The sequence below is a fragment of the Sphingomonas sp. HMP9 genome (assembly GCF_013374115.1).
GTDB lineage: Bacteria > Pseudomonadota > Alphaproteobacteria > Sphingomonadales > Sphingomonadaceae > Sphingomonas.
Map to the genome: position 1 here is coordinate 3,298,965 of NZ_AP022673.1, position 56,102 is coordinate 3,355,066.

General features: G+C 67.1%; 51 protein-coding genes, 1 tRNA gene and 1 pseudogene (2 of these 53 cut by a window edge). 33 read left to right on the forward strand and 20 right to left on the reverse strand.

What is annotated here, in order from left to right:
* The 3 genes in view from HMP09_RS14915 to HMP09_RS14925 are tightly spaced (at most 46 nt apart) and all read right to left on the reverse strand, a layout consistent with a single transcriptional unit that may run on beyond the window.
* Positions 1 to 1,500, reverse strand: the 5' portion of a protein-coding gene (locus HMP09_RS14915) for a histidine kinase dimerization/phosphoacceptor domain -containing protein (RefSeq protein ID WP_232090353.1). 690 nt of this gene lie to the left of the window's left edge; the window shows 1,500 of its 2,190 coding nt (coding positions 1–1,500); its start codon is at positions 1,498 to 1,500; its stop codon lies beyond the left edge, outside the window.
* A 46-nt stretch (positions 1,501 to 1,546) separates the two neighbouring features.
* Entirely contained in the window at positions 1,547 to 2,527 is a 981-nt protein-coding gene (locus tag HMP09_RS14920; protein ID WP_176501009.1) for a bile acid:sodium symporter family protein, read from the reverse strand.
* Positions 2,524 to 3,534: an adenosine deaminase gene (locus HMP09_RS14925; RefSeq protein ID WP_176501010.1), complete on the reverse strand. Its 1,011-nt coding sequence runs from the start codon at positions 3,532 to 3,534 to the stop codon at positions 2,524 to 2,526. Before HMP09_RS14925 ends, HMP09_RS14920 begins: the two co-directional genes overlap by 4 nt.
* 133 nt (positions 3,535 to 3,667) lie before the next feature.
* Between HMP09_RS14925 and HMP09_RS14930 the strand changes: the two genes are divergently transcribed.
* Entirely contained in the window at positions 3,668 to 4,603 is a 936-nt protein-coding gene (locus tag HMP09_RS14930; protein WP_176501011.1) for a DUF808 domain-containing protein, read from the forward strand.
* A 241-nt stretch (positions 4,604 to 4,844) separates the two neighbouring features.
* Here HMP09_RS14930 and HMP09_RS14935 read toward each other — a convergent pair whose 3' ends face one another.
* Positions 4,845 to 6,878: a S9 family peptidase gene (locus HMP09_RS14935; RefSeq protein WP_176501012.1), complete on the reverse strand. Its 2,034-nt coding sequence runs from the start codon at positions 6,876 to 6,878 to the stop codon at positions 4,845 to 4,847.
* A 145-nt stretch (positions 6,879 to 7,023) separates the two neighbouring features.
* On the opposite strand from HMP09_RS14935, the gene HMP09_RS14940 reads away from it, so the two are divergent.
* From HMP09_RS14940 to HMP09_RS14955, 4 genes are all read left to right on the forward strand, one after another.
* Positions 7,024 to 8,331, forward strand: coding sequence for a S1 family peptidase (locus HMP09_RS14940; RefSeq protein ID WP_232090355.1), 1,308 nt, complete (start codon positions 7,024 to 7,026; stop codon positions 8,329 to 8,331).
* 177 nt (positions 8,332 to 8,508) lie between these two features.
* Positions 8,509 to 9,024, forward strand: coding sequence for an RNA polymerase sigma factor (locus HMP09_RS14945; RefSeq protein WP_176501013.1), 516 nt, complete (start codon positions 8,509 to 8,511; stop codon positions 9,022 to 9,024).
* A 36-nt stretch (positions 9,025 to 9,060) separates the two neighbouring features.
* Complete coding sequence (locus HMP09_RS14950; protein ID WP_176501014.1) at positions 9,061 to 9,978, forward strand: FecR family protein; 918 nt, start codon at positions 9,061 to 9,063, stop codon at positions 9,976 to 9,978.
* An 89-nt stretch (positions 9,979 to 10,067) separates the two neighbouring features.
* Positions 10,068 to 12,350: a TonB-dependent receptor gene (locus HMP09_RS14955; protein WP_332103223.1), complete on the forward strand. Its 2,283-nt coding sequence runs from the start codon at positions 10,068 to 10,070 to the stop codon at positions 12,348 to 12,350.
* Positions 12,351 to 12,395: 45 nt separating this feature from the next.
* Here the strand turns inward: HMP09_RS14955 and HMP09_RS14960 are convergent, their stop codons facing one another.
* A complete protein-coding gene (locus HMP09_RS14960) occupies positions 12,396 to 12,881 on the reverse strand; it encodes a hypothetical protein (RefSeq protein ID WP_176501016.1) in 486 nt (161 codons plus the stop codon).
* A 136-nt stretch (positions 12,882 to 13,017) separates the two neighbouring features.
* On the opposite strand from HMP09_RS14960, the gene HMP09_RS14965 reads away from it, so the two are divergent.
* From HMP09_RS14965 to HMP09_RS14980, 4 genes are all read left to right on the forward strand, one after another.
* Positions 13,018 to 16,224, forward strand: coding sequence for an autotransporter outer membrane beta-barrel domain-containing protein (locus HMP09_RS14965; protein ID WP_176501017.1), 3,207 nt, complete (start codon positions 13,018 to 13,020; stop codon positions 16,222 to 16,224).
* Positions 16,225 to 16,303: 79 nt separating this feature from the next.
* Complete coding sequence (locus HMP09_RS14970) at positions 16,304 to 16,576, forward strand: DUF1488 family protein (RefSeq protein WP_176501018.1); 273 nt, start codon at positions 16,304 to 16,306, stop codon at positions 16,574 to 16,576.
* Between the two features lie 65 nt (positions 16,577 to 16,641).
* Entirely contained in the window at positions 16,642 to 17,385 is a 744-nt protein-coding gene (locus HMP09_RS14975; protein WP_176501019.1) for a class I SAM-dependent methyltransferase, read from the forward strand.
* A gap of 182 nt (positions 17,386 to 17,567) precedes the next feature.
* A complete protein-coding gene (locus HMP09_RS14980; protein WP_176501805.1) occupies positions 17,568 to 18,764 on the forward strand; it encodes a multidrug effflux MFS transporter in 1,197 nt (398 codons plus the stop codon).
* 6 nt (positions 18,765 to 18,770) lie between these two features.
* Here HMP09_RS14980 and HMP09_RS18565 read toward each other — a convergent pair whose 3' ends face one another.
* Complete coding sequence (locus HMP09_RS18565; protein WP_269473615.1) at positions 18,771 to 19,418, reverse strand: helix-turn-helix transcriptional regulator; 648 nt, start codon at positions 19,416 to 19,418, stop codon at positions 18,771 to 18,773.
* Positions 19,361 to 20,245, reverse strand: coding sequence for a PAS domain-containing protein (locus HMP09_RS14990; RefSeq protein ID WP_176501021.1), 885 nt, complete (start codon positions 20,243 to 20,245; stop codon positions 19,361 to 19,363). Before HMP09_RS14990 ends, HMP09_RS18565 begins: the two co-directional genes overlap by 58 nt.
* Positions 20,246 to 20,429: 184 nt before the next feature.
* On the opposite strand from HMP09_RS14990, the gene HMP09_RS14995 reads away from it, so the two are divergent.
* The 3 genes from HMP09_RS14995 (at position 20,430) to HMP09_RS15005 (ending at position 21,762) form a co-directional block, all read left to right on the forward strand.
* Positions 20,430 to 20,699 (forward strand): GlsB/YeaQ/YmgE family stress response membrane protein, encoded by a 270-nt coding sequence (locus HMP09_RS14995; RefSeq protein ID WP_176501022.1) that lies wholly within the window; start codon positions 20,430 to 20,432, stop codon positions 20,697 to 20,699.
* 86 nt (positions 20,700 to 20,785) lie between these two features.
* The gene (locus HMP09_RS15000; RefSeq protein ID WP_176501023.1) at positions 20,786 to 21,097 is read left to right on the forward strand and encodes a hypothetical protein; all 312 of its coding nucleotides are present in this window, start codon (positions 20,786 to 20,788) and stop codon (positions 21,095 to 21,097) included.
* A 23-nt stretch (positions 21,098 to 21,120) separates the two neighbouring features.
* Complete coding sequence (locus tag HMP09_RS15005) at positions 21,121 to 21,762, forward strand: hypothetical protein (protein WP_176501024.1); 642 nt, start codon at positions 21,121 to 21,123, stop codon at positions 21,760 to 21,762.
* 127 nt (positions 21,763 to 21,889) lie between these two features.
* Here the strand turns inward: HMP09_RS15005 and HMP09_RS15010 are convergent, their stop codons facing one another.
* Entirely contained in the window at positions 21,890 to 23,557 is a 1,668-nt protein-coding gene (locus HMP09_RS15010) for an MFS transporter (RefSeq protein ID WP_176501025.1), read from the reverse strand.
* Between the two features lie 227 nt (positions 23,558 to 23,784).
* The gene (locus tag HMP09_RS15015) at positions 23,785 to 25,254 is read right to left on the reverse strand and encodes a DcaP family trimeric outer membrane transporter (protein ID WP_232090357.1); all 1,470 of its coding nucleotides are present in this window, start codon (positions 25,252 to 25,254) and stop codon (positions 23,785 to 23,787) included.
* 145 nt (positions 25,255 to 25,399) lie between these two features.
* Between HMP09_RS15015 and acs the strand changes: the two genes are divergently transcribed.
* Positions 25,400 to 27,355: an acetate--CoA ligase gene (acs, locus tag HMP09_RS15020; protein WP_176501026.1), complete on the forward strand. Its 1,956-nt coding sequence runs from the start codon at positions 25,400 to 25,402 to the stop codon at positions 27,353 to 27,355.
* Complete coding sequence (locus HMP09_RS15025; protein WP_176501027.1) at positions 27,352 to 27,975, forward strand: response regulator transcription factor; 624 nt, start codon at positions 27,352 to 27,354, stop codon at positions 27,973 to 27,975. The genes acs and HMP09_RS15025 overlap by 4 nt, the downstream gene beginning before the upstream one ends.
* A 171-nt stretch (positions 27,976 to 28,146) precedes the next feature.
* Here the strand turns inward: HMP09_RS15025 and HMP09_RS15030 are convergent, their stop codons facing one another.
* Positions 28,147 to 31,425: a hybrid sensor histidine kinase/response regulator gene (locus HMP09_RS15030; RefSeq protein WP_232090359.1), complete on the reverse strand. Its 3,279-nt coding sequence runs from the start codon at positions 31,423 to 31,425 to the stop codon at positions 28,147 to 28,149.
* A gap of 278 nt (positions 31,426 to 31,703) precedes the next feature.
* Between HMP09_RS15030 and HMP09_RS15035 the strand changes: the two genes are divergently transcribed.
* Positions 31,704 to 31,777 (forward strand) — tRNA-Gly (locus HMP09_RS15035).
* 289 nt (positions 31,778 to 32,066) lie between these two features.
* On the opposite strand, the gene trmB is transcribed toward HMP09_RS15035, so the two are convergent.
* Positions 32,067 to 32,747, reverse strand: coding sequence for a tRNA (guanine(46)-N(7))-methyltransferase TrmB (gene trmB / locus HMP09_RS15040; protein ID WP_176501028.1), 681 nt, complete (start codon positions 32,745 to 32,747; stop codon positions 32,067 to 32,069).
* A gap of 65 nt (positions 32,748 to 32,812) precedes the next feature.
* On the opposite strand from trmB, the gene HMP09_RS15045 reads away from it, so the two are divergent.
* From HMP09_RS15045 to HMP09_RS15060, 4 genes are all read left to right on the forward strand, one after another.
* A complete protein-coding gene (locus tag HMP09_RS15045) occupies positions 32,813 to 33,637 on the forward strand; it encodes a formate/nitrite transporter family protein (RefSeq protein ID WP_176501029.1) in 825 nt (274 codons plus the stop codon).
* Positions 33,637 to 34,266 (forward strand): phosphatase PAP2 family protein, encoded by a 630-nt coding sequence (locus tag HMP09_RS15050; protein WP_176501030.1) that lies wholly within the window; start codon positions 33,637 to 33,639, stop codon positions 34,264 to 34,266. Before HMP09_RS15045 ends, HMP09_RS15050 begins: the two co-directional genes overlap by 1 nt.
* A 143-nt stretch (positions 34,267 to 34,409) precedes the next feature.
* Positions 34,410 to 34,694: a hypothetical protein gene (locus tag HMP09_RS15055; protein ID WP_093399730.1), complete on the forward strand. Its 285-nt coding sequence runs from the start codon at positions 34,410 to 34,412 to the stop codon at positions 34,692 to 34,694.
* 118 nt (positions 34,695 to 34,812) lie between these two features.
* Positions 34,813 to 35,883, forward strand: a complete 1,071-nt coding sequence (locus HMP09_RS15060) for an AI-2E family transporter (RefSeq protein ID WP_176501031.1) — start codon at positions 34,813 to 34,815, stop codon at positions 35,881 to 35,883.
* 320 nt (positions 35,884 to 36,203) lie between these two features.
* Here HMP09_RS15060 and metK read toward each other — a convergent pair whose 3' ends face one another.
* Positions 36,204 to 37,421 carry a methionine adenosyltransferase gene (metK, locus tag HMP09_RS15065; protein WP_176501032.1) on the reverse strand — a complete coding sequence of 406 codons (1,218 nt, stop codon included), beginning with the start codon at positions 37,419 to 37,421 and terminating at the stop codon, positions 36,204 to 36,206.
* Between the two features lie 58 nt (positions 37,422 to 37,479).
* Positions 37,480 to 39,024, reverse strand: coding sequence for an apolipoprotein N-acyltransferase (lnt, locus tag HMP09_RS15070; RefSeq protein ID WP_176501033.1), 1,545 nt, complete (start codon positions 39,022 to 39,024; stop codon positions 37,480 to 37,482).
* Positions 39,025 to 39,367: 343 nt separating this feature from the next.
* Between lnt and HMP09_RS15075 the strand changes: the two genes are divergently transcribed.
* Together HMP09_RS15075 and HMP09_RS15080 are read left to right on the forward strand one after the other, a co-directional pair.
* Positions 39,368 to 39,787: a VOC family protein gene (locus tag HMP09_RS15075; RefSeq protein WP_176501034.1), complete on the forward strand. Its 420-nt coding sequence runs from the start codon at positions 39,368 to 39,370 to the stop codon at positions 39,785 to 39,787.
* Between the two features lie 9 nt (positions 39,788 to 39,796).
* Entirely contained in the window at positions 39,797 to 40,099 is a 303-nt protein-coding gene (locus HMP09_RS15080; protein ID WP_176501035.1) for a polyhydroxyalkanoic acid system family protein, read from the forward strand.
* A 21-nt stretch (positions 40,100 to 40,120) separates the two neighbouring features.
* Here HMP09_RS15080 and HMP09_RS15085 read toward each other — a convergent pair whose 3' ends face one another.
* The 4 genes and pseudogenes from HMP09_RS15085 to pyk form a co-directional block, all read right to left on the reverse strand.
* Positions 40,121 to 40,642, reverse strand: a complete 522-nt coding sequence (locus tag HMP09_RS15085; RefSeq protein ID WP_176501036.1) for a biliverdin-producing heme oxygenase — start codon at positions 40,640 to 40,642, stop codon at positions 40,121 to 40,123.
* Complete coding sequence (locus HMP09_RS15090) at positions 40,639 to 40,827, reverse strand: YbdD/YjiX family protein (RefSeq protein WP_176501808.1); 189 nt, start codon at positions 40,825 to 40,827, stop codon at positions 40,639 to 40,641. The genes HMP09_RS15085 and HMP09_RS15090 overlap by 4 nt, the downstream gene beginning before the upstream one ends.
* 105 nt (positions 40,828 to 40,932) lie before the next feature.
* Positions 40,933 to 41,277, reverse strand: a pseudogene (locus tag HMP09_RS15095) (carbon starvation CstA family protein); the annotation flags it as partial.
* A gap of 608 nt (positions 41,278 to 41,885) precedes the next feature.
* A complete protein-coding gene (gene pyk / locus HMP09_RS15100; RefSeq protein ID WP_176501037.1) occupies positions 41,886 to 43,349 on the reverse strand; it encodes a pyruvate kinase in 1,464 nt (487 codons plus the stop codon).
* An 81-nt stretch (positions 43,350 to 43,430) separates the two neighbouring features.
* Between pyk and HMP09_RS15105 the strand changes: the two genes are divergently transcribed.
* From HMP09_RS15105 to HMP09_RS15120, 4 genes are all read left to right on the forward strand, one after another.
* On the forward strand, positions 43,431 to 43,751 hold the full coding sequence (locus HMP09_RS15105; protein ID WP_176501038.1) for a DUF1244 domain-containing protein: 321 nt from the start codon (positions 43,431 to 43,433) through the stop codon (positions 43,749 to 43,751).
* 196 nt (positions 43,752 to 43,947) lie between these two features.
* Complete coding sequence (locus HMP09_RS15110) at positions 43,948 to 44,190, forward strand: DUF2312 domain-containing protein (protein ID WP_197942503.1); 243 nt, start codon at positions 43,948 to 43,950, stop codon at positions 44,188 to 44,190.
* An 89-nt stretch (positions 44,191 to 44,279) separates the two neighbouring features.
* The gene (locus HMP09_RS15115) at positions 44,280 to 44,564 is read left to right on the forward strand and encodes a DUF1294 domain-containing protein (RefSeq protein WP_176501039.1); all 285 of its coding nucleotides are present in this window, start codon (positions 44,280 to 44,282) and stop codon (positions 44,562 to 44,564) included.
* A gap of 81 nt (positions 44,565 to 44,645) precedes the next feature.
* The gene (locus tag HMP09_RS15120) at positions 44,646 to 45,089 is read left to right on the forward strand and encodes a YybH family protein (protein WP_176501040.1); all 444 of its coding nucleotides are present in this window, start codon (positions 44,646 to 44,648) and stop codon (positions 45,087 to 45,089) included.
* Between the two features lie 4 nt (positions 45,090 to 45,093).
* Here HMP09_RS15120 and HMP09_RS15125 read toward each other — a convergent pair whose 3' ends face one another.
* Complete coding sequence (locus HMP09_RS15125; protein WP_176501041.1) at positions 45,094 to 46,557, reverse strand: ATP-binding protein; 1,464 nt, start codon at positions 46,555 to 46,557, stop codon at positions 45,094 to 45,096.
* A 264-nt stretch (positions 46,558 to 46,821) separates the two neighbouring features.
* Here HMP09_RS15125 and HMP09_RS15130 point away from each other — a divergent pair, with 264 nt between their 5' ends.
* The 3 genes from HMP09_RS15130 (at position 46,822) to ruvC (ending at position 48,854) form a co-directional block, all read left to right on the forward strand.
* Positions 46,822 to 47,364, forward strand: coding sequence for a DUF1003 domain-containing protein (locus HMP09_RS15130; RefSeq protein ID WP_176501042.1), 543 nt, complete (start codon positions 46,822 to 46,824; stop codon positions 47,362 to 47,364).
* 30 nt (positions 47,365 to 47,394) lie between these two features.
* Positions 47,395 to 48,138 carry a YebC/PmpR family DNA-binding transcriptional regulator gene (locus HMP09_RS15135; protein ID WP_176501043.1) on the forward strand — a complete coding sequence of 248 codons (744 nt, stop codon included), beginning with the start codon at positions 47,395 to 47,397 and terminating at the stop codon, positions 48,136 to 48,138.
* Between the two features lie 209 nt (positions 48,139 to 48,347).
* Positions 48,348 to 48,854 carry a crossover junction endodeoxyribonuclease RuvC gene (gene ruvC, locus HMP09_RS15140; protein WP_176501044.1) on the forward strand — a complete coding sequence of 169 codons (507 nt, stop codon included), beginning with the start codon at positions 48,348 to 48,350 and terminating at the stop codon, positions 48,852 to 48,854.
* Here the strand turns inward: ruvC and HMP09_RS15145 are convergent.
* On the reverse strand, positions 48,803 to 49,036 hold the full coding sequence (locus HMP09_RS15145; protein ID WP_232090361.1) for a hypothetical protein: 234 nt from the start codon (positions 49,034 to 49,036) through the stop codon (positions 48,803 to 48,805). The genes ruvC and HMP09_RS15145 overlap by 52 nt on opposite strands.
* 76 nt (positions 49,037 to 49,112) lie before the next feature.
* Between HMP09_RS15145 and HMP09_RS15150 the strand changes: the two genes are divergently transcribed.
* Positions 49,113 to 50,102 carry a hypothetical protein gene (locus HMP09_RS15150; protein ID WP_176501046.1) on the forward strand — a complete coding sequence of 330 codons (990 nt, stop codon included), beginning with the start codon at positions 49,113 to 49,115 and terminating at the stop codon, positions 50,100 to 50,102.
* Positions 50,103 to 50,189: 87 nt separating this feature from the next.
* Positions 50,190 to 50,789, forward strand: a complete 600-nt coding sequence (gene ruvA / locus HMP09_RS15155) for a Holliday junction branch migration protein RuvA (protein WP_107963179.1) — start codon at positions 50,190 to 50,192, stop codon at positions 50,787 to 50,789.
* Positions 50,790 to 50,965: 176 nt separating this feature from the next.
* Here ruvA and HMP09_RS15160 read toward each other — a convergent pair whose 3' ends face one another.
* Complete coding sequence (locus HMP09_RS15160) at positions 50,966 to 51,874, reverse strand: 2-hydroxyacid dehydrogenase (RefSeq protein WP_176501047.1); 909 nt, start codon at positions 51,872 to 51,874, stop codon at positions 50,966 to 50,968.
* 54 nt (positions 51,875 to 51,928) lie between these two features.
* On the opposite strand from HMP09_RS15160, the gene ruvB reads away from it, so the two are divergent.
* The 3 genes from ruvB to HMP09_RS15175 all read left to right on the forward strand — a co-directional run.
* Entirely contained in the window at positions 51,929 to 52,954 is a 1,026-nt protein-coding gene (gene ruvB, locus HMP09_RS15165) for a Holliday junction branch migration DNA helicase RuvB (protein WP_176501048.1), read from the forward strand.
* 169 nt (positions 52,955 to 53,123) lie between these two features.
* A complete protein-coding gene (ptsP, locus tag HMP09_RS15170; RefSeq protein WP_176501049.1) occupies positions 53,124 to 55,397 on the forward strand; it encodes a phosphoenolpyruvate--protein phosphotransferase in 2,274 nt (757 codons plus the stop codon).
* Between the two features lie 108 nt (positions 55,398 to 55,505).
* Positions 55,506 to 56,102 carry the 5' portion of a helix-turn-helix domain-containing protein gene (locus HMP09_RS15175; protein ID WP_176501050.1) on the forward strand. Its footprint extends 372 nt past the window's final position, so the window shows 597 of its 969 coding nt (coding positions 1–597); its start codon is at positions 55,506 to 55,508; the stop codon falls past the right edge of the window.

The following is a 56,102-nucleotide window of genomic DNA, read 5'->3' on the forward strand; positions in this document are numbered from 1 at the left end:
CAGTCGGTGCGCGGCCTCGATCTCCTCGCGCGTCCAGCGTCGCGATCGACCGCTGACGGCCTGCGTCCACGATTCGAACGACGTGCGCGGGGTAAGGACTGCGTTCGGATCGACGGATACCGCCTTGTGCGGATTGCCCGCCCACTCGACCTCTTCGATCTGCTCGGCGCGGAACCACAGCAGCACCGCGCCCTCGTCGACCAGCGGCAGCGCGAGCAGGCCGCTCGCCCTGGCGGAATAGGCGCGCGCCGACGGGTAGGCGATCGGCAGTTCGTGCGTGGCGAACGGCTCGATCCCGCCACGCGTCCGCGTCCACGCGGCAAGATCGAGAATGTCGTCCTTGGGCGGACACACGCCATCAATATCGACGATCTGGCCATCGACATAGGCAAACCCATCGCCATCAAACATCCGGCGAAGATCGTCGCGCAACGCCGTGACGATGGTGCGTGGCGCCGGTTCGGTCGCGAGCTTGGGAATCACCGCATCTTCCGCCGCGCGCAGCCGCAGCCGCTCCCGATAGGTCTCGGCTTCTTCCTTCGCGCGAATCTGGCGCGCAAGTCCGCCGGCAAGCGTCGCCGAGGCGGCACGGATATCCGGGGTGAGGCTCTTCGGCGTGCCGTGGTGGCAGGCGATCATGCCCCACAACAGCCCGTCCTTGACGATCGAGATCGATGCGGACGCCGCGACCCCCATGTTGGCGAGATAGCGCAGATGGATCGGCGACACGCTGCGCAGCGCGACGTCGCTCAGATCGAGCGTCTCGAACCCGGCCGGGCGTAGCACAGCCGGTACGTAGGCGATCGTCGGGATCGTCCGCGTCCGGTTGCGCACATACAGCGCGCGGGCCTGCCTGGGGATGTCCGACGCGGGAAAATGATGATTGAGGAAGGTGCCGAGACCCGACACCTTGTCTTCCGCCATCACGCGGCCGGCCTCGTCGTCGAGAAAACGGTAGACCATCACGCGGTCGAACCCGGTCAGCTGCCGGAACGCGGTCGCCGCACGCTCGCACAGCGCCTGCAGGTTGCTGGCGCGTTCGAACGTCATCGCCATCGCGTTGAGCCGGCCCAGCATGCCGGCCGCGGTCATCGGCTCGGCCTCGACGGGTTCGAGCTCGACGATGACATGGACCGCGCCGCGGTGGATCGTGACGTCGAACCGTTCGGTCGGCCCCGTAACCGGCACCCCGGCGATCGCGACACCGGCGATCGGCTCGTCGGACGACAAAGTCGCGGCGACGTCCTGCGCCAGTAGTGCCGACAGATCGCGGCCCAGCCAGTCGGGGGCCAGCCGGGTTTCGAGATCGCCCGCGCCCGCGACGATCGTAAGAGTCGCGGCGTCGGCGACGAGCAGCAGGCCGTGCGGCTGGATCGCACCGGGAATATGAATCGGCTCGCGGTCGCACGCGGTCAGGTCCAGCCCCACGTCCTTGGCAGAACTGGCAGTATCGCTCGACGCGCTCATGTAGGTGAAACTCTCCTCAAGAACGCCGATCATGCCGTCCCCGGCGGAACAAAGCAAATACCTGCAGCCGCTTACGGCATTAATCTGCCGCAATATCGGCCGGTGCGCTCTCGCCGTAACGCCGCGCGATTACCGCGCAGGCGATCAGCTGCAACTGGTGGAACAGCATCAGCGGCAGCAGGATCACGCCGACCTGCGCGGGTGGGAACAGCACGCCCGCCATCGGCACGCCCGACGCCAGGCTCTTCTTCGACCCGCAGAATTGCAGCACGATCGCATCCTCGCGGGGCAGCTTCATCAGGCGTGCGACCGCAAAGGTAAGCGCCAGCACGAATGCGAGCAGCGCGGCACACAGGAGCCCGATCAGGATCAGATCGCCGATCGACAATCTGGTCCACAGTCCCTCGACCACCGCCGCGCCGAACGCGCTGTAAACGACCAGCAGGATCGAACCGCGATCGACCACCGTCAGCAGTGCCTTGTTGCGCGTCACCCACGCGCCGATCAGCGGGCGGAGCAGATGCCCCGCGACGAACGGCACGAGGAGTTGCAGGACGATCGACTCGACGCTCTGGAGCGACAGCCCGGCGCTATCTGACGTCCGCATCAGCAGCGCGACCAACGCGGGCGTGACCAGGATGCCGAGCAGGTTGGAGAACGACGCGCTGCACACGGCGGCTGCGACATTGCCGCGCGCGATCGCGGTGAACGCGATCGAGGACTGAACGGTCGAGGGGAGCAACGTCAGGAACAGCAGTCCGGCAGCTAGCGGCCCGCTCACGAACGGCAACGCGCTGAGCCCCAATCCGAACAGCGGGAACGCGACGAACGTGACCGCCAACACTGCCAGATGCAGCTTCCAATTGCGCAAGCCTGCCCAGATCGCATCGCGCGACAGTTTCGCGCCGTGCAGGAAGAAGAGCAGGACAATGCCGATATCCGCCGCATAGCCGACGATCGTCGCCATCTCGCCGCGAGCCGGCAACAGGCTGGCCAACACGACGGTCCCGAGCAGCATCAGGATGAACGGCTCGAAGACCGCCAGGAAACGTCCGATCATGGATGCGCTTTTACATACGCATCCAGCGTCGCGAGATGGCCGCTGAGCGCCGCGTCGTCGAGGAAGCTGCCGAGGAAGCTGTTGCGCGCAAGCGTCACCACCTGCTCGCGCGAGAGATTGCGCGCGCGCGCGGTCTGCCGGAAATTCTCGCCGATATAGCCCCCGAAATAGGCCGGATCGTCCGAATGGATCGTCGCGCGCAGGCCGAGATCGAGCATCCGGTCGATCGGGTGGTTCTCCAGCCGGTCGACGTTGCGCAGCGCGACGTTGGACAGTGGACATACGGTCAACGTCATCGCGTCGCGCGCCAGGCGGGCGACCAGCGCCGGATCCTCCAGCGCGCGGTTGCCATGGTCGATCCGGTCGACCTGAAGGATGTCGAGCGCCTCGTGAATATACGCAGGCGGTCCCTCCTCGCCGGCATGCGCGCACAGCATCAGCCCGGCATCCCCCGCCGCCGCGAACACGCGCGCGAACTTCGATGGCGGATGCCCGACCTCGGACGAATCGAGCCCGACGCCGATGAACTGGTCGAGCCACGGCTCGGCCTGCGCGAACGTCTTGAACGCATCCTCCTCGTCGAGATGGCGCAGGAAGCTCATGATCAGCCCCACGCTCATGCCGTGCCTGGCCTGCGCCTCGTCGATGCCAGCGAACAGCCCGCGCGCGACCACGTCGAACGGAATGCCGCGATGCGTGTGCGTCTGCGGATCGAAGAAGATCTCGGCATGGATCACGCCGTCTGCCGCGACGCGGTCGAAATAGGCGACCGCCAGATCGCGGAAATCCTCCTCGGTCTGGAGCACCGCGGCGCCGGCATAATAGATGTCGAGAAAGGTCTGGAGGTTGGTGAAGCTATACGCCGCGCTGACGTCCTCGACGCTCTTGAACGGGATCGCGACCTTGTTGCGCTCGGCCAGCGCGAACATCAGTTCGGGCTCCAGGCTGCCCTCGATATGGAGGTGGAGTTCGGCCTTGGGCAGGTTCGTGATGAAGTCGTCGGTCATGATCCGTCCTGTCGCTGGGGTCGCGTCGGCTGCAACCATTCCGCGCGCCGCGCACTACCGCAAGTGCGAAAGCCGTTGCATGACAATCCTGTCACGTTACCGAGCGCGTAAACCTACGCGAAGGACAGACTCGATGCCCACAGGATTGGTCGCACTGCTCGACGACATCGCCGGGATCACCAAGCTCGCCGCCGCGAGCCTCGACGATATCGGCGCGGCGACCAGCAAGGCGGGCAGCAAGGCGATCGGCGTGGTGGTCGACGACGCCGCGGTGACGCCGCGCTACATGGTCGGGTTCGAGCCAAAGCGCGAACTGCCGATGATCTGGAAGATCGCGCTGGGCTCGTTCCGCAACAAGCTGATCTTCATCCTCCCCGCCGCGCTCGCGCTCAGCGCGTTCGCGTCGTGGTTGCTCACGCCGCTGCTGATGATCGGCGGGACATATCTGTGCTTCGAGGGCGCCGAGAAGATTCTCGAGGCGTTCGGGGGCGGTCATGCCGAGGAAGACGTCGACGTGCCAACCGACGCGAAGGTGCTGGAGGACCAGAAGGTCTCGGGCGCGATCCGCACGGACTTCATTCTGTCGGCCGAGATCATGGTGATCGCGCTGTCGGACGTCGCGACCAAGCCGATCTGGGAGCAGGCGATCGTGCTGGCGCTGGTCGGCATCGTCATTACGATCGGCGTCTACGGCGTCGTCGCGTTGATCGTGAAGATGGACGATATCGGCCTGCATCTGGCGCAACGCAGCAGCGCTCCGGTCCAGGCGATCGGCCGCGGACTGGTGAAGGGCATGCCGCTCGTCATGTCGGCGCTGTCAGTGATCGGTACCGCGGCGATGGTGTGGGTCGGGGGTCAGATCATCGTCCACGGGGTCGAGACATTCGGCTTCACGACGCTCCCGCACTGGATCCACGATACGGCCGAGCACGCGGCGGCGGCGGTACCGTTCGCCAAGGGCGCGGTGAACTGGGCGGTGAACGCGTTCTTCTCGGGCGTGGTCGGCCTGATCCTCGGCGGCGCGATCGCGCTGGGTTTGCATGCGGTGAAGAAGCCCGAGGCGCACTGACCAGAGCGTTGTTCATGCTTCCTTGTTCTCCCGCGAAGGCGGGAGCCCAGTCTGGATCCCCGCCTTCGCGGGGAAACACGTCGCGGTTGGTTAGGAGGCGCTGTCACCAATCACCACCCCGGCGGAGGCCGGGGCCCAATTGGGGAACGGCGGTAACGGCGGACAGCCCCTTGGTACTTCGACCTTCCCAATTGGGCCCCGGCCTTCGCCGGGGTGGTGTCTCTTCGGGGACGCTTAGCCGCTATTTGGCGGTCCACTTGTTCATCCAGCCGAGCACCTCGCCATACCATTGCCGCGAGTTCTTCGGCTTCAGCACCCAGTGGTTCTCGCCCGAATTGATTAGCAGTCGCGACGGAATCCCGCGACGCTGGAGCGCGGTGAACGTCGCCAGCCCCTGCGTGTACGGAATGCGGAAGTCCTTCTCGCCGGTAATGACCAGCATCGGCGTCTTCCACTTCGCCACGTAATTGACCGGGTTCCACTTCTCGAACGCCTGCGGGTCCTCGTAATAGGCCTTCCCGCCATGCTCCCATTCGTCGAACCACAGCTCTTCCGTCTCGTACGCCATCGCGCGCGCGTCGAACACGCCGTCATGCTGGACGATGCACTTGAAGCGATCGGGCCACTGCCCCTCGATCCAGTTCATCATGTAACCGCCATACGACGCGCCGAGCGCACACGCATTGTCGGCATCGAGCCACGCGAACTTGCCCGTCGCCGCGGCCAGCCCCTTTTTCAGGTCCTCGAGCGGCCAGCCGCCCCAGTTGTTGCTGATCGCGTCGGTGAAGCCCTGGCCATAGCCGGTCGACCCATGGAAATCGACCGCGACCAGGCCGTAGCCCGCGCCCGCGAACACGGCGGGGTTCCAGCGATACGACCAGCTGTTGTTGCTCGATCCTTGCGGCCCGCCATGCACCATGTACGCGATCGGCACCTTGCCCGTGGACCCGAACGGCTTCACCGCATAGCCCCAGACGGTATCGGCGTTCGCACCCTTGAAGTTGAACCGCGTGACCGTCGGCATGTCGATCCCCGCAAGCTTGGCAGCGTTGACCTGCGTCAGCCGCTGCGGTGCGCGGGTCCCGGCGACGCGGTAGAAATCGGCTGGTGCGATTAGGCTGTCCATCGCCACCACAGGCCCCCGCGCGGTGATCGCCACTGCGCTGACTTGGCCCTCCTGCGTGAGCCGCGTGACGGCGCCGCTCGTCGCGTCGACGCGGAACAGCGGCGTCTCCTGCGTGTCGTCCGCCGTCACATAGAGCGACTTCGAGTCCGGCGCCCATGCGATCGAGCCGACCGACCGGTCCCAACGCTCGGTCAGCGACACCGTCTTGCCGCTGGCGATATCGCGCAGCGTCAGTACCTGACGGTCCGCCTCGAACCCAGGCCGGCGCATCGCGAAGAACGCGAGCGTGCGGCCATCGGGCGACACGGTCGGCAGGTTGTCGGTCGCTGTGTTCGCCGCGGTCAGGTTGACCGGCGCCGCAGAGCCGTCCGCCGGCACCGAGAAGATATCGAGATTGGTCGACAGCGACTCGATCCGCCCAGCCTCGCGCATCGCGAAGTAGACGGTACGACCGTCGGGGCTCCACGACACTTCCTCGCCGCCGCCATACGGCTTCGATGGCGTATCGCCCACCAGCGCGCCGACCAGCGGAACGCCGTTCCCCGCCGCACCCGCAGCGGTCAGCGGCAGCACGAAGAGCTGCGAGCGCGTCCCGTCCGCCCACGTGTCCCAGTGCCGCACGAACAGCTGGTCGTAGGTGCGGCCTGCGCCAGCGTTCGGATCCTTCTTCTCCATCGCCGGCTCGAGGCTCGGCGCGCCGGGCTTGCGATCCGCCCAGACGAGCAGCTTGTCCCCGGTCGGCGCGACCTTGAAGCCGCTGAACCCGCCCTTGAAAGCCGTCAGCTTGCGCGGTGTGCCGCCCGTGACGGGGACCGACCAGACCGCATCCTCGCCGCCCTTGTCCGGCGTGAAATACACCGTGCTGCCCACGATCTGCGGATCGTTCTCGTTGACCTGCGGATCGGCGAGCAGCTTCACCGGCGACGCGCCCGGCGTGCTCAGATCGAGCCGCCATAGGTCGAAACGCCCCTTGTCGGCGGCAAGATCGGTCTCGCGCTGCGCCCAGACGAGCCAGTGCCCGTCCTGCGACGCAGTCGGCGCACCGACGCGGCTGAGCATCGTCACGTCGTCGATGGTGAGTTGCCGGGCGGAGGCGGGGGCACTCGCAAGGGCAAGCACGGCGAGGCTGGCGGAGAGCATGATCTTCATGGCGTGCTTGATAGGACGCATGCGGGATCGGGCGCAATCACCAGGGTTTGCACGGCGTGCCTCTCAGTTGGCTTGCACGACAGCACCGGTTCAGATCATGGCGGTATCAGGTCATAATCGCCCAACGCCTCCAGGATCGCCGTGTATGTTGAAGACCTTGATCCGCGGGACGGCAAGTGCGCTGCTTGTGGCTGCCATGGCGACCGCGTCTGCGGCACAGGTCGTCCTTCCGCCCGCAAGCGGCGCGGCGCATGTCCAATTGCCCGTCGATGCGCTGATGCAGGATGCGGCGGAATATGCGCGGCGGTTCGGCGTGCCGTTCGACGAGGCGTTGCGGCGGCTGCGCGCGCAGGGCGACAGCGTGCCGGCGACCGACGCGCTGCGCGAAATCTTCAAGGATCGCTGGGCCGGGATCGCGATCGAACATCTGCCGACCTACCGGATCGTCGTGCTGCTGACCGGCACCGATCCCGTGCCGGACCAGCAGGTCGTCGCCGGCGGCATGACCGTCCCGATCGTCTTCCGCACCGGCGCTGCCGCGACGCGCGAAGCCGTGCTCGCGGCGATCAGCAGCTACCAGGCGAAGATCCGCGCCGCCCTGCCGCATCCGCCCGGACTCGGCGTCGACCAGCGGACCGGCGAGCTTGTCGTGATGACCGCGAGCGCCGACGCCGATCTCGACCGGAACGGCGCGTTGCGCGCGCGCTTCGCGGCGATGACGGGCGTGCCGGTGCGCATCGACATCGTCGATCGCCCGCCAGTCGACATGCAGGTCGAGGCCGCTCCCGTCGCGACCCAGATCGCACCCGCACCAGCCGCCAGCGGCGCGATCGAAGGGGGCGGGCGCGTGGTCGGCACCGTCGATGGCAAGCGCTATGCCTGCACGACCGGCTTCGTCGTATCCGATGGCATCCGGAACGGCGTGGTCACCGCGGCGCATTGCCCGGACACGCTGTCCTATGTCGGCAAGCGCCCATCGGACGGCAGCCGCGAGGAATGGGCGCTGGCGTTCGTCGGGCAATGGGGCTGGGGCTATCAGGACGTGCAGGTCAACGTCGCGACGGCTGCCGGCGTCAGCTACGCGCCGCTGTTCTACGCCGATACCGCCAAGACGCTCGCGCGGCCTGTCGCGACGTGGCGGTACCGGGCCAGCACGCGCGCAGGCGACTTCGTGTGCCACCGCGGCGAGCGGACCGGGTATAGCTGTGCGGTGGTCGCGATGGTCGATTTTGCGCCGGCGGGTGATCTGTGCGGCGGCGCGTGCCTGCCGACCTGGGTCGCGGTCGAGGGGCCGACATGCAAGGGCGGCGACAGCGGTGCGCCGGTGTTCGAAGGCACGACCGCGCTTGGCCTCGTCAAGGGCGGGACGTATCGCCGCGACGGCACGTGCCTATTCTATTATTACATGTCGACGGACTATCTGCCGCCGGGCTGGACGCTGCTGCACCAATAGGACTGCAGCAATAGGACGGCGCCAATAGGAGTGCGCCGATAGGACTGCGCCAATAGGACTGCGCCAATAGGACTGCGGGGGGGCGGCCGATTGTGTCTCCCCGCCAAGCGCTGTACGTCCCGCCGGGAACACGGTGCCGCCGAGCGCCGATCGGCGGCCTATCGACACGGGCGGACTATGGACTCCTCGGGCCTTGAGGCCGTTTTCCTTGCGAACCGCGACACGCTGCTGCGGTTTCTTCGCTCGCTCGGCGCGGGCGATGCGGCGGAGGATCTGCTGCACGAGCTCTGGATGCGGATCCAGACCGCACCGACCGGCCCGATCGCGTCGCCGCTGTCGTATCTCTACCGGATGGCGAACAATTTAATGCTCGATCGTCACCGTGCCGTGCGGCAGGCGGAGAAGCGCGATCGTGAATGGACCGAGGCGACCGGCGGGCCTTCGCTCGACCGGTCCGAGGCGCCCTCCGCCGAACGCGTCGTAATCGCGCGCGAGCAGGCGGCCCTGGCGGAGGCGGCCTTGCAATCGGTCGGCGATCGCGCCGCGCGGATCTTCCGCCGCCACCGCATCGACGGGGTCGAGCAACGGACGGTCGCAGCCGAGTTCGGGGTCAGCCTCAGCACCGTCGAGGGCGACCTGCGGAAAGCTTACCGCGCGATGATCGATGCAAAGCGACGGTATGATGAGGCCTGATACGATCGTCTCCGTCTTCGGCTATAGGAGGCCATGATGGCGGAGCATGACGATATCGATGCGCAAGCGCTGGACTGGGTCGTCAGGACCGGTGGCGAGGCGTTCGACGATTGGGAAAACTTCCAGGCTTGGCTGGAGGCGGACCCGCGTCATGCGGCTGCGTATCATGCGATGTCGACGGATATAGAGGAGATGGCGGCGACCGTGCCGGCCGTGCAGTTCGCTCCGGACGTGATGCGGACTCCGCGGCGGCACTGGCCGGTCTGGGTCGGTGGAGCGATGGCGGCGTCGCTCGCGCTCTTCGTCGGCTATGAGGCGATCGAAACGCGCGCGCACCCCTATGCGGTAGAGACGGCGGCAGGCGTGATGCGGACGGTACAACTCGCCGATGGGAGCAGCATCGCGATGGGCGGTGCGACGCGGCTGACGCTCGACCGCAACGACCCGCGCACCGCGACGCTAGAGCGCGGCGAGGCGATGTTCGTGGTGCGGCACGACGCGAGCGACCCGTTCGAGGTCAGTGTCGGCGGCGCACGTCTGGTCGATGTCGGTACCGCGTTCGACGTGAAGCACGCGCGCGGCGAAACACGGGTCGCCGTGTCGGAGGGCGCGGTCGACTATAACCCGGGACGCGACGGCATCCGGCTCGCAAAGGGGCAGGGGTTGGTCGTGCGCGACGGCGAGGCGACCGTGACCACCATCGACGTCGCCAGCGTCGGGTCGTGGCGCGACAGCGTGCTGGCCTATGAAGGCGCGACGCTGGCGGAGGTCGCGGACGACCTGTCGCGCGCGCTCGGCGTCGACCTGCGCGTCGATCCGGGCGTGGCGAAGCGTCCGTTCAGCGGCAGCATCGCGACCGCCAAGCTGTCCGGCGATCCCCGGCTCGCCGCGCCGCTGCTGGGTGTCGCGATCCGCAAGCGTGACGGTCACTGGGTGATGTTCTCGCGCTCGTGAGGATGCGCGGATGTCTGGTCGTCGCGGCGCTTGTAGTCGTCGCTCCCGCGCAGGCGGCTCCTCTGACGCGCAGGGCGCCGGCGGTCGACTTGCCGGCGGGGCGTCTGGGCGACGCGGTGCTGGCGCTCGGGCGTCAGTCGGGGACGAGCATCGTCGTCGGCGATCCGACGCTATGGGCGCGGCGCGTGCCGGCGGTGCGCGGGCGGATGAGCGCGCGTGAGGCGCTCGATCGACTGGCCGTCGCGGCAAACGCCGACGTTGCAGCCGCAGGACCGTTGGGATGGCGGCTCGTTGCTCGCGCACCGCATGTCGCGATGGTCCGGGCGAAGCGGCCGAAGGTCGTCCCCATCGCCGCGCCGGTGACGGAAGGCGCGGACATCGTCGTCACCGGCAGCAAGCGCGACGTCCGGTTGCGCGATTTCGCAGGGCAGGTGGCGCTGCTCGACGGTGTCGATCTTGCGCTCGGCGGTGCGGGCGGGACCGAGGCGATCCTCGCGCGGCTGGCAAGCGTGTCGTCGACGCATCTCGGCGCCGGCCGCAACAAGCTGTTCATTCGCGGGATCGCCGATTCCAGCTTCACCGGACCGACGCAAACCACGGTCGGCCAGTATTTCGGCGACCTCCGTCTCAGCTATAACGCGCCCGATCCAGACCTGCGGCTGTACGATATCGCGTCGGTCGAGGTGCTCGAAGGGCCGCAGGGGACGCTGTACGGCGCAGGGTCGCTCGGCGGGATCATCCGCACCGTGCCGAACGCACCGGAGCAGGGCGCAGTGTCGGCGTCGATCGCGGGCGGACTCTCGGCGACATGGCACGGCGATCCGGGCGCGGACCTGGGCGCGACGCTGAACATGCCGCTCGGCGACCGCGTGGCGTTGCGCGTCGTCGGCTACGGCGTGCGTGAAGGCGGGTATATCGACAACCCGGTGCTCGATCGCCGCGACGTGAACCGGACGCGGATCGGTGGCGGTCGCGCGATGCTGCGGCTCGATGCGGGGAATGGCTGGACGGTCGATCTCGGCGGGATCGGGCAATGGACCAAGGGCGACGACAGCCAATATGCCGACCGCGACGCGCCGGCCCTGACACGATCCAGTGCGATCGTGCAGGGGTTCTCGGCGGACTATCTGATGGGGCAGGTCGTCGTATCGGGCGAGATCGGCGGATTGAAGGTCAAGTCCTCGACCGGAATCGTCGGGCAGACGCTGACCGAGCGCTACGATGCGACGCTGCCCGAAGGCGCCGCGCGAGTGTTCGCGCAGCGCAACGCGACCAACCTGATCGCGAACGAGACGCGGGTGTGGCGGCCGATGCGCAACGGGTTCGGCTGGGTGGTGGGCGGTAGTTTCACGCACAACCGCACCCGGCTTTCGCGGTCGCTGGGGCCGATCGATGCACCGACGCCAGTGACGGGTGTCACGAACAGCATCGACGAGGCGACGCTGTACGGCGAGGGGAGCGTGCAGTTGGTGCCTGGGCTGACCGCGACGGCGGGCGCGCGCGTCACGCGAGCGTCGCTCGCGGGAACCGGCGAGGACATCGCGCCGGCACGGCTGGAGACGGTCGCGCTCGCCCGCGCTCGCGTGACGGCGGATCGGATCGAGACGAGCGTACTCCCGTCCGCGTCGCTGATCGCGGCGGTCCTGCCGAAGGTGTCGCTGTATGGTCGGTACCAACAGGGGTTTCGACCCGGCGGCCTCGCGATCGAAAGCGATTTCGTACGGCGGTTCGAGAATGATCGCGTGCGGACGCTGGAGAGCGGCGTGCGCTACGGGCTCGCCGGACTCGACAATGCCTATCTGACGGCGAGCGTATCGCACACGATCTGGCAGGATATCCAGGCGGACTTCATCGACGCGACCGGCCTGCCAAGCACCGCCAACATCGGCGACGGGCGGATCTGGACGTTCAGCGCAGCGGGCGGGTGGAAGCCGGTCGCCGGGCTGACGCTCGATGCGGGCTTCACCTATAACGACAGCCGCGTGACCGAACCCAGCCCGGCGCTGTTCGTGGCGCTCGCGCGGATGAGCCAGGTGCCCAACATCGCGCGCTACGCCGGTCGGCTGGGGGCGGACTATCGCCGTGATCTCGGCCGGGATCTCGAACTACGGGTATATGGCTGGGCGCGCTATGTCGGCCGGTCTCGGCTGGGTGTCGGTCCGGTGCTCGGCGAGGAGCAAGGGGACTATCTCGATACGGCGCTGACCGCGCGGGTCGGGCGGCCGTCGCTGGGCGTGACGCTCGGGATGACGAACCTGACCGACAGCGTCGGCAACCGGTTCGCGCTGGGCACGCCGTTCCAGATGGGCAGCGGGCAGATCACGCCGCAACGTCCGCGTACGATCCGGATAGGCTTGGACGCGGCCTTTTGAGCGCCCGCGTCCCGACGTTCGTCAGGACGCGGGGCGTGCGCTGCCTCAAGCGTTCGCCAGCGCCCGCTGGTCTGCGGGCAGCAACGCCAGCGCGGTCTTGTAGCAATCGTCGACATGCGAGTTGCCGACCAGTTTCATCGCGCCGAAGCTGATCGTCGCCGCCACCGCCGAGCCCGCGAAGGGCACGAACTTGGCCATCGACCCCACCGCAACGCGCGCGCCGACGCGGCGGAGCAGGGCAATGACGATGCGCTTGGTCACCATCCGGCCGATCATCGTGTTGCCGAGGCTGGACGCCATCACCAGCGCCTGCTGCGCGAGCTGCGGCTCGAGCTTCTGCACCTGCTCGTGATCAAGGCCGAAGCGCTTGCTGATCTCGGGCAGCAGCTTGGTGAGCAGGCCGATGTCCGCGATGATGTCCGCGCCGGGAATCGGCACGACGGCTGCGCCCGCAGACATCATCGAGCGCGTCGTGACGAGGCGTTTGCTGTCGTCGCGGATGCGGTCGAGTTCGGCAATGGTGGTGATCATGCTGACGTTTCCCTGAAATTATCGAGCCGATAACGCGCCGCATCCGCGCTGGTGCCGCTGGATAATGCGGTGGGGTTCAAGGTTCGCGGGCCACGTCTCCGTCCTCTTCTCGAAAACACATCGAAAAGGGTTCCGTATGCGTCGTCTCCTGCTGACCACCACCTGCCTGTTCGCGGTCACGACTGGCGCCCAGGCGCAGACCGTGATCGACACCAAGCGGACCGATACGGTGCGGACCTCGACGATCAAGGCCGGTGCGCCCGACAATATTCGCATTGCTGCCGCCGGTTCCGTGACGCCGACGAGCGGCACCGCAGTGACTGTCGACAGCGTAAACTCGCTCAGCAACGAAGGCACGATCCAGGTCACCAATGCCGACGGTTCGACCGGCGTCCTCGCCAATGCGGGCACCGGCGGCGGGATCACCAACACGACGACCGGCAAGATCATCATCGACGAAAGCTATGTCGCGACGGACACGGACAAGGACGGCGACCTCGACGGCCCGTTCGCGGCAGGCACTGGCCGCACCGGTATCCGCACGGCGGGCGCGTATGCGGGGGCAATCGTCAACAGCGGCGCGATCACGGTCAAAGGCAACAACTCCGCCGGCATCTGGCTCGGCGGCCCCCTGACCGGCGCGTTCACGCATGACGGGCAGACCGCGGTCACCGGTGACGGATCGACCGGCGTGCGGGTCGCCGACGTCACCGGCAACGTCCGGCTCGCGGGTACGATCGCAGCGATCGGGCAGGGCGCGGTCGCGGCGCGCGTCGATGGCAACATCACCGGCGCGCTGGTGGTGCAGGGCGCGCTCGGTTCGACCGGCTATCGCTATGCGACCGCACCTGCCGACGTATCGAAGCTCGACGCCGACGATCTGTTGCAGGGCGGATCCGCGCTGGTCGTCGCGGGCAACGTCTCGGGCGGGATCATCTTCGCGATCCCGCCGAAGGACGCGAGCACGACCGATACCGACGAGGACAAGGACGGGCTTCCCGACGCCACCGAAGGCTCGGCGGCGATCACGTCGTTCGGCGCGGCGCCGGCGGTGCAGATCGGCTCGGCCACGCGCGCCGTCGCGATCGGCGCGGTCGCGGGCACCGGGACCGGCTTCGGCCTGATCGTCGACGGCGGCATCGCGGGCAGCGGCGTCTATGGCGGCGTCGAGGGCAACGGCCTCGCGATCGGTGGCCTTGGCGGCGCCGTGACGATCGCCGGCGGGATCGCCGTCAACGGGACGGTGGCCGCGACAGCGAACGGCGCGAGCGCGACGGCGTTGAAGCTCGGCAGCGGTGCATCGACCCCTGAAATCCGCAACGCCGGCACGATCTCCGCGGCAGGGGGCGGTACGACCGCATCGCGCTCGACGGCGGTCTTGGTCGACACCGGCGCATCGGTCGGTACGATCCGCAACAGCGGCACGATCAAGGCGGCGGCACAGGCGGCCGACGGCACCGCGATCGGCATCCTCGATCGGTCGGGCACCGTCACGCTGGTCGAGAATAGCGGCGGGATCGGCGCATCGGGGGCGCTCGCCACGTCCGAGCGCAACGTCGCGATCGATCTCTCGGCCAACACCACCGGCGCGATCGTCCGCCAGACCGCGGTCGCCACCGGCATCGCGGCGCCCGCGATCGTCGGCGACGTGCGCTTCGGCAGCGGTAGCGACGTATTCGACGTCGCCGACGGCACCGTTACCGGCACCGCACGGTTCGGCAGCGGCAACAACCGCCTCGCACTGTCGGGCGATGCGACCTTCGCCGGTGGCGCTGTGTTCGGTGCAGGCAACGACGCACTCGCACTCACGGGGACGTCGGTGTTCGGCGGCGCGGCCGACTTCGGCGGCGGTGCCGACACGCTGACGCTCGGCGGCACCGCGCGCTTCTCCGGCACGCTCCTCAATGCGAATGGCCTTGCGGTGGCGGTCAACGGCGGAACGCTCGACATCACCAAGGCGGCGTCGATCGCGTCGCTGTCGGTCGGCGGCGGCGGTATCCTGGCGGTGACGCTCGACAAGACCGGCGGCACCGGCACCATGATCCAGGTCGCCGGCACGGCCGCGTTCGACAAGGATTCGAAGCTCGCGCTGAAACTGACCAGCGTCGTCGATGCGGAGGGCCGCTACACCGTCCTGCGCGCGGGCACGTTGACGGGGGCTGCAAACCTGACCGCGACCACGACGCTGCTTCCGTTCCTCTACAAGGGCAGCATCGCGACCGGCACGGGCAATGATCTCGCCGTCGACGTCGCGCGCAAATCGTCGACCGAACTCGGGCTCAATCGCTCGCAAGCCTCGGCCTACGACGCGATCTACAAGGCGCTCGGCAACGACGCCAAGGTTGGTGGCGCGTTCCTCAACATCACCGACGCAGACGCGTTCCGCGGCTCGGTCCGCCAGATGCTGCCCGATCATGCCGGCGGCACGTTCGAGACCGTGACGATGGGCTCGCGCGCCACCGCCCGCCTGCTCGCCGACCCGCACGGCCCGTTCAAGGACGAAGGCAAATGGGGCTATTGGGTGACCCAGGTCGCGTGGGGGACGTCGAAGAGCGTTGCCGACACGGCGGGCTACGACGTCAGTGGCTGGGGTGTCTCGGCCGGTGCCGAATACAAGACCGGCGTCGGCAATTTCGGGACCTCGCTCGCCTATCTGCATGGCCAGGATGCCGACGACGGTACGGACAACGAAGTGAATTCGGACCAGTATGAGCTGGCCGGATACTGGCGCGGGCATTGGGGTGGCCTGCAGGCCAATGCCCGCGCCTCGGGTGCGAAGGTGAAGTTCGGCGGTGTCCGTCAGTTCAGCGGCGCGATCGGGAGCGAAGTGGTCTCGCGGACGTCGAAGGGCGACTGGGACGGCACGCTGTACGCGGCATCCGGGGGCCTGTCGTACGAGGCGGGCACCGGCATGCTTACCTTCCGCCCGGTGCTCGCGATCGACTATTACAAGCTCAAGGAGGACGGGTACAGCGAGACCGGCGGCGGCAAGGCGATCGACCTCGTCGTGCGGTCGCGGACCAGCGACGAGCTCGCGGTCACCGGGAGCGGCGCCCTCGGGCTGAACTTCGGCGGACCCAAGTTCGAAGACGGCTGGTTCCGTGTCGAAGCCGAAGGCGGCCGGCGCCAGATCGTCGGTGGTGGTCTGGGTGCGACCACTGCGTCGTTCGAAGGCGGCCAGTCGTTCACGCTGACTCCCGACAAGCGCACCAGCGGCTGGGTCGGCAAGCTGCGCGGCGTCGGTGGCAACGGCATCTTCCGGATGGGCGGAGAGTTCAACGCCGAGCAGCAACAGGGCCGCGTCGCGCTGTCGCTGCGCGCCAGCCTGCAGATCGGGCTCTGAGGCGACGGCATGTTCCGGGGGCGGGCGATGGCTCGATTCCGCCCCTGGACTGTTGTCGGCGCAGAGCAGGAGTGAAGATATGGCCGACGACCGTTTGAACATCGACATGAAGACCCTCGAGGACAATAGCGACCTGCGCCAGGTCGAGTTCGAGGCCGAGGTGAGCGAAGAACGCTATCAGTTCGCGGTCCAGTACGACGTGCTCGAAGCGCTCAGCACCGTATCGCCCGAGGGCGAGGCCGTGGCGATCTTCAAACAGCATGCCGAAGAGATCGCCGAACTCGGTGTCGTGGCCCTTGCGCGCGATCCCGACCAGGAGATCGTCGTCATCAGCGAAAACGATCTGGACTAGCACCCTCTTCCGGCCGATCCTCACGACGATCCGGCATTGTCGTCCGGACGCTGGGGAGACGGATGATGAAATCGATTTGCATGGGTTTTGCCGTGGCGATGGCAGTCGCAACCGGCGCGACGGCGGCACAGGCGCAGAAGGTCAGTCCCGCGATCACCATCGCACTGGCGGATCCGGCCCGCGCTGATCAGCAAGGCGATGACTTCCGCCGCAAGGCTGCCGACGTCCTCGCCTTCTCGGGTGTGCGCCCGGGCAACGTCGTGATCGATTACCTGCCCGGTGAAGGGTATTGGACACGGATCTTTACCGGCATCGTCGGAGCCAAGGGCCATGTCTACGCGGTCTGGCCGGCCGCAGGCGCGAAATATGCGGAGAAGACCCTGCCCGCGCTTCAGGCGCGCAACCTCGCCAACGTCACCGCCGTCGTCCAGCCAACCAACCTGCCGACCTCGCCCAAGCCGGTCGACCTGTTCTGGACCGTGCAAAATTATCACGACATCGCCAATAACGGTGGTGGCGAGCGCGCGTTGAAGGCCTTCGACAAGGCGGTGTTCAACATGCTCAAGCGCGGCGGCATCTACGTCGTGATCGATCATGCCGACGCCCCCGGCAGCGGCATGGCCGGCACCGAGACACGGCACCGGATCGACCCGGCGGCGGTCAAGGCGCAGGTCCAGGCGGCGGGGTTCAAGTTCGTCGGCGAATCGACCGTGCTGCGCAATCCGTCCGACGATCACACCAAGCCGGTGTTCGACCCCGCGATCCGCGGCAAGACCGACCAGTTCGTCTACAAGTTCAAGAAGCCCTAAGCGCGTCGGCGACGGAACGACGGGGCGACGGAACGACGGGGCGGCGGATCGACGGCATCCGCGCGCGTCGATCCGTCGCCATCGCCGTCCCGCATGGCGTTCGAGTCCAGCGCTCGGGCATGGCGTTCGCGGCGGGACAGCCCTAAGCGACTTTGATGAACGACAAAATTGCTGCCCCATCGATGCGTCCAGGCGAGTTCGTCGCCTTCATCGCCGCGTTGATGGCGGTCAACGCACTTGGCGTCGACCTGATGCTGCCGGCGCTCGCCGATATCGGCCACCAGCTCGGCATCGCCACCGCGAACCATCGCCAGTGGATCATCACCGCATACATGCTCGGCTTCGGCGCGGGGCAACTCGTCTATGGGCCGCTCGCCGATCGCTACGGCCGCCGGATCATCCTGCTCGTCACGCTCACGGGCTTCGTTGCGGCGAGCATCTTCGCGGCCGGATCGCAGACGTTCGCGGCCTTGCTCGGTGCACGCGTTCTCCAGGGGCTGATGTCCGCCTCGACTCGCGTGCTCGCGGTCGCCATCGTGCGGGACCGGTATTCGGGTCGCCAGATGGCGCGCACGCTGTCGGTCGCGCAGATGATCTTCTTCCTGGTGCCGATCATGGCGCCCAGCCTCGGGCAGGTGCTGCTCGCATTCGGTCCGTGGCGGTTCATCTTCTACGCGCTGGCGGGCTTTGCCGCATTCGTCCTTGCCTGGTCGGCGACGCGGTTGCGCGAATCGCTGCCGGTCGAGCGCCGCTCGCCGCTGTCGTTCGCGTCGCTTCGCCGGGCGTATTCGCTGACGCTGACCAACCGCTATTCGGCAGGCTATGCGGTCGCGGCGTCGATGACGTTCGGCGGGATCATCGCCTTTGTCTCGTCGGCGCAGCAGATCTTCGTTGACGAGTTCCATGCCGGCGAGCGGTTCACGATCCTGTTCGCGGTCTGCGCGTTTTCGATGGGGTGCGCGTCGTTCGCCAACAGCCGGCTGGTCGAGCGTCTCGGCACGCGCCTCATATCGCAGGCCGCGGTGCTGGGGCTGATCGCGCTGTCGGTGATCCATATCGGCGTGATCGCGGCCGGGTCGGAGTCGCTCTGGACCTACATGCTGTTCCAGGCGCTGAGCATGACGTGCATCGGCCTGTGCGGATCGAATTTCGGGGCGATGGCAATGGAGCCGGTTGGGCACATCGCCGGCACCGCATCCTCCATCCAGGGATTCATCACCAGCGTCGGTGCGGTGATCGTCGGTTCGCTGATCGGCCAGTCGTACAACGGCACCACCTATCCGCTGGCGATCGGCTATCTCGCGATCGGGCTGGGCGTGCTGGCGGTGGTGTACATGGTCGAGGGCGGCAAGCTGTTCCACGCGCATCACAAGGCCTGATGCGCGTCACGCCCCGACGCCGCGTTCATGCGCCCACACGATCGCCGCGCTGCGCCGGTTGACGCCGATCTTCGCATAGAGCCGCGCGACATGGTTGCGCACCGTGTTGCGCGACAGGTCTAGCCGGGTGGCGATCGCCGCATCGTCGAGGTCCTGGCAGATCAGCTCGAGAACTTCACGTTCGCGCTTGCTGAGTTCGGTGGTGGGGGGCGTGGTACCCGCACTGGCGCGCGGATTGCGCAGGGTCGCCAGCTTGTCCATGATCGACCGGCTGAGCCAGTTGGCATCCTTCATCACCGCGTCGATCGCCTCGACGAGTTCGAGTTCGCCGCGGCGGCGTGCCGATATGTCCTGATACAGCCACACGACGCAGGGCGTGCCGTCGACGCTGATCCGTTCGGCGGAGACGAGGCAGTCCAGTGTTTCGCCGTTCTTGTGAAGCAGGCGGACATCGTGGCCGCGGATGCCGTTGCGTTCGCGGATCTCGGTTTCCAGCTCGACCCGCTGCGCCGCATCGTTCCACAGCTGGAGGTCGTCCGCGAGCCGGTCGACGAGCGCGTGATCGGTGTAGCCGGTGAGGCTCTTGAACGCCGCGTTCACCTCCACGATGCGGTTCTCGTCGCCCTTGGTGATGACCATCGCGACGGGCGCCATCTCGAACACCGACGCGAAATGGCGTTCGCTGGCCTGCAACGCCAGTTGCGCGCGGCGCCGGGGTTCGAGATCGGCGAAGGTGAAGAGCAGGCAGTCTTCGTTCGCGAGCTCGATCGGCTGGCCGGCAAGGATGACCAGCGTCTTGTCCCCCCCGCGAGCGGCAGCTCGGCCTCGAGTTGCGGGACGGTCTTGCCGGCTGCGACGCGGTCCTTGACGAACGGCTTGCGCTCGACCTCGGCGAGGAAGTCGAGATCGAACAACGTCCTGCTGACGATCTGGTCACGGTCATAGCCGGAGAGATCGAGGAACCCCTGGTTGACCAGCACATAGCGCTGGTCGGCGACGCGCATGATGAGGGCAGGGGCGGGGTTTGCATGGAACATCGCCTGGAACCGGTCCTCCGCGTCGAACCGTTCGGAGACGTCGTTGATCACCATCCCCAAGCAATCGGGATCGCCGCCATCTTCGTCCATGACGATGTCGCGGACCTGATGCACCCAGCGCGGCTCGTCCGCGTCCGGTGACGAGACCTCGACGATGAGGTCGGGAAAGCTTTCGCCGGCGAGCAGCCGCATCAACGGGTATTCGCGGCGCGGCAGCTTGCGACCGTCGCGGTACCGCAGCCGGAAGCGCGCCGCATAATCGTCCGCGGTCTCGCCCAGATCCGCCAACGCCGTGACGCCGTGCATCTTCAGCGCGGCCGGGTTCGCGCTGAGGATGATGCCGGTCGGATCCATCAGGATGACGCCTTCGAGCAACCCGGTCATGAGCTGTTCGAGGTGGTGCAGCGTCGGTGCGTGGAGCGGCTTGCCATTCGTCTTGGTCATGTCGGTCCAGCGACCAAAAGGGGGCTGCGGTTCCGTGCCCGGCGCTACATTTATACCAATGCGCCCAGTATCTGAGCACCAATCGAAAAATCCGGTCGCGGCGCCGAAACTGAACGGATCCGCGGTTTCGACGGTTGAGCACCCTGTACAATCACCCGAACTATCATCGTCCAGGAGCCTCATCATGAACCTCATCATTCTTCTCGTCGTCGGCGGGCTCATCGGTTGGGTCGCCAGCATGATCATGCGCACCGACGCGCAGCAGGGTATCATCCTGAACATCGTCGTCGGCATCGTCGGCGCGTTGCTCGCCGGCTTCCTGATCACGCCGCTGATCGGTGGCGCATCGATCATGGACGGCGCGCTCAACATCCAGTCGATCCTGATCTCGCTGGTCGGCGCAGTGATCCTGCTTGCGATCGTCAACATGTTTCGTCGCGGTACGGTTCGCTGATCCGATCGGGGGGCGGCGTGATCGACATGTCGCCTCCCACCCGGCGAACGCCCTCATTTCCAGAACCGAACAACCAGGAGAGTATCATGACCGTTCGAGCATTCATGGCATGCGGCGCATTGCTGCTGGCCTCCAGCGCCGTCGCCCAGACCGCGACGCATGCCGGCGCGCACAACCCCGCCGTCAAGAACAACGATGCCGCGCGCGTCACAGCACCGGCCAAGGGCGCCAATTCCTTTTCCGAGGACCAGGCTCGTGGTCGCCTGACCAAGGCCGGTTACCGGTCCGTCTCGCGCCTGGCGAAGGACAAGGACGGCGTCTGGCGCGGCAGCGCGACCAAGGCCGGCAAGACGGTCAATGTCGGGCTCGACTACAAGGGCAACGTGACCGCGCGCTAATCCATTTTCTTAGGAGAGAAACGATGACCAAGACCCTTACCCGCCTGTTCGACGACTATTCCGACGCCAAGTCCGCACTGAACGACCTCGAGCGTCTCGGCGTGCCGCACGACGCGATCAGCATCGTCGCGAACAACGCCGACGGCGCGCACGGCGATCACGACACGTCGCTCGGTGACGTCGACGATCGCGGCGATGTCAGCCGCGGTGTCTCGACCGGTGCAGCCGTTGGCGGTGTCGGCGGCCTGCTCGCCGGTCTCGGCCTGCTCGCGATTCCGGGCCTGGGACCGATCGTCGCCGCCGGCTGGCTTGCGTCGACCGTGGTCGGTGCGGGCATCGGTGCAGCGGGCGGAGCCGCGACCGGCACGATCGTCGGCGCCCTGAAGGACGCGGGTCACACCGACGACGAAGCGCATGTCTATTCGGAAGGCGTCCGTCGCGGCGGCACCCTGCTGAGCGCACGAGTCGACGACAGTCTCGCAGCCGAGGCCGAAGCGGTTCTCGATCGTCATCGGTCGGTCGATGCGACCACCCGCGGTGCCGCCTATCGCCAGGATGGCTGGACGCGCTTCGACGAGGCAGCGCCTGCGTATACGCGCGACGAGGTCGCTACGGAGCGCGGTCGGTATGGTTCGGTGTCGTCGACCAACTCGACGACCTACTGAACGACGCCATCACCGTCCTTGCCGCCGGCGTATCGGGCGGCAAGGGCGATGGCGTCGGAATAGCGAAGGGGTCGGTTTGGGTTCAACCAAACCGACCCCTTCGTCGTTCGATGCTAGCCTGAGGATCTCAGCTGTGGAGCGACCGTCGGAACGTCTCCGGCAGGAACACCAGGCCCACCAGCGCCGTCACCGCACATGCCACAATCGGGTACCAGAGCCCGTAATAGATATCCCCGGTCGCCGCGACCATTGCGAACGCCGCGGTCGGCAGGAACCCGCCGAACCAGCCATTGCCGATATGATAGGGCAGCGACATCGACGTGTAGCGGATCTTGGTCGGGAACAGCTCGACCAGTAGCGCCGCGATCGGCCCGTAGACCATCGTCACGTACAGCACGAGGATAACCAGGATCGCGACGACCAGCGGCTTGTTGATCTGCGCCGGATCGGCCTTTTCAGGGTAGCCCACCGCGGTGAGGGCAGTCTTCACCTCGGCACCAAACGCCTTGATCGCGGCGGCCTTGTCTGGCCCCGAGACGACCGCCGGGTTGACGACGGGAATGGTCGCGCTGCCGATATGGATCTGCGCGACGGTGCCGGCAGGCGCGACGACGTTGGCATAGGAGATGCCCGCCTTGGCTAGGTACGACTTGGCGATGTCGCACGAGCTGCTGTCGAACTTGTTCTTGCCGACGGGATCGAACTGCACCGAGCACTCGTCGGGGTTGGCGACGACGCTCACCGGCGAATTGGCTTGCGCCGCATAGAGTGCCGGGTTGGCGGCCTTCGACAGCGCATGGAACAGCGGCATGTAGGTCAGCGCGGCGAGCGCGCAGCCGGTCAGGATGATCCACTTGCGCCCGATCTTGTCTGACAGCCAGCCGAAGAAGATGAACGCCGGCGTCGCGATCAGCAGCGCGATCGCGATCAGGATGTTGGTGGTCGGCCCGTCGACACGCAGGTTCTTCTCGAGGAAGAACAGCGCGTAGAACTGGCTGGTGTAGAACACGACGCCCTGCCCGACGACCGCACCGAACAGCGCGATCAGCACGATCTTGAGGTTGCTCCACTGGCCGAACGCCTCGGTCAGCGGTGCCTTCGACGTCTTGCCCTCGTCCTTCATCTTCTGGAACACCGGGCTCTCTTCGAGCTGCATGCGGATCCACAGCGACACCGCGAGCAGCGCGATCGAGACGATGAACGGGATACGCCAGCCCCAGGCGGCAAACGCCTCTTCGCCGACCAGCGTGCGCACGCCGATGACGATCAGCAGCGCCGCGAACAACCCTAGCGACGCGGTGGTCTGGATAAAGCTGGTGAACAGCCCGCGCTTCTTGTCGGGCGCATGCTCGGCGACATAGGTCGCAGCGCCGCCATATTCACCGCCGAGCGCGAGACCCTGCAACAGCCGCAGAACGACCAGCGCGATCGGCGCGGCGACGCCGACCGAGGCATAGCTCGGCAGCAGGCCGACGAGGAACGTCGACAGCCCCATGATCGCCATGGTGACGAGGAAGGTGTTCTTGCGGCCGACGACATCGCCGATCCGCCCGAACACGAGCGCGCCGAACGGCCGCACCGCAAACCCGGCCGCGAACGCCGCGAGCGCGAAGATGAACCCGGTCGTCTCGTTTACGCCCGAGAAGAACTGCGCGGTGATGATCGTCGCGAGCAGGCCGTAGAGATAGAAATCATACCATTCGAACACCGCGCCCAGCGACGACGCGATGATGATGAGCGGCTGGCTCTGCTTCACGTGACCAAGGGGCGATGCGTCCCCGGTAGTAGTCGCCATGGCGGTATCCTCTCAGAAGGAAAATTGGGTGGAACAGCCGATCTCCGCCGACTTGTGAACGCAAAAAAATCGATGTGGCGCCCCGCTCATCCTCCCCCGCCAGGGGGAGGTGGCTGGCTCTCGCCAGACGGAGGGGGAGGAAAGGGATCACCCCCGTTGCGTGCCCTCTCCCTCCGTCACCTTCGGCGGCACCTCCCCCTTGCAGGAGACGATCGCAAATTCATGCTTTAGAACGAATACCGTGCCGCGAGCTCGCCGCGGTCCATCTTGCCGACCTGCCCATCGACCAGCGCGCGTTCCGCGTGACGGAATTCGACACCAAGATCGATGGCCTTGACCGGCGAGAAGAACAGGTTGGCGGACGCGCTCCATGCCGACGCACTCGCGCCGATCGGTTCGCCGCCGGTCGGATAGTCGATCGACTGGACGCTGCCGATGAAGGTCGAACGCAGCTTGTCGGTCCAGCCGAGCTTGAGTGCCGCGAACCCGGCGGTCAGGCTCGGCGTCCGCAACTCGGCCCCAGGCACCGCTGCGAACACCGCGTCGGGCGCGAGGTTCAGGCCGACATAGCGGCCGATGCCGTCGCCATGCGTCACCATGAAGCGAATGTCCGAGCGACCCGACACGTCGAGCGGCACCTTGCCCGCGAACGACACGCCCCAGCCCGTCGCACTCTCGTTCAACGTGCCGGTGTCGATCGTCAATTTCCGCGCCAGGCCCGCTAGCGAAAACTCGCCGAACGCGGTCTTGTAGTTCAGCCGTGCGGCGACGTCGGGAAGACGATCGTCGGCATTCTCGACGACCGCGGCGGACACCAAATTGGTCGAAGCAGTCTCGGGATTTTCCGCGGCTACCGACAGCGACAGCGTATCGCTCAGCTTCCGCGTGTACCGAATCTGTGCCTGCCGCACGAACACGCTGCCTTCCGACGGCCCGATGAAGTCGGTCGTCTCCGGCAGCGCGCCGATATACTGGAACGTCGTCCACTCCTGCCCGAACAGCCAATTGTCGTAGGTGAAGAACGCCCGGCGCAGGCCCGGGTTATACCCGCTGACGACGCGCTGGTTGCCCTGCGTCCCCGGCACGACCTGGAAATCGAGTTCGACCAGGCCCTTCAGGCTGTGCCCGGCGATCGGCGTGTCCGTCGCCAGCACGATCCGGGTCTGCTTGGCGTGCGATTCGAAGCTGTTGCCCTCGTTGCGACCGCCGACCGGGGTCATGCTGGGAAAATAGAAATCGCGGCCGACCGATTCCGGCGCGATATTGCCGCCGCTGTAGCGACTGACCGACGCCCAGGTCTTGATGAAGCCATTGAGCTTGACCGTCGTCCCCGCGACCTTGAACCCGTCGGTGGGTGCAGCGCCCGGTCCGGTCGGTTTGGCCTCGGCCAGCGCGGTTGGCGCGGTCGGTCCGACGGGTGCGGTCGGATGCGGCGCGGTCTGCGACGACGCCACCGCGGTGGCCGAAGACTGACCGGACGGAGAGCCGACGGGAGAAGGCTGGGTCGCCGTCGACGCCGTCGCCCGCGCAGCGTTCAACTCGCCGCGCAGATCCTGCACCGCAGCCTCCAGCGCCTTCAGCCGCGTCTCCAGCTCGACCTCGCGCGCCGTCTGCGCCTGCGCAATGCCTGGTACCAGCGCGGTACCGGCGAGCAGGGCGGTCAGCGCCAGCCGTGTCTTGAAAACCATCCGTGTCATCCCCGTCTCCGCACTCTTCCACTGGTCTTGCGCGTGGAATTAGCGTCGTCATCATGGCGCATTGCGAACCCCGGTCCACCCCTTACTTTGGTGCGGGATGATCGCCGGACCACGACCGCGTACAGCGCGGCAAAAGGAGAGCCAGATGACCGAGGCAAGCTATCCCGTCCCCGCGGCATGGGCGAAGGACGCCCTGATCGACGCCGCCGCCTATGACCGGATGTATGCCGAGGCCGCGACCGATCCCGATGCGTTCTGGGCGAAGGAAGCCAAGCGCCTCGACTGGATCGTCGCCCCGACCAAGATCAAGGACACGTCGTTCGACGAGAGCGACTTCCGTATCCGCTGGTTCGAGGACGGTCAGCTCAACGTCGCCGCCAACTGCATCGATCGCCATGCCGACGCCCGTCCCGACGCCACCGCGATCCTGTGGGAGGGCGACAACCCCGCCGACGACCGCAAGATCAGCTATGCCGAACTGCGCGACGAAGTGTCGAGGCTCGGCAACGCGCTGAAGGCGAAGGGCGTCCAGAAGGGCGACCGCGTCACGATCTATCTGCCGATGATCCCCGAGGCGGCGTTCGCGATGCTCGCCTGCGCGCGGATCGGCGCGATCCATTCGGTCGTCTTTGGCGGCTTCTCGCCCGAGAGCCTGTGCAACCGCATCCACGACTGCGACAGCCGCCTTGTCATCACCGCCGACGAGGGTCTGCGCGGTGGCAAGACCGTGCCCTTGAAGGCGAACGTCGACGCCGCGCTCGATCACGGCGACCTCGCGGTCGAGACCGTCATCGTCGTCCGCCGCACCGGCGGCACGGTCACGATGACCGAAGGCCGCGACTGCTGGTATTCCGATTGCGTCGAGGGTCAGTCGACCGACTGCGCACCCGAGCCGATGAACGCCGAAGACCCGCTGTTCATCCTCTACACCAGCGGCTCGACCGGCCAGCCCAAGGGCGTGCTGCACTCGACCGGCGGCTATCTGGTCTGGGCGTCGATGACGCATGAATACGTCTTCAACTACCGTCCCGGTGAGATCTTCTGGTGCGCGGCCGACGTCGGCTGGGTCACTGGCCACACCTATTCGCTGTACGGCGCGCTCGCGAACGGCGCGACGACGGTGATGTTCGAGGGCGTGCCCAACTACCCCGATCACAGCCGCTTCTGGCAGATCGTCGACAAATACCAGGTCAACATCCTCTACACAGCGCCGACCGCGCTCAGGTCGTTGATGCGCGAGGGCGACGACTGGGTCACGCGCACCAGCCGCAAGTCGCTCCGCCTGCTCGGTACGGTCGGCGAACCGATCAATCCCGAGGCGTGGAACTGGTACCACAAGGTCGTCGGCGACGGCCGTTGCCCGATCGTCGACACCTGGTGGCAGACCGAGACGGGCGGCCACATGATCAGCCCGCTTCCCGGCGCGACCGCACTGAAGCCTGGCAGCGCGACCAAGCCGCTGTTCGGGGTGATGCCAGAGCTGGTCGATGCGGACGGCAAGGTGCTCGACGGCGCAGTCGAGGGCAACCTCGTCATCGCCGACAGCTGGCCCGGCCAGATGCGCACCGTGTGGAACGATCACGACCGCTTCTTCCAGACCTATTTCTCGACCTATCCCGGGAAGTATTTCACCGGCGACGGCTGTCGCCGCGACGAGGACGGCTATTACTGGATCACTGGCCGCGTCGACGACGTCATCAACGTCAGCGGCCACCGCATGGGCACTGCCGAGGTCGAGAGCGCGCTTGTCGCGCATTCGAAGGTGGCCGAGGCCGCGGTCGTCGGCATGCCGCACGACGTGAAGGGGCAGGGCATCTATGCCTACGTCACGCTCAATGCGAACGCCGAGCCGAGCGACGACCTGCGCAAGGAACTCGTCCAGTGGGTCCGCCGCGAAATCGGCCCGATCGCGACGCCCGACATCCTCCAGTTCGCGCCCGCGCTCCCCAAGACGCGCTCGGGCAAGATCATGCGCCGCATCCTGCGCAAGATCGCGGAGAATCAGCTCGACCAGCTCGGCGACACCTCGACGCTCGCCGACCCCGCGGTGGTCGACGCCTTGATCGCGGGTCGCGAGGAGGCCATTCCCGTCCCGGCATGACTCGCACGATCCTCATCGCCGACGATCACCCGCTGTTCCGCCAGGCGCTGAGACTGGCGGTCAGCCGCGCCGCGCCCGATGCGGTGGTGATCGAGGCGGGGCAGCTGTGCGAAGCGGTAGACGCGGTGCGCGGTGCTGAGCGGCTCGACCTGATCCTGCTCGACCTGCGGATGCCGGGGTCGGAAGGCTTTGCCGGCGTCGCACTGCTCCACGCCGAACGCCCCGACACGCCGATCCTCGTCATCTCGTCGGCGGACGAGACCGAAGCCGCCCCGCGCGCGAGGGCATATGGCGCGGTCGGTTTCGTGTCGAAAACAGCCGATCTGGCCGCGCTGGAAAAAGCTGTCGCCCGAGCCCTCGCCGGCGAACGCGACGCATCGCCCGAAGGCGCGCCCGTCGACGACATGGCCACGCGCGTCGCGAGCCTCACGCCAACCGAACTGAAGGTACTGCTCGGCGTATTGGCCGGCCGCCTGAACAAGCAAGTCGCCTTCGACCTCGGTATCTCCGAAGGCACCGTAAAAGGTCACATGACCGCCATCCTCCGCAAACTCGGCGTCCAAAACCGCACACAGGCAGTTCTCGCAGCCAGAGCGATGGACATCCACTTCGCCGACTAGCCACGCACTATTCCCCTCCCAACGTCATCGGCCCTGGCACGATCCTCCCCCGCAAGGGGGAGGTGGCGCCGAAGGCGACGGAGGGGGAGGACACGCAACCGCCGTTACTCCTTACCGCCCCCTCCGTCGGCAAACGCCTGCACCTCCCCCTGGCGTGGAGGATTCAAACGCTCAACTCCCCCGCGCCGCCGCTGCCGAAGCCTCCTCGATAAACCGCCAAAGATCCGCCGGCACGACGGGCTTCGTCAGCACCACGAGTCCGGCGCACCGTGGATCGTCCGCAACCGCACGGTCCGCCGTCACCAGCGCGATCGCCGGCGCCGGCGTCATCGCCCGCAATCGCGCGACCACGTCCAGCCCGTCCTCCGCCTCGTCAAGATGGAAGTCGACCAGCGCCGCATCCGGCTCCTCGTCCGCCGCCAGCTCCATCGCCTCGGCGATCGTCGCGGCCAGCAACGGCACGCACCGCCGCGCCCGCAACGCCGCATCGAGCGCCGCCAGGATCGTCGCATCATTGTCGAGGCACAGCACGCGCAAACCCGGCACCAGCGCGCGTGTCGCCGACGGCGTCGGCAACGCCGCATCCAGTCCAGCAGGCGCCAACGGCACGCGCACCGCAAACGTCGTTCCCCGCCCCGGAGCCGACCGCAACTCCACCGCAACACCCAGCAACCGCGCGATCCGCCGGACGATCGCCAGCCCCAGCCCGACGCCGCCGCCCGCGCTCCCCTTGCTTTCGAGCCGCTCGAACTCCTCGAAGATCCGCTCGCGGTCGGCCTGCGCGATCCCCGGCCCGCTGTCGCGCACCTCGATCAGCACATCGTCGCCCCGCCGCCGCGCGCCGATCCAGATCCGCCCCTCCGCCGAATAGCGCACCGCGTTCGACAGGAAATTCTGCAGGATCGAGCGCAGCAACGACCGATCCGTCGCCACGCTGAACGCACCGGCATGCGCCGCCAGCACCAGCCCACGCTCGCCCGCAAGTGGCCGGAACTGCACCGCCAGCTCGTCGATCAGCGCCCGCAACGCAAACCGCTCGACCTTCGGCACGACGCCCCCCGCATCGAGCCGCGACACGTCGAGCAGCGCACGCAACAGCGTGTCCGCGGACCCAATCGCGCCATCGATCGCGCGTACCAGGTCGCCCTGATGCGGCGCCTTCCCCTCGTCGAGCGCCGCACAGAACAGCCGCGCCGCATGCAAAGGCTGAAGCAAATCATGGCTCGCCGCCGCCAGGAACCGCGTCTTGTCGCGCGTCGCGGTTTCCGCCACCGCCCGCGCCTCGTCCAGCATCTGGTTCGACCGCGCGAGATCCTGCGTCCGCGCCGCCACGCGTGCCTCGAGATCGGCCTGCGCTTCCTTCTCCGCGGTGATGTCCGTGAAACTCTGGACGTACCCACCGCCCGGCATCGGCCGCCCGACCATCTTGATCCACCGCCCCGACGGCCGTTGCCGCTCGAAACTATGCGGCGTCCCGCGCGCGAGATGCGCCACTCGCCGACCGACATGCGCCGCGATATCGCTGATCCCCTCGCGCTCGGCATTGTAGCGGATCAGGTCGGCGATCGAGCGCCCGACGACGACATAGCCCTCGGGATAGTCGAACATCTCGACGTAACGCGGATTCCACGCGACCAGCCGCAGGTCCGCATCGATCACGCTGACGCCCGGATCGATCGTCTCCAGCGTCGCCGACAGGAGCGTGCGCGAGAAGCGCAGCGAACGCCCGCGCTGGTCGAGCAGCCGCACCACGTCGCTGACGTCGATCGCCGACCCGGCAATGCTCGACGCGACGATTTTCCGCGCCGAGGGTGCGCCGATCACGCCGGCGATCAGTCGCTCGGCGGTGCGCGCGGCGGGTCCGTCGATCGGCGCGCGCAGGTCCGGCGACGCCACGCCGATCGCCTCCGCCTCGCCGTCGCCGACGAACCGCGCGACCAGCATCCGCAACTCGCCGAGCGTCGTGACGTGATCGAGCGCCGCGTTCCCCCGATGCCGCTCGCGCACGTGCAGCGCGGCCATCAGCGCAACGTTGACGCCGAGACTCCACACCGTGCCGTTGACCAGGGGCGAGCCGATCCGCCAGCCGAGCAAGGCATCGGGATCGAGCCAGCCGCGTGTGAACTGCGCCAGCGCCGGGCCGACGCCTTCGCCGATCGACGGCAGCAACAGGCAGTAGATCCAGACGATCACGCCCCCGACCAGCCCCGCGCGCGCGGCGCTATGGTCGGCGAAGTTCCAGCCCACGCTCGCGATCAGCGCCGGTGCGAACTGCGCGACGCCCGCAAACGCGATCAGCCCGATCGACGCCAGCGGCAGGTCCGCGCCCAGACTCCGGCCATAGAGCAACGCGACCGCGACGATCGCCGCGATGATGACCCGCCGCACGCGCAGCATCCGCCGCCCGAGCTCGCCTTCGCCCGCCGCGCCGTGCCGCCGGAGCAGCAACGGCGCGAGCAGGTCGTTGGTCGCCATCGTCGACAGCGCGATCGTCTCGACCACCACCATCGCCGTCGCTGCCGAAAACCCACCGAGAAACGCCAGCAGCGCGACGAGGTGATGCCCCTGCCGCAACGGCACCGTCAGCACATAGAGATCGGGCTCCGCATCGCCCGGCAACAGCGTCATCCCGGCAAGCGCCAGTGGCAGCACGAGCACCGAAATCACCACCATGTACGCGATGAACGGCGCGCGCGCTCGGGCGACCGCGTCCGGACCCTGCGCTTCGATCACCCCGACATAAAATTGCCGCGGCAGGCACAGGATCGCGAGTGCCGACAACACGGTCCGCACCCAGAAATCGGACGTCAGCGCGCCCCAGGTGAAGCCGGACTGCAGCCGCGCAAGCGGTGGCGCCAGCGTCTCCGCCGGAACATCGGCGAGCAACGCGACCGTCACCACCCCGAGCACGACGAAGCACAACAGCTTGATGAGAGACTCCGCCGCGATCGCCGCGACCACGCCGGGGTTGCGCCCGGCGACCTCATACCGCCGCGCGCCGAACACGATCGCGAACACCGCCAGCAACAATGCGACGAACGTACCGACCTCTGCCGAACTGCCGACGCCCGCGATCGCGCCGAAACTCAGCGTCACCGACCGCAACTGGAGCGCGATATACGGCACCGACGCCAGCAACGCCGTCCCCGCGACGATCGCCGCCGTCCCCCGGCTGCGTCCGTAACGCGCCGAAATGAAGTCCGAGATCGAACTCGACCCTTCCTCGCGCGCCAGCCGCACCAACCGCGCAAGAAACTTGGGCGCGAGCAGGAACACCAGCGCCGGGCCAAGATAGATGGCGAGGTAATCCCACCCCCGCGTCGCCGCCGTGCCGACTCCGCCGAAGAACGTCCAGCTGCTGCAATATACCGCCAGCGACAGCGGATAGGCGATCCGCTGGAGCCGCGCCGACAGCCCATGGCGGTCGACGATCCAGGCGATCCCGAACAACAGCGCGCCGTAGGTCAGGATCGCGACGATGACACTTGGCCCGACGATGGCAGCGCTCCGGTTCAGGATGGAACCGACGATCTAGCACAGGACACGCGTCCGCCGTCGATCGGTATGTGCGGGCGGTATGTGCGGGAACGCGGTGGCTAGCGGCTTGCACCGATCATCCGCCCGCGCTATCGCCGCACCGCTCTCGCAGCGTGGCGGACGTCCGAATTCCGATCCGGAAATGTCGGAACACCATGCAAGGAGTGCAAAGCCGCCGAAAAGCTGGCTATGCGGGTATAGTACAATGGTAGTACAGCAGCCTTCCAAGCTGAATACACGGGTTCGATTCCCGTTACCCGCTCCATTTTCACCAAGTATTCTGCGGTTAGACGCCTCGGTCTCTAGGCCGCAAGCGATCCGGGTAAGGTGTAAAACTCGGCCGGGATACGGCATCGTGGCTCGATTTGGGTCGCCTCATACAGACGTGACAGCGACTGTCGCGTTGCCGATCGATCCCCTGATAACACCTGCGGCGATCTTCGCCTGATGCGGGGCGAGGCGATGGTCTTTATGAGCGCGGGGGCCTGCTCGAAAGATCGTCGCCCGAGCGTGATGCATCACACCGTCTGTAGCGCCGCACCCCGGCTGCGAGGTCAGACCCTCAAGTAGCGATAATACCACACCTCGTGGCCCTGCCGCCGCGCCTTCCGCTCGTACCGGGTCTCGGGCCAGTCGTCGGGGCGGGTCAGGAAGTCGTGCGGAGTCTTCGCCTGCCATTCGAAATCGCGGCGCGCGTTCATGATCATCATCGACCAGCGGCAATAGGTCGGATCGTCGGTGCCGAGCCGGAATTCCGCGCCGGGCTTCAGCTTGGCGGCGATCGTGTCGAGCGGGCCGTGGTTGACCATGCGACGTTTCGCATGGCGCGCCTTCCGCCAGGGATCGGGATGCAGCAGATACAACCGGTCGAGGCTCGCGTCGGGCAGGCGCTCGATCACCTCCAGCGCATCGCCCATGTGCAGCCGGACGTTGGTCAGTTCGCCGTCGCGGATGTGCGTCAGCGCACCGACCACGCCGTTCAAGAACGGTTCGCAGCCGATAAAGCCGACGCCCGGGTTCATCGCGGCCTGTCCCGCCAGATGCTCGCCCGCACCGAAGCCGATCTCGACATGCAGCGGGCGATCGTCGCCGAACAGCGTCATCGCATCGATCGGCCCTTCCTCGGGCACCGACAGGTCGGCGAGCGTTTCCTCGACGAGCGCGGCTTGGCCAAGGCGCAGCTTGTGGCCCTGGCGACGGCCATAGAGGCGGCGGATAACAGAAGGATCGTTCATCGCCGGGCGCTCTAGCGGGCGATTGCGCCGGAGCAAAGCGCGACGCGGACCGTTGCACTCTCGTTATGGTCGACAACGCTTCCAATCCGCCCGGCGAAGACGTCGAGGACCTCAAGGCCGCCGATGCGCAGGATCTGCACAAGGCCGTGCGCGAGGCTGGCGAGGATGAGCTCGATCGTCCGGTATCGGCGCTGTTCTTTTCCGGGCTTGCTGCTGGCATGGCGATCTCCAGTTCGCTGATCGCAGAGGGCGCGCTGCACCAGGCGCTGCCCGATACGCCGTGGCGGACCATCATCGTGTCGCTCGGCTATCCGATCGGCTTCCTGGTGGTGATCCTCGGGCGGATGCAGCTGTTCACCGAGAGCACGATCAGCGCGATGCTGCCGCTGGTGACCAAGCCCTCGGGCTGGGCGCTCAAGCGTACACTGCGGCTGTGGGGCGTGGTGCTCGCCGCCAATCTGATCGGGACGGCGATCACCGGGGGTGCGATCGCGGCGGGTGTGCTCGGCGGCAGCGAGCTGCGCGAGGCGATGATCGCGGTGTCGATGGGAATTACCGAGCTTTCCGCCTGGGCGACGTTCGTCAACGCGATCCCCGCCGGGTTCATGATCGCGATCCTCGCCTGGTCGCTGCCCAATGCGCGGCAACAGGCGTTCCCGGTGATCTTCGCGATCACGTATGTCGTCGCGATCGGCGGGTTCAGCCATTCGATCGTCGGCTCCGGCGAGGCGTTCCTGCTGCTGTTCTCCGGCCGCACCGGCGTCTGGACGATGCTGGTCGAATTGATCCTGCCGGCGGTGCTCGGCAACTTGCTGGGCGGTGCGGGGTTGTTCGCCTTGCTTGCGCATGCACAGGTGCGCGGCGAAATGGACGGACAGGGCGAAACGTGATGGGCAAGACCAAGGAAGCCGCAAAAGCCGTCGAGAAGGTGGATCGCGAGGCAACGCACAAGGCGGCCGAGCACCGCGACGCGCCGCTGGTCAAGGCGACCGGGTTCCTCGCCGAGATCGGCGACCAGCCGCAGCTTGTGGCGACGTCGATCGGCACCGTCGTGATCGGCCTGATCGCGCGCCGGCCGGACGTGATCCGCGGTGGCGTGCGGATGCTGGCGGCGCATGCGGCGGCAACCTTCGTCAAGTCGGCGATCAAGGCATCGGTCGACCGTACCCGCCCCGAAAAGGCAATCGAGGACGGCAAGGCACGGTTCGAGCCGGGCAAGAGCGACGATCACGAGCAGACGTCGTTCCCGTCGGGCCACACGGCCGGTGCGGTTGCGGTCGCGCGGGCCGCGTCGCGCGACATCCAGGGCGCGGGCGGGCCGGCCGCGTTGATCTCCGGCGCCGTCGCGGCGGCGCAACCGATCAACGGGAAGCATTATCTGTCCGATCTCGTCGTCGGTGCCGCGGTCGGCTGGATCGCCGAAGCGCTCGTCAGCGCGGTGTTCGACCGGGTGGCGCCCGTGGTCGAGACGGCGGTGACGACCAAGGCTCCCCTGCTGATCGAGCACGCCAAGGCTTGATCCTCGTGTCCCCGCGGCAGTGTTACCTGGGGACCACAGTTATAGGCAGAATCGAATATTTGCGAGCATGCGGAAGGGGATAGCGGAACCGTTACGCCAGCGTGACGGTTGCGTCGGCATCGTAACCAGAACGGACTATCCCTATGAAGAAGCTTTCCATCGCCGTCACGCTCGCCGCCATGGCCGTTTCGCTCGCAGCCTGCGGCGGCAAGGGCGACGACAAGCTCGGCAGCCAGGTCGAGAAGGCCGCGGACAACCGCGCCGACGCGCTCGAAGCCACCGCCGACAACCTCGAGGACCAGGCCAAGGCCGTTCGCAAGGACGGCGATCGCCAGTCGGACGCGATCGACGATGCCGACGTGAACGCGCAGGCGATGCCGCAAGCGCAGAAGGATGCGCTGGTCAACGGCAGCGAAAAGCTCCGCTGATCCTCTAGGCGTACACCAGCGCCAGCGTCATGGCCGCCTTCCGGTATATATCGGGGGGCGGCTTTGACGTTGTGAAACGGACCGGCTCGACCGGCAACATGACGACGGGGACACGGCAATGATCGACAGGCGTCGAGTGGAAACGGGGGGCTTCATCACCTTCCTGGTCGCGATCACCATTGCATTGTGCCTGGTCGTGTCGTCGTTCGCGGCAGCGTTGCTGTGGAGTGCATTGGCGGCAATCCTGTTCCAGTCGCTCTACCAGTGGCTGCTCAAGCGCTGGCCTGAGCGGCGCAATCTCGCCGCGGCGCTGACCTTGCTGATCATCTTCGTCGCGGTGATCGTGCCGGCGCTGTTCATCGGCAGCCTGATGATCGACCAGTCCGCCTCGGTCTATGCCAAGCTGCAAAGCGGCCAGATCAACTTCGGCGCGTATTTCCAGCAGATCCATGACGCGTTGCCGAACCGGATTCAGGGTGCGCTCGACAAGGCCGGGCTCAACAGCTTCGAGCAGGCGCAGTCGCGGGTGTCGACCATCCTCGGCAACAGCGTCCGCTCGATCGCCGGCCAGGCGCTGTCGATCGGTCGCAACGCGGCGGCGTTCGTCTTGTCGTTCGGCGTCGGGCTGTACGTGACGTTCTTTCTCCTGCGCGACGGCGACAAGATCGGGCCGGCGATCCGCCGCGCGCTGCCGTTCGAGCATTCGGTGGCGGTGAAACTCGTCGACAAGTTCGTCGCTGTGGTGCGCGCGACGATCAAGGGATCGGTGATCGTCGGGCTCGTCCAGGGTGCGCTCGGGGGCCTGACCTTCTGGATCGTCGGCGTGCCGGCGGCGTTGCTCTGGGGCTTGCTGATGGCGCTCACGTCGCTGTTGCCCGCGCTCGGGCCGGCGATCGTCTGGGTGCCGGTCGCGGTGTACCTGCTGGCGACCGGTGCGATCTGGCAGGGGATTGTGGTCATTGTCTCAGGCGTGGTGGTGATCGGCCTAGCCGACAACATCCTGCGCCCGATCCTGGTCGGTCGTGATACCGGCATTCCGGATTACATCGTGCTGGTCTCGACCTTGGGCGGCATCGAGGTCGTCGGGCTCAGCGGTATCGTCGTCGGCCCACTGGTCGCGGCGCTGTTCCTGACCGCGTGGCAGATCCTGACCGAGCAGCGTCACGCACAGCCGGACAGCGTACGCTGAGTGTCGAGCGCTCGCCTACCCCGTTCGTCCCGAGTAGCCGCTTAGCCGGGCGAAGCGCCGTATCGAAGGACCGGTCGGTGCGCGATACGCTCCTGAAGGCGCTACTCGGTTTCTACTCAGTACGAACGGAAGAGGAGCGGCGGCCGAAAGCGTAACCGTTCTCCTGCGAATGCAGGAGCCCAGGGCCAAGTTCGTCGCGCTCCGTTACCCTGGACTCCTGCGTTCGCAGGAGAACGAAACCTCGGCAGGGCCCACAAAAAAAAGCCTCCCGCGGACCAGTCCGCGGGAGGCTTTTTTCGTAACCCCAAAGGGCGTCGCTATCAGGCGACGGCAGCCTTCAGCGCGTCCACCAGATCGGTCTTCTCCCAGGTGAACATGTCACCTTCGGGCTCACGACCGAAATGCCCATAGGCTGCGGTCTTCTTGTAGATCGGCGCGTTGAGCTTCAGATGCTCGCGAATGCCCTTCGGCGTCAGGCGCACGAGCTTCGGCAGGACCGCCTCGAGCTTAGCCTCTTCCACGGTACCGGTGCCGTGCGTGTCGACATAGACCGACAGCGGCTCGGCAATCCCGATCGCATAGCTCAGCTGGATCGTGCAGCGACGCGCAAGCCCGGCAGCAACGACGTTCTTCGCCAGATAGCGCGCGACATACGCGGCCGAGCGATCGACCTTCGTCGGATCCTTGCCCGAGAACGCACCGCCGCCATGCGGAGCCGCGCCGCCGTACGTGTCGACGATGATCTTGCGACCCGTGACGCCTGCGTCGCCGTCAGGGCCACCGATCTCGAACTGGCCGGTCGGATTGATGTAGATCGCGGTCTCGTCGGTGATAAAGCCGTCGGGCAGCACGTCCTTGAACACGCCCATGACATAGTCACGCAGTACCGCGTATTTTGCGGGATCGGCGTTGTCGCCTTTCTCGCAATAGCCCGGTGCGTGCTGCGTCGAGACGACGAGTGCGGTCGCGCCGACCGGCACTTCGTTCTCGTACGACAGCGTCACCTGGCTCTTGGCGTCGGGCTCGAGGAACGGCGCTGTCCCTGAGTGGCGATCTTCGGCCATCCTGGCGAGGATCTTGTGGCTGTAATACAGCGTCGCAGGCATCAGGCCGGGGGTCTCGTCGGTGGCGTAACCGAACATGATGCCCTGGTCGCCGGCGCCTTCGTCCTTGTTGCCGCTCTCGTCGACGCCCATCGCTATGTGCGCGGACTGGCCGTGGAGGTTGTTCTCGAAGCGGAACGTCTCCCAGTGGAAGCCCGACTGCGCGTAGCCGATTTCCTTGACGGTGTTGCGGACGGCCGCCTCGATCTCTTCCAGCACGCCGTCGGCCCACTGGTCGTTCTCGTAGATGCCCTTGCCGCGGATCTCACCGGCTAGGACGACGAGCTGCGTGGTCGTCAGCGTCTCGCAGGCGATGCGTGCCTCGGGATCCTTGGCAAGGAACAGATCGACGATCGTATCGCTGATCTGGTCGGCGACCTTGTCGGGATGGCCTTCGGAGACCGATTCGGAAGTGAAGAGGAAAGATTTGCGCATGCGGGCCTCTTTGCCATGCTCTGGAGCGAGCGTCATATAAGGAAAGCTTTATATGACCCTAGCGCTGGCGACGGCGCAGGGCAACCGCGGTGATGAGCATCAGCGCGGCGACGATCGCCGCCATCGCGTTACCGACGCGCGAGAACAGCGTGGGGGGCAGGGCAGTCGGCATCGGTCGCTCGATCGCGCCGGCCGTCTCGTGCGGGACGGTCGCGATGAGGCGGCCGTCCGCGGCGATGATCGCCGAGATACCGGTCGGCGTCGCGCGAAGGATCGGCAAACCCTCCTCGATCGCGCGCATCCGGGCCTGGGCGAGATGCTGCGGCGGACCCCATTTTCCGAACCACGCATCGTTCGAGGGATTGAACAGGATGCGAGGGCGGTGCGCGCGGTCGACGACCTCGCCTGAGAAGATGATCTCGTAGCAGATCTGCATCCCGATCGAACCGAAGCCGGGTAGCGTCAGGTTCGCCGGGCCCTTGCCCGAGGTGAAGTCGATGTCGCCGGGGACGAGCCGCGCCAAGCCGAGCGGCCTCAACAGCCAAGGCATCGGCAGATATTCGCCGTACGGCACGAGGTGTGCCTTGTCGTACCGCCCCCGCAGCCGCGCCTGAGCGTCCAGCGCGAAGACCGAGTTGGCGGCACCGGAAATCTGATCCCTGGCGTTGAACTCCAGCGCGGTGCCGCCGATCAGCAGCATATCCCGGGGCCCCAGCAGCCGCGCCATCCGGCGGCGAAGGTAGAGGGGACTCGACCAGCCATAGGCGTAGAACGGATAGCCGTCCTCGACATAGTCGCGCACGACGCCCTCAGGCCAGACGACGAGGCGCGGGGGCGCGCCGGCCCTGCGATCATCGGCGCCGGAGAGCTTTTCGAGCGCGGAAAGGACACGCTCTCCGTCGGTTTCGCTACGGTCTTCCTGGCCGATGTCGGGCTGGACCACGCGAACCAGCGGTGTGCCGGGGGCAGGCGGCGGCGCGTTGGTCCACAGCGCGGATAGCGCCGCGAGGCTTAACGCGGGCAGGACGATCGCGGGCAGCGTCCAGCGGCGCAGCGCGAGCAACGCCAGCGCCCCCGCCGCCAGCACGGTCACGCCGGACAGCGCATAGGTGCCGATCCACGCCGATAGTCGCGCGACGCCGATCACGGGCAGCCAGACGACGCCAAGCGGATCCCACGCATAGCCAGTGAACAGCGTCGCCCGCAGCCATTCGGTGGCGATCCAGGCGGCGGCGAAGACCAGCACATAGGTCGCATCCGGGGTACCGGGTCGCCGCGCGATCCGCCACGCCAGCCCGCCCGCCAGCATCGGGAACACCGCGAGATACAGCGCGAGCCCGACCGCGGCGAAATAGCCGAGCACCGGCGGCATCGCGTCCTGAAAGTCGAACGCGTGCTGGAACCAGTTGTTGTTCACGGTGAAATGGCCGAGCCCGAACAGCCAGCCGCGCCAGAGTGCGATGCGCAAGGTCGGCGCATTATGGATGAGCGTCATCCACACCGCGAACGCCACGAGCGTAATCGGCCAGAGATCGAGCGGGGCGAACCCCGTCGCGGCGAGCGCGCCGAGGATGAGGCAGGCGAGAGCGGGAAAACGGGTCACGCGGGCGCTATGGCGTGGCGGGGGGGAGCGGGCAATATCTTACCCTTGATCGCGCCATTGCACTCTCCCCTCAACCACCCCGGCGAAGGCCGGGGCCCAGTTGGGGGACGTTGGTAACGATGCGCAATGCTCCGTTACCGCGACCTTTCCAACTGGTCCCCGGCCTCCGCCGGGGTGGTGTAGGGTGGGGAAGGGCAGGTCGACCCAAGATTGTTTCCCCGCGAAGGCGGGGACCCACACTGGGCTCCCGCCTTCGCGGGAGAACAAGGCGGCGCGGACCGTCGATATCATGGGGAGAGGACCCCGGGTCGACGAACCCGATCCCACGACCTATCTTCGCCCCATGACCCTGCGCCCCTTCCACCTCGCCTTCCCGGTCCACGACCTGACCGCGGCCCGCACCTTCTACGGTGCGACCCTTGGCTGCCGCGAAGGCCGCTCCAGCGACCACTGGATCGACTTCGACCTGTTCGGCCACCAGATCGTCGCGCATCTGGATCCTTCGGCGAAACCCGTCGCGGTCGAGAACGCGGTGGATGGGCACGCCGTCCCCGTGGCGCATTTCGGCGTCGTGCTGACGATGGACGACTGGACTACGCTGTCCGAACGCGTCACCGCCGCCGGCGTCAAATTCGGGATCGCCCCCTATGTCCGCTTCAAGGGCCAGCCAGGCGAGCAGGCGACGATGTTCTTTCTCGACCCCTCAGGCAACGCGCTGGAGTTCAAGGCGTTCGCCAACGACGACATGCTTTTCGCGACTTAAGGACTATCCATGGCCAATCCCATTACCGTCGACGTTCCCCATCAGCTCGGCAAGGCAGCAGTCCGCGCGCGGCTCGATGGCGGTATCGACAAGATCAGCGCGAGCATCCCCGGCGGCTCGGTGACAGATCACCGCTGGGACGGCGACACGCTCCACTTCACCGTCCAGGCGATGGGCCAGACGATCGCCAGCGCGGTCACCGTGTTCGAGACCAACGTCCATGCGGTGGTCGACCTGCCCGGCATCCTCGGGCTGTTCGCCAGCAAGATTCAGGACATGATCCGCAAGGAAGCGCCCAAGCTCCTGCGCTGACGCCACGGCACCGGGGGCGGATCAGGCCCCCGGCGCGCGCCGATAGAGTTCGAACGCAGCCTTTGCGCCGGCGACGGCCTCGGCGATCCAGGCCTCGTCCGCGGGCTGCGCGTCGATCGCCGCGAGCAACGCGCGCCATTCGCCCGACAGATGCTTCGCGCCGAGATAGGCGGACGGCAGGCCCTGGGGCACCGATCGCGACAGCATGATCCCACCGAGCCGCGACCCCTCGACCACGTACATCGCACCCCATCCAGCGGCCGCACTCCGTGTCACGTCGAACGTCATCGGTGTCGGCATTGCCTCGCCCAGCGCGGCGAGATCGGCGGCGAGCGCGTCGCGACGCGAGCGGACCGGGGCAAGCCCCGCGATATTATCGAGCCAAGCCTCGACCGCGGGCAGCGCCTTGGCGTGCGCAATCAGGAACGCGCGGTACTCCGCCGCGTCGCTCAGGTCATAGCGGCCGAACCCGGCGTCGACCGCGTCGTGATCGCTCGCCGTCGCCGCGCGGAGGCGGGCGACGGTCGAAAGCGTCTCGGTCAACAGCACCGCCCTCCGCCCTTGCTGCCGTACCGCGCTTCCTGCCGATCGCGGAAGAACGTGCGTTCATCCATCGGCGGCTGGTCGGGATGCCGCTCCGCCATGTGCTGGCAATACGTCGTGTAGGACGGCACGCCGACCATCAGCAACGCGGTCTCGCGTGCCTTCGCGTACAGCGCGCGGATCATTCCGCCGCCACCAGCTGCGGCGGAACTTCGGTCACCGTCGGCCGGTCGATCTTCAGCGCCGCGAGGCACGTGCGGATCCCGAAGACCACGATCGACAGCACCACCGCCAGGAACAGCGCGCACAGCGCCGCGTCGCACCGGCCCGACCAGCGGCCCGGCGCCGGCGATCGCGGCGAAATGGTGCCCGAACAGCACGTTGCGGTCGGTCGCGACGTAGTCGAGCCCGTCGGCGCGGCGCAGCGCCGGGGTTTGCCGCGACGGATCGAGTTGCATGACGTGGCGCGCGATGTAGCGTGCGTAGAAGCGGTACGCGATCAGCTGGACCGACACGGCCGCGGTGACGATCCAGAGCGCGTTGACATGCTCTCCGCGCTGGAATGCGACCACGGCCAGCGCGCAGGCTCCGAGCAGGGCAAGCGCGCCCCAACCGATCTTCTCGCGTAAAGTCATGCGTGCGCTCTCCCGTGCGGTCCGTTTTGCGGGCATCGCGTATTCGGGGCGGCAGCGCTAGCCTAGATTAGCCCGCGCACCTCGCCTCACGGCTCCACCCCGCCGAAGGCCGGGGCCCAGTTGGAAAGGTCGCAGTAACGGAGCGGGGAGCGTCGTCATATCCGTCCCCGCAACTGGGCCCCGGCCTTCGCCGGGGTGGGGGCATCATCTGGGCAAGCCGGCTCGACTTATCTCGCAGAGTGCGGGGCGTAACCTCTCCGCGCTAACCCCCTCTAGGGTAAACCCCCTCCCGTCATCCCGGCGGACGCCGGGACCCATCGTTCCGCACACGCCAAGGATAGCGAGGATGCGGAACGGTGGATGCCGGAACGAGCCCGGCATGACGGGGAAGGGGCGCAGGTTTGTGTTCTGGCTCGATCGGGACTTCGACCGACGCAGCGGCGATCCCCACACCAGGACCCGTTCCCCCGCGGACGCGGGGGCCCAGCTAAATACCATAGCGCTCGGTACCCTGGACCCCCGCCTTCGCGGGGGAACGGCTATGGGGAGAGACCTTCTTCCTCACGATGACGGGGCAGCTTGAGTCAAACTAAGGTGCCCCCCCAGACTTAAACCTGCGAGTGATGCCCCTTCAGCTCGTCGCCGACGATCCGCACAACATGCAGCACGTTGGTCGACCCAGGCGTCCGGAACGGCACGCCCGCCAGCACGATCACCCGGTCGCCCGCCTTCGCCATGCCGTGGCGCAGCGCCATCCGCTTCGACTTGGCGACCATGTCCTCGAACGATTCGACGTCGCGCGTATGGACGGCGTGCGTGCCCCACAGCAGCCCGAGCCGCCGCGCGGTGTCCTGGTTCGGCGTCAGCACCAGCAGCGGCACCGAGGGGCGCTCGCGCGCGATCCGGCGCGCAGTCGAGCCTGACGTGGTGAAGCAGATGATCGCCACCGCCGACACCGTCGCGGCGATGTTCTTCGCGGCTTCCGCCAGCGCGTCCGCGGTCGTCGGATCGGGCTTCATCACGGTGAAGTGCATGCGGTCGCCATGTTCCGGGTCACCCTCGACCGAGACGCCGATCGCATCCATCATCGCCACCGATTCGACCGGCCACGCGCCCGCCGCGCTCTCGGCCGACAGCATGATCGCGTCGGCGCCGTCATAGACCGCGGTCGCGACGTCGGACACTTCGGCGCGCGTCGGCGACGGCGAGGTGATCATCGACTCGAGCATCTGCGTCGCGACCACCACCGGCCGACCCATCCGGCGCGAAACCTCGACGATGCGCTTCTGCAGCGGCGGCACCGCCTGGGGGGGCATCTCGACGCCGAGATCGCCGCGCGTGACCATCACGCCGTCGCAGGCCTCGACGATCTCATCCAGCCGTTCGATCGCCGCCGGCTTCTCGATCTTCGCCATCAGCGCAGCCTTGCCGCCGATCAGCTTGCGCGCTTCCCACAGATCCTCGGGGCGCTGGACGAACGACAGCGCGATCCAGTCGACTCCCTGGTCGACCGCGAAATCCAGGTCGCTGCGGTCCTTCGCGGTCAGCGCCGCCATCGGCAGCACGACGTCGGGAACGTTCAGCCCCTTGCTGTTCGACAGCGCGCCGCCGACCTCGACGCGGGTCGTGATCTCGCGCGGGCTGTGCGAGACGACGCGCAGGACGAGCTTGCCGTCGTCGAGCAGCAGGCGGGCGCCAGGCTCGATCGCCGCGAAAATCTCGTCGTGTGGCAGTTCGACGCGGGTCGCGTCGCCCGGCGTCGGGTCGCGGTCGAGCGCGAAGGTCGAGCCGGTTTCGAGCACCGTGCGGCCGCCGTCGAACTTGCCGACGCGCAGCTTGGGGCCCTGGAGATCGGCGAGGATCGTCGAGGGGCGTCCGAATTCCTTTTCGAGCGCGCGAATCGCCTGGATCACCGCGATCTTCGACTGCTGGTCGCCGTGGCTCATGTTGATGCGGAACGCGTCGGCACCGGTACGGAACAGCGTGGCGATCATCTCGGGGGTGCTGCTGGCAGGGCCTAGCGTCGCGAGGATGCGGACCTTCCGCAAGCGGGGGGCGATAGCGATGGTCATGCGTGCGGTTTCCTCGGGGAAGCTCTTTGCCGCGACGGGCCTTAAACCCTATCTCCGCCGGATCAACCACGGAGCATACGAATGAATCCCGAAACCGACCCGCTCGATACTTTGGACGATGCCGTAGCGGCGCAGGCCTTTCGCCGCCTGATCCGCCACCTCCGCCACCGCGAAGACGCGCAGAATGTCGACCTGATGGGGCTCGCCGGTTTCTGTCGAAATTGCCTGTCGGACTGGGTCGAGGAAGCGGGCGGCCTCACCAAGGATGCGGCACGCGAGACCGTGTACGGGATGCCCTATGCGCAGTGGAAGGCGCATCACCAGGGCGACGCGACCCCGGAACAGCTCGCGCGGATGAAGGACAGCGTCGCCAAGAACGCGCCGCAATCGGCTGGCGCCTGATTTGTGGCGATACGCCGCGGCGTCGCTTGAGCCGAACACGGTAAACGCCTAGACGCGGCGGCGCACCCACAGCGGCCTGATTCACGACGTCGCGCGACGGCGATCATCGGCGTGGGGTATTTCGATTGGTTTGAGGCCGGCGCCTGAGGCGCCCGCGAGTGGGGAATTTTCGATGTCTGACGAACGGCAACACGGCATGGGCGGCGGCGCGGTCGCAGCGGACGAACTGCGCCTGCTGATCGAGCGCGCCGAGCGCCTCGAAGAAGAGAAGAAGGGTATCTCGGACGACATCAAGGACGTGATGGCCGAAGCCAAGGGCCGCGGCTACGACCCCAAGGCGATCCGCAAAATCCTGTCGATCCGCAAGAAGAAGAAGGAAGAGTATCAGGAGGAAGAGGCGATCCTCGAAGTGTACCTCCAGGCTCTGGGAATGATCTGAGGATCGGACTCTGCGCGGTGCCTCTCCCCCGATCTGTCGTCGGGTTGCGAAAAGGCACCGCGTTAATCTTCTCGATCTACCGGTAGAGAATGCTTCTCCCGATCTTCACGGCATTCGTCCTGTTCCTGGTCGTCAACCTGATCACGATCGCCGCGTTCGCGATCGACAAGCGGCGATCGTCGACCGGCGCATGGCGTATCCCCGAATCCCGCTTGCTCTGGTTCGCAGCACTCGGCGGCAGCCCGGGGGCGTTCTGGGCGCGCCATCGATTCCGCCACAAGACGCGTAAGCAGCCGTTCGTCGGGCGGCTCCAACGCATCGCGATGGTCCAGGTCGGCGTAGTCGTCGGGCTTGCGATCGCTTTCGCGCTATGACGTCGGCCTCCTCCACACGGGATTGATGCCTCTGCGCAACAGGTGTATTGCTGTTATGCGACATTGCATCGGGGGGCGAGCATGAGACTAGTCATTGGGGTTGCGGCGGCACTGCTGGCGAGCGCACCAGTCGCCGCCCAATCGGTCGACCAAGACGCAAAAACGCTGGCACAAAAGGCCGAGGCGTTCGTCCGGGTCCGCAACCAGTTCGATCAGGCGGCGATGACCGCAATGATGGCGCCCGACTATCAGGAGGTGTCCCCCATCGGCGAGGTCGATTCTCGCGACCGGGTGATCGGGTTCTACGCCGCCGACAAGAAATCGCCCGCGCCGCCGATGACGATCACCGAGACCGTCGCGCGACCCGCCGGCACGATCGGCGTCGTGACCATGCGAATCGCCTATACGATGCCCGGCAAGGACGGCCAGATGCAGACCCGCGCAATGCGCGCCGGATTCGTCGCGCGCCGGATCAAGGGCGACTGGCAGTTCGTGTCGTTGCAGTTCACCCCGATCCGCGGATGACGACCTAAGCCGCCTCCGCCGGCAGCGTCGTCCAGCCCAGACCAGGGATCGTGATCGAGCGCTTGCCGGCCAGATCGGTGCGGCACACGATCAGTTCGCGGCTTTCGATATAGCCGATCAGCCGCTTCACGCGGCCGATCGAACTCGTGCCGTATGTTGCCGCGATCCGTGCGTCGGAGGGGCAGGGTTCACCTTCCCGCGCCGCGCGCGCGACCAGCAGGAACGCGCCGAGCATGTCGTCGGGCAGCCCGCTCGCCACGTCGAGCGCGGCGGTCCACGCCTCGTCGGTCATGTCGAAGATGCCGGCACGCGCGCAGCTCAGCCTGCGCACGAAACCCGGCAGGTCGAGCGGCGGCTTGGCGAGACCACCCATGCGGCAGCGCACCTGGAAATCCTGGAACAGCACCGACGGCGGGCGCAGCGTCGATTCGGGATCCTCAACGATCGCGCGGAACACGTCGGCATAGACCGCCTCGACCTCGTCGTCGGTCTTTTCGGGCGGGGGCGGTGCGGCGGTGCGCGGCTCGGGCGGGCGGGCGATGCCGTCGAGCAGCTCCTCCGCCGGCACGCGACGCGGGCGCGAATCGAACATCAGGCCCAGTTCGGGGGCATCGACGACCGGCTCAGACAACAGGTCCTGCAGGTCCATCGGCGCTGCGCTGGGGAGGGGGGTGAGCTTGGGGCTGCCGCTGCGTGCGGACGTTTCGACGTCGCCGATCTTCACGGTGATCGGCCGACGCGACACCGCCGGCCCGAGCGCCATGAACGTCCCGCGCTGGAGATCGCGAATCGCCTCCGCCTGGCGCCGTTCCATGCCGAGCAGATCGGCGGCGCGCGCCATGTCGATGTCCAGAAAGGTGCGGCCCATTAGGAAGTTCGAGGCCTCCGCCGCGACGTTCTTCGCCAGTTTCGCGAGGCGCTGAGTCGCGATCACGCCGGCGAGACCGCGTTTACGGCCGCGGCACATCAGATTGGTCATCGCCGCGAGCGACGCGCGGCGCACTTCTTCGGACACTTCGCCGCCCGTCACCGGCGCGAACATCTGCGCCTCGTCGACCACAACCAGCACCGGATACCAATGCTCGCGCGGCGCATCGAACAGCGCGGAGAGGAACGACGCGGCACAGCGCATCTGCCCCTCGACCTCGAGCCCCTCGAGGCTGAGCACCGCGGACGTCCGGTGTTCGCGCAACCGCGTGGCGATCCGCGCAATCTCGCGTTCGCTATAGTCGCCTGCCTCGATCACAACATGGCCGTGAGGGCCGGCGAGCGTCACGAAATCGCCTTCGGGATCGATCACGATCTGCTGGACATGCCCCGCCGATCGCTCGAGCAGCCGGCGCAGCAGATGCGATTTTCCCGATCCCGAATTGCCCTGCACCAACAGGCGCGTGGCGAGTAGTTCCTCCAGGTCGACGCCGACGGCAGTACCATTGCCGTCGGTGCCCATATTCACGCTAACCGTCATGCCGCGCGTTTGGCAGGTGCGGGCGCTTGTGGGCAAGGAGTCTTTGCAGCTTGCGTCGCGAGCGTTGCCGAGCGGGATGGGCGTCCCGACAAAACCTCACTGCCGTTCCCCCGCGAAAGCGGGGGCCCAGGAGCCAAGAGCGGCATCGTTCGTGACCCTGGGCTCCCGCTTTCGCGGGAGAACCAGCAGGGCCTGGGATGGCGAGATCATCGAGGGGCGACGGATACGCTGGAATTATCCCCAATCCCGGCTAGGCATCCGGCTATGGCCACATCCTCCCCGCTCGCCGATCTCTCGCAACGCCTGCTCGGCAAGGCACCGGGCGATCTCGACGAGGAGGAGCGCCGCGTCCTCGCGGGAATCGAGTCGGGTAGCATCGTCAGTCGCGACGCCGCCGACGTGTCGGACGAGCGTGCCACCTTCGGCGAGCGGTTGTCCGACCGCGTGGCGGCGATCGGCGGGTCGTGGGGATTCATCATCGCGTTCACCGCGGTGCTCATCGGCTGGATGATCCTCAATTCGGACATCCTCACGCACTTCGACGCGGCGTTCGATCCCTATCCCTACATCTTCCTCAACTTGCTGCTGTCGACCGTCGCCGCGATCCAGGCGCCGGTGATCATGATGAGCCAGAACCGGCAATCGGCGAAGGATCGCCTCGCTGCCAGCCTCGACTACGAGACCAATCTGCGCGCCGAACTCGACATCCTGCGCGTGCATCACAAGATCGATCATCTGGTGCTGGCGCGGCTGGAAGCGATCGAGGCGAAGATCGACGCTCTGGCGAAAACGGCCTCACCGTCCTAAAGCCACCGTATCAGGCTATTAGAGGCACCGATGGCAGGCCATTCCAAATACAAGAACATCATGTACCGCAAGGGTGCGCAGGACAAGAAGCGCTCGTCGGCGTTTAGCAAGCTCAGCCGCGAGATCACGGTCGCGGCCAAGATGGGGCTGCCCGACGTCGACATGAACCCGCGCCTGCGCGCGGCGGTGAACGCGGCCAAGGCGGCGTCGCTGCCCAAGGAGAACATCCAGCGCTCGATCGACAAGGCGAGCCGCGGCGACGCCGAGAATTACGAAGAGATCCGCTACGAGGGCTTCGGCCCCGGCGGCGTGTCGCTGATCATCGAGGCGCTGACCGACAACCGCAACCGCACCGCGACCAACGTGCGCGTCGCGGTCGGCAAGAACGGCGGCAACCTCGGCGCTGGCGGTTCGGTCAGCCACGCTTTCGACCGCGTCGGGCTGATCTCGTATCCCGCGAGCGCGGGCGATGCCGACACGGTGTTCGAAGCGGCGCTCGAAGCGGGTGCGGAGGACGTCACGTCGAGCGAGGACGGCCATGAGGTCTGGACCGCGCAGGGCGATTTGCACGAGGTGGCGAAGGCGTTGGAAGCGAAACTGGGCGAGGCCGAAGGGGCGAAGCTCGCCTGGCGTCCGCAGGTGATGGTCGCTGTCGAGGCCGACGATGCCGCGACATTGTTCAAGCTGATCGACGCGCTCGACGACGACGACGACGTGCAGACCGTCTGGGGCAATTACGAGGTCTCCGACGAGATCATGGAGTCGCTGGGTTGAGCCATTGAGATGAAGAAGGTGGGTTCACGCGGAGACGCGGAGACGCGGAGAGTTGATCTTCGTGCGATCGCCTTCCGCGTCAGCGGCCTCTCACCTGTCGGCCAGCCCGATGACGTGACAGTCCCGCTGACGCGAGGCGATAGCCACGGATACGACACCTCCGCGTCTCCGCGTCTCCGCGCGAACCAATCTTCTCCTTCTACCTACGCATGATCATCCTGGGACTAGACCCCGGCCTAGGCACCACCGGCTGGGGCGTCATCCGCGCGGATGGCAACCGGCTGAGCCATATCGCCAACGGCCAGATCAAGACCGATCCGTCGATGGCGCTCCCCCGCCGTCTCACTGCGCTGTACAACGCGTTGATCGACGTTATCCGCACCGAACGCCCCGACGGCGCTGCGGTCGAGGAAGTGCTCGGCAACACCAACGCGCAATCCACGCTGAAGCTCGGCCAGGCGCGCGGCGTCGTCCTGCTCGCCGCGGCGGGCGCAGGGCTGCATATCGGCGAATACCATCCCTCGACCGTGAAGAAGGGCGTCGTCGGCACCGGCGGCGCGGACAAGAAACAGATCCAGGCGATGATGGCCGTGCTGCTCCCCGGTGCAAAGCTCGCCGGACCCGATGCCGCCGATGCGCTGGCCGTCGCGATCACGCATGCGCATCACGTTGCCAGCGCCGCCGCCATGGCAAGACGCAGCGGCATCGGCGCGTAGTAGTTTTTCTCCCCCCCCGGTTGCCGACAAAAGCGCTGGGACAGGGTGTTTTCGAAAACAGTTTCGACGCGCCAATGCCGCTGTTCGGCGCGTGCCAAAACTTCTGCCAGCCAATTTCGCTCGGACACAACTTGGTTCATTTTGAATGAAATCGGGACCAGGCCGGTATCATTACCTGTCATTAAAGTTTTGATAGCCAAGCTCGTACCACTGTGGCAGCGCCACCAGGATGTCTAATTTAGATTAAGGTGCAGCGCGATGCTGGTCGAACAGGTGCGGGGCGGAACGAACAGCACCAATGTTCCGGCCGCGGCGTTCGCGATGCCCCCGGGCATGACGATGCGCTACGATCTGCCCGATCCGGCGTTGTCCGACTATTTGACCGGCTATGCGATCTACGCGTCGAACGACCCGGCGCCGATGCTCAACTGGTATCTGCCGGCGCCCGCGATGATCTCCGTGCTGGTCGACGCAGGCCCGTTGACCGTGTCGGTCGGCAATCATCGCTTCGGTCCGCTCGACCGCGCGAGCTTCTACGGGCCGACCAGCCGCGCCTTCCGGACGCAGACGCATGGCGGGATCGCCGTCGGCATCGGCCTCAGCGCGCTGGGCTGGTCACGGCTGACCGCGCGGTCGGCTGGCGAGTTTCACAACCGGGTCGTGCCGCTCGGCGCGGCACTGGGGACGGACCTGTCCGCGCGGCTGGTCGAGGGGCTCGACGCGCTCGACGACGACGCGCTCATCAAGCCGTTGCTGGACGGGGTCTTGGGATCGCTGTTCAACCGGGCACATCCGCGCGACGACCTGATCCGCGCGTTCACGGCGTTGACCGTCACCGACGGCGTGATCGAGATGAAGGACGTCGCGGACCGCCTCGACATCCCGACGCATGAACTCCGACGCATGGCGACGCGGCATTTCGGCATGCCGCCAAAATTGTTGCTCCGGCGCGCGCGGTTCCTGCGATCGTTCATCAGCCTGATCCGGACGGACGGCATGGCGGACTATTCGAAGATCGACAGCAGCTATTTCGATGCCTCGCATTTCCTGCGCGATGCCGGCACGTTCCTGGGCACGACCCCGCGCCGCTTCATCGCCTCCGACACGGTGTTCCTCAGGGCCAGCCTGCGCGCCCGCGCGATGGTGATCGGTGCGCCGACCCAGGCGCTGCACGAGGTCGCGAAGGCCACCGCGACCGTCCAGACCCGTCCGTCGGGCGGGCAGGACCGTCCGCAGCCCATCGCCTGACCGGCCTCGGCACGCGGGTCGCAGGGTCGAGAGGCCGGCATTTTGACGGGATGACGCCGCGTTGCCGATGTTCTACCGCGTGACCCAATGATCGTGCATCTCAAAGGACGGCTGGACTCGACCGGCATCGACCACGCCGTGATCGACGTCGGCGGCGTCGGCTATCTGGTCGGCGCCTCGGCGCGCACCTTGTCGGCGCTCGGGCCGATCGGTGAGGCGTGCACGGTGTTCACCGAATTGCTCGTCGGCGAGGATTTCCAGCGACTGGTCGGGTTCTCCAGCGCGGACGAGCGCGACTGGTTCCGATTGCTGACGGGCGTGCAGGGGGTCGGCGCGCGTGTCGCGCTCGCGATCCTGTCGGCGCTGGAACCGGTCGATCTCTCCCGCGCGATCGCCAGCGGTGACAAGGCGATGGTCGCGCGCGCGAACGGCGTAGGGCCGAAGCTCGCCCAGCGCATCGTGATGGAATTGAAGGACAAGGTCGGCGGCATCGCGCTCGGGCTCGGCCCGGCGGTGGTCAATGCCGCGCCCGGCGCGTCGGCGGATGCGGTATCGGCGCTGCTCAACCTCGGGTTCCGCCCGAACGAGGCAAGCGTCGCGGTGGCTGCGGCCGACGAGGAACTGGGCCCGGGGGCCTCGCTCGACGCGCTGGTCCGGCTGGCGCTGCGCAAGGCGTCCAAGTCTTAGGGTCGGTTTCCGTTCTCCTGCGTACGCAGGAGTCCAGGATCACGATCGTTGTGCCCCGTTACCCTGGGCTCCTGCGTACGCAGGAGAACGCTACCGACAGCCACTATTGTCCGCCACGTGTCCGCCATCATGACGGAGAGGGTTGGGACGGTGTTCGTACCACGTTCCCCTGTTGCTCACAGCGGCGTAAGCAGTGGCCTGCCCCCGAAATGCGCGTCGAGGTTCGCAATCACCAGCGCCGCCATCGCCGCCCGCCCGTCGACGGTCGCGCTTCCCTGATGTGGTGACAGGACGACCTGGTCCATCGCCTTGAGCGCGTCGGGAACGGCAGGTTCGTCGGCGAACACGTCCAGTCCAGCCCCGGCGATCTTCCCCGCCTGAAGCGCGGCCACCAACGCCGGTTCGTCGACCAGGCTGCCGCGCGCGATATTGATCAGGATGCCGTCCTCGCCGAGCGCCTCGAGAACATCCGCATCCACGATACGCGCCGTCGCGCCGCCACCGGGCGCCGCAATGATCAGCACGTCGCACGCCACCGCGAGCGATGCGATGTCGGCATGGAACACGCCCGCGAAATCCGGCTTGGCGGAGCGGGCGGTATATTGGAGGTCGCGCGCGAACGGTGCGGCGCGCGCGGCGATGGCCCTGCCGATCCGGCCCAGCCCGAAGATGCCGATGCTTCGCCCGCTCGCGCGCCGAGCAAGATCGACCTGCCACCCGCCTTTGCGCACCGCACGGTCATTCGCGACGAGTCGCCGCTGGACCGCCAGCATCAGCCCGATCGCCAGATCCGCAACGTCGTCGGTCAGCACGTCTGGCGTCGTCGTCACCGCAACGCCGCGCGCGCGGGCCTCCGCAAGATCGACGCCATCATACCCGACGCCGTGGATCGCGATGATCTCCAGCGCGGGAAGGCGATCGAGCAGCGTCGTGTCGACCACGCTGCTCCCGCCCCCGACGATCGCCCGCGTCGTCGCCGGCGGCTCCGTCCGGTGCACCGTAAAGCGCGCGGCGAGCGCCGCCTCCAACGTAGGCGAGGCTCCGCCCAGCAGATACAGATCGGGATGTGCGGTTTCGTGGGCCATGACCAACCCATAGCCGCCTTGCCCCCTTCACCGCGAGCGCGCTATCGCGGGCGGGTGACCGATACAGACCGCATCCTGAATGCCGCCAAGCGTCCCGAAGACGTCGACGCCGCGCTCCGCCCTAAGACGCTCGACGAATTCGTCGGGCAGAAGGCCGCGCGGGAGAACCTGCGCATCTTTATCCAGGCGGCCAAATCGCGCGGCGATGCGCTGGATCACGTGCTGTTCTTCGGGCCACCGGGGCTCGGCAAGACCACGCTCGCGCAGATCGTCGCGCGTGAGATGGGAGTGGGGTTCCGCGCCACCTCGGGGCCGGTGATCGCCAAGTCGGGCGACCTCGCCGCGCTGCTGACCAATCTCGAGGATGGCGACGTGCTGTTCATCGACGAGATCCACCGGTTGCAGCCTGCGGTCGAGGAGGTGCTGTACCCGGCGATGGAGGACCGCGCGCTCGACCTGATGATCGGCGAGGGGCCTAGCGCGCGCTCGGTGAGGATCGACCTGCCGCGCTTCACGCTGATCGGTGCGACGACGCGGCAGGGGTTGCTGACGACGCCGCTTCGCGATCGCTTCGGCATCCCGGTGCGGCTGCAATTCTACACCGTCGAGGAACTGGAGCGCGTCGTCACGCGCGCGGCGGGACTGCTCGGGCTGGGCATCGCCAAGGACGGCGCGATGGAGGTCGCACGGCGCGCGCGAGGCACGCCGCGTATCGCCGGGCGGTTGCTGCGACGAGTACGCGATTTCGCCAATGTCGCGGGGCACGAGACGGTCGATGCGCGCGCGGCGGATGCGGCCCTCAACCGGCTGGAGGTCGATTCGCTCGGGCTCGATGCGATGGATCGCCGTTACCTGATGATGATCGCGGACATTTATCGCGGCGGACCGGTCGGCGTCGAGACGCTGGCGGCCGGCCTGAGCGAACCGCGCGACACGATCGAGGAGGTGATCGAGCCCTATCTGATCCAGCTCGGCCTGATCGCGCGCACCGCACGGGGCCGGTTCCTGAATGCAGGCGGCTGGAAGCATCTCGGCCTGAACCCGCCGGCCGGCAGCCAGGACGGCCTGTTCGACGCGTAACAAAGCCTCCGTCATCCTGGGCTCGACCCAGGATCCAGAGCCAGCAGCGCCGAGGGTCTTGGCTCTGGATCCCAGCTTCCGCCGGGATGACGATGAGATTGGTCCAACTTCGCCCCGGCATCGCTTTTGTTGCGTGGCACCCAAGCGCTTCATCTGATAGCCAACGCAAATGCCCCTTTCGGCCGCCGCCTCCGCCCGCGAAATCCTCACCAGCCTTCACGACGTGATGGCCTCGCGCACCTCCGCGCAAGCCAAGCTGAACGCCGTGGTCGGCATCATCGCCACCGCGATCGACAGCGAAGTCTGCTCGATCTACTTGCTGCGCGAAGGCGTGCTCGAACTGTTCGCCACCCGCGGCCTCGACCAGGCGGCGGTCCACGTCACCAAGCTCGCGCTTGGCGAAGGGCTCGTCGGCACGATCGCCGAGGATGTCGAGGTGCTCAACCTCGACGAAGCCGCGAGCCATCCCGACTTCGCCTACAAGCCCGAGACCGGCGAGGACCGGTTCCACAGCTTTGCCGGCGTGCCGATTATCCGCCGCGAGCGGTCGGTGGGCGTGCTGGCCGTCCAGCACACCGATCGTCGCAAATATGCCGATGTCGAGATCGAGGCGTTGCAGACGGTCGCGATGGTGCTTTCCGAACTGATCGCCAATGCGGGGCTCATCGATGCCACCGGCGGCGGCGCGGATCGGCCGCAGTCGACCGCGGCGATGCGCATCCCCGGCCAGAAGCTGGTCGACGGCATGGGCGCCGGCTTCGCGGTCTATCACCAGCCACGCATCACGATCGAGCACACCGTCGCCGAGGACACCGATGCCGAGCGGCACCGAGTCTATGCGGCGTTCGACAAGATGCGCGAAGGCATCGACCGGATGACGCGCGAAGCCGAATTCGGCGTCGGCGGCGAGCATGTCGAAGTGCTCCAGACCTACAAGATGTTCGCCTATGACGAGGGCTGGGCACGGCGGATCAACGAGGCGATCGACTCCGGCCTGACCGCGGAGGCGGCGATCGAGCGCGTCCAGCAGCGGACCCGCCAGCGCATGCGCCAGATCGACGATCCGCTGCTCGCCGACCGGATGCACGATCTGGAGGACCTGTCGAACCGGTTGCTCCGCATCGTCTCGGGCCAGATGGGCACCGCCGCGCAGATGGGGCTGCGTCAGGACACCATCCTGATCGCGCGCAACCTCGGCCCCGCCGAACTGCTCGAATATGACAAGCGCCGGCTGAAGGGCGTGATCCTCGAAGAAGGATCGCTGACCGCGCACGTCACGATCGTCGCGCGCGCGATGGGCGTGCCGGTGCTCGGCCGCGTTCGCGATATCCGCCGCCTCGTCGCGGAGGGCGACATGCTGCTGCTCGACAGCGCCGAGAGCAACGTCTTCGCGCGCCCCTCGGCGTCGATGGAGGAGGCGTTCGAGGCGCGACTGGCGATGCGGCAGAAGCGCAAGGCGGCGTTCGCGGCGCTGCGCGACGTGCCGCCGGTCACCAGGGACGGCCACCGCCTGACGGTGATGGTCAACGCCGGCCTGCGCGACGACGTGGCCGCGCTCGATGTCACCGGCGCGGACGGCATCGGCCTGTTCCGCACCGAGTTCCAGTTCCTCGTGTCGGCGACGCTGCCGCAGCGCGAGCGCCAGCAGCGGCTCTACCGCGAAGTCCTCGACGCGGCGGGCGATCGCCCGGTGATCTTCCGCACCGTCGACATCGGCGGCGACAAGGCGTTGCCGTATCTCAACAAGGAAGACGCGGACGAAGAGAACCCGGCCATGGGCTGGCGCGCGCTGCGCCTCGGCCTGGAGCGCGACGGGTTGATGAAGGTGCAGGCACGTGCGTTGCTGGAGGCCGCCGCCGGCCGCACGCTCAACGTGATGTTCCCGATGGTCAGCGAGCCATGGGAGTTCGACGAGGCGCGCGGCTTGTTCGAGGCGCAGCGGACGTGGCTCGAGGGACGCGGGCGGAAAATGCCGCTCGCGATCCGCTACGGCGCGATGCTCGAAGTGCCGGCGCTCGCCGAGATGCTCGACATCCTGCTGCCGAAGATCGAGTTCCTGTCGATCGGCACCAACGACCTGACCCAGTTCCTGTTCGCCGCCGACCGCGCCAACCCGAAGCTCGCCGAGCGCTACGACTGGCTCAGCCCGTCGATCCTCCGCTTCATCGCGCGGCTGGTCGCGCCGGTCCGCGCGGCCGGCGTCGATCTGACGGTATGCGGCGAGATGGGCGGGCGGCCGCTGGAGGCGATGGCGTTGATCGGGCTGGGGATCGAGCGGCTGTCGATCACCCCCGCCGCGGTCGGACCGATCAAGGCCATGACGCGCTCGCTCGATCGCGCCGCGCTGACGCAATACATGGCAGGCTTGCTGGCCGATCCTCCGCGCGACATGCGGGCGGCGTTGACCGCCTGGGCGACCGAGAACGGCGTCGAAATCGTCTGATCGGCGGAAAGCTGCGGTTAAGACGCACGGTGCGTTGACACGGCTTGGGCCCTCTGAAAGACGGGTGGCGTGGCGGGCAACGCTACGCGCCCGTGTTCGGAGACAAGAATGGACGAGGTCGAAACCGGCCAGAACGCAGCACCTGCTCAACCAGAGCGTGCTGGCGACATTCTCCGTAAGGCGCGCGAGGCGCAGGGACTGACCGTCGCCGATATCGCGACGCGGACCCGTGTGCCGTTGCGCCATCTTGAAGCGATCGAGGCGTCCGATTATTCCACGCTGCCGTCCTCGACCTATGCGGTCGGGTTCAGCCGCGCTTATGCGCGTGCGATGGCCATCGACGAGGTGCAGATCGCGAACCTCGTGCGCGGTGACGTCGCGAAGCTGGGTCGCAAGACGCCCGAATACGAACCGTATGAGATGACCGATCCGTCGCGCGTTCCCTCGCGGGGTATCGCGATCGTCGCGCTCGGTCTGGCGATCGCGGTGCTGGTTCTGGTCGGGCTGTGGTATGGCACCGACATGTTCCGCGGATCGAGTAGTTCCTCGACCACGACGCCGATCGCCGAGACCGTGCCGAACCCTGCCGCGCAGACTGCGCAACCGGTGCCTGCGCCGGCCACGCCGGCCAACGGACAGGTCACGCTGACCGCCTCGGACGAGGTCTGGATGCGCGTCTATGATGCCGACAACAAGACGCTGTAT

What these genes read in the sequence shown, in the direction of transcription:
- HMP09_RS14920 (WP_176501009.1), bottom strand. Translation starts at nt 2,527, where the DNA reads ATGATCGGACGTTTCCTGGCGGTCTTCGAGCCGTTCATCCTGATGCTG.
- HMP09_RS14925 (WP_176501010.1), bottom strand. Translation starts at nt 3,534, where the DNA reads ATGACCGACGACTTCATCACGAACCTGCCCAAGGCCGAACTCCACCTC.
- HMP09_RS14930 (WP_176501011.1), top strand. Translation starts at nt 3,668, where the DNA reads ATGCCCACAGGATTGGTCGCACTGCTCGACGACATCGCCGGGATCACC.
- HMP09_RS14935 (WP_176501012.1), bottom strand. Translation starts at nt 6,878, where the DNA reads ATGAAGATCATGCTCTCCGCCAGCCTCGCCGTGCTTGCCCTTGCGAGT.
- HMP09_RS14940 (WP_232090355.1), top strand. Translation starts at nt 7,024, where the DNA reads ATGTTGAAGACCTTGATCCGCGGGACGGCAAGTGCGCTGCTTGTGGCT.
- HMP09_RS14945 (WP_176501013.1), top strand. Translation starts at nt 8,509, where the DNA reads ATGGACTCCTCGGGCCTTGAGGCCGTTTTCCTTGCGAACCGCGACACG.
- HMP09_RS14950 (WP_176501014.1), top strand. Translation starts at nt 9,061, where the DNA reads ATGGCGGAGCATGACGATATCGATGCGCAAGCGCTGGACTGGGTCGTC.
- HMP09_RS14960 (WP_176501016.1), bottom strand. Translation starts at nt 12,881, where the DNA reads ATGATCACCACCATTGCCGAACTCGACCGCATCCGCGACGACAGCAAA.
- HMP09_RS14965 (WP_176501017.1), top strand. Translation starts at nt 13,018, where the DNA reads ATGCGTCGTCTCCTGCTGACCACCACCTGCCTGTTCGCGGTCACGACT.
- HMP09_RS14970 (WP_176501018.1), top strand. Translation starts at nt 16,304, where the DNA reads ATGGCCGACGACCGTTTGAACATCGACATGAAGACCCTCGAGGACAAT.
- HMP09_RS14975 (WP_176501019.1), top strand. Translation starts at nt 16,642, where the DNA reads ATGAAATCGATTTGCATGGGTTTTGCCGTGGCGATGGCAGTCGCAACC.
- HMP09_RS14980 (WP_176501805.1), top strand. Translation starts at nt 17,568, where the DNA reads ATGCGTCCAGGCGAGTTCGTCGCCTTCATCGCCGCGTTGATGGCGGTC.
- HMP09_RS18565 (WP_269473615.1), bottom strand. Translation starts at nt 19,418, where the DNA reads ATGGCGCCCGTCGCGATGGTCATCACCAAGGGCGACGAGAACCGCATC.
- HMP09_RS14990 (WP_176501021.1), bottom strand. Translation starts at nt 20,245, where the DNA reads ATGACCAAGACGAATGGCAAGCCGCTCCACGCACCGACGCTGCACCAC.
- HMP09_RS14995 (WP_176501022.1), top strand. Translation starts at nt 20,430, where the DNA reads ATGAACCTCATCATTCTTCTCGTCGTCGGCGGGCTCATCGGTTGGGTC.
- HMP09_RS15000 (WP_176501023.1), top strand. Translation starts at nt 20,786, where the DNA reads ATGACCGTTCGAGCATTCATGGCATGCGGCGCATTGCTGCTGGCCTCC.
- HMP09_RS15005 (WP_176501024.1), top strand. Translation starts at nt 21,121, where the DNA reads ATGACCAAGACCCTTACCCGCCTGTTCGACGACTATTCCGACGCCAAG.
- HMP09_RS15010 (WP_176501025.1), bottom strand. Translation starts at nt 23,557, where the DNA reads ATGGCGACTACTACCGGGGACGCATCGCCCCTTGGTCACGTGAAGCAG.
- HMP09_RS15015 (WP_232090357.1), bottom strand. Translation starts at nt 25,254, where the DNA reads ATGACACGGATGGTTTTCAAGACACGGCTGGCGCTGACCGCCCTGCTC.
- acs (WP_176501026.1), top strand. Translation starts at nt 25,400, where the DNA reads ATGACCGAGGCAAGCTATCCCGTCCCCGCGGCATGGGCGAAGGACGCC.
- HMP09_RS15025 (WP_176501027.1), top strand. Translation starts at nt 27,352, where the DNA reads ATGACTCGCACGATCCTCATCGCCGACGATCACCCGCTGTTCCGCCAG.
- trmB (WP_176501028.1), bottom strand. Translation starts at nt 32,747, where the DNA reads ATGAACGATCCTTCTGTTATCCGCCGCCTCTATGGCCGTCGCCAGGGC.
- HMP09_RS15045 (WP_176501029.1), top strand. Translation starts at nt 32,813, where the DNA reads ATGGTCGACAACGCTTCCAATCCGCCCGGCGAAGACGTCGAGGACCTC.
- HMP09_RS15050 (WP_176501030.1), top strand. Translation starts at nt 33,637, where the DNA reads ATGGGCAAGACCAAGGAAGCCGCAAAAGCCGTCGAGAAGGTGGATCGC.
- HMP09_RS15055 (WP_093399730.1), top strand. Translation starts at nt 34,410, where the DNA reads ATGAAGAAGCTTTCCATCGCCGTCACGCTCGCCGCCATGGCCGTTTCG.
- HMP09_RS15060 (WP_176501031.1), top strand. Translation starts at nt 34,813, where the DNA reads ATGATCGACAGGCGTCGAGTGGAAACGGGGGGCTTCATCACCTTCCTG.
- metK (WP_176501032.1), bottom strand. Translation starts at nt 37,421, where the DNA reads ATGCGCAAATCTTTCCTCTTCACTTCCGAATCGGTCTCCGAAGGCCAT.
- HMP09_RS15075 (WP_176501034.1), top strand. Translation starts at nt 39,368, where the DNA reads ATGACCCTGCGCCCCTTCCACCTCGCCTTCCCGGTCCACGACCTGACC.
- HMP09_RS15080 (WP_176501035.1), top strand. Translation starts at nt 39,797, where the DNA reads ATGGCCAATCCCATTACCGTCGACGTTCCCCATCAGCTCGGCAAGGCA.
- HMP09_RS15090 (WP_176501808.1), bottom strand. Translation starts at nt 40,827, where the DNA reads ATGATCCGCGCGCTGTACGCGAAGGCACGCGAGACCGCGTTGCTGATG.
- pyk (WP_176501037.1), bottom strand. Translation starts at nt 43,349, where the DNA reads ATGACCATCGCTATCGCCCCCCGCTTGCGGAAGGTCCGCATCCTCGCG.
- HMP09_RS15105 (WP_176501038.1), top strand. Translation starts at nt 43,431, where the DNA reads ATGAATCCCGAAACCGACCCGCTCGATACTTTGGACGATGCCGTAGCG.
- HMP09_RS15110 (WP_197942503.1), top strand. Translation starts at nt 43,948, where the DNA reads ATGGGCGGCGGCGCGGTCGCAGCGGACGAACTGCGCCTGCTGATCGAG.
- HMP09_RS15115 (WP_176501039.1), top strand. Translation starts at nt 44,280, where the DNA reads ATGCTTCTCCCGATCTTCACGGCATTCGTCCTGTTCCTGGTCGTCAAC.
- HMP09_RS15120 (WP_176501040.1), top strand. Translation starts at nt 44,646, where the DNA reads ATGAGACTAGTCATTGGGGTTGCGGCGGCACTGCTGGCGAGCGCACCA.
- HMP09_RS15125 (WP_176501041.1), bottom strand. Translation starts at nt 46,557, where the DNA reads ATGACGGTTAGCGTGAATATGGGCACCGACGGCAATGGTACTGCCGTC.
- HMP09_RS15130 (WP_176501042.1), top strand. Translation starts at nt 46,822, where the DNA reads ATGGCCACATCCTCCCCGCTCGCCGATCTCTCGCAACGCCTGCTCGGC.
- HMP09_RS15135 (WP_176501043.1), top strand. Translation starts at nt 47,395, where the DNA reads ATGGCAGGCCATTCCAAATACAAGAACATCATGTACCGCAAGGGTGCG.
- ruvC (WP_176501044.1), top strand. Translation starts at nt 48,348, where the DNA reads ATGATCATCCTGGGACTAGACCCCGGCCTAGGCACCACCGGCTGGGGC.
- HMP09_RS15145 (WP_232090361.1), bottom strand. Translation starts at nt 49,036, where the DNA reads ATGACAGGTAATGATACCGGCCTGGTCCCGATTTCATTCAAAATGAAC.
- HMP09_RS15150 (WP_176501046.1), top strand. Translation starts at nt 49,113, where the DNA reads ATGCTGGTCGAACAGGTGCGGGGCGGAACGAACAGCACCAATGTTCCG.
- ruvA (WP_107963179.1), top strand. Translation starts at nt 50,190, where the DNA reads ATGATCGTGCATCTCAAAGGACGGCTGGACTCGACCGGCATCGACCAC.
- HMP09_RS15160 (WP_176501047.1), bottom strand. Translation starts at nt 51,874, where the DNA reads ATGGCCCACGAAACCGCACATCCCGATCTGTATCTGCTGGGCGGAGCC.
- ptsP (WP_176501049.1), top strand. Translation starts at nt 53,124, where the DNA reads ATGCCCCTTTCGGCCGCCGCCTCCGCCCGCGAAATCCTCACCAGCCTT.